The sequence below is a fragment of the Streptomyces sp. NPDC001700 genome (assembly GCF_053596435.1).
Genome location: NZ_JBSFGE010000001.1, coordinates 632,891 through 685,913, shown reverse-complemented (window position 1 = coordinate 685,913; position 53,023 = coordinate 632,891). Strand labels below are relative to the sequence as shown.

At 71.4% G+C, this 53,023-nt stretch carries 62 protein-coding genes and 3 pseudogenes (1 of these 65 only partly in view); 25 read left to right on the top strand and 40 right to left on the bottom strand.

All coding sequences use genetic code 11. The annotated features are described in order from the left end of the window. Together ACWC5C_RS03200 and ACWC5C_RS03195 are read right to left on the bottom strand one after the other, a co-directional pair. Positions 1-2,002, bottom strand: the 5' portion of a protein-coding gene (locus ACWC5C_RS03200) for a tetratricopeptide repeat protein (RefSeq protein ID WP_450873123.1). It extends 1,193 nt beyond the left edge of the window; only the first 2,002 of its 3,195 coding nucleotides appear in the window; the start codon lies at positions 2,000-2,002; its stop codon lies beyond the left edge, outside the window. Positions 2,003-2,081: 79 nt separating this feature from the next. Next, positions 2,082-2,414: a trypco2 family protein gene (locus ACWC5C_RS03195; RefSeq protein WP_450873121.1), complete on the bottom strand. Its 333-nt coding sequence runs from the start codon at positions 2,412-2,414 to the stop codon at positions 2,082-2,084. Between the two features lie 198 nt (positions 2,415-2,612). Here ACWC5C_RS03195 and ACWC5C_RS03190 point away from each other — a divergent pair, with 198 nt between their 5' ends. Together ACWC5C_RS03190 and ACWC5C_RS03185 are read left to right on the top strand one after the other, a co-directional pair. Then, positions 2,613-3,530 carry a virginiamycin B lyase family protein gene (locus ACWC5C_RS03190; protein ID WP_450873119.1) on the top strand — a complete coding sequence of 306 codons (918 nt, stop codon included), beginning with the start codon at positions 2,613-2,615 and terminating at the stop codon, positions 3,528-3,530. Positions 3,531-3,556: 26 nt separating this feature from the next. After that, positions 3,557-3,873, top strand: a pseudogene (locus tag ACWC5C_RS03185) (phosphotransferase); the annotation flags it as partial. Here ACWC5C_RS03185 and ACWC5C_RS03180 read toward each other — a convergent pair. The 3 genes from ACWC5C_RS03180 to ACWC5C_RS03170 form a co-directional block, all read right to left on the bottom strand. Then, a complete protein-coding gene (locus ACWC5C_RS03180; RefSeq protein WP_450873117.1) occupies positions 3,851-4,876 on the bottom strand; it encodes an AraC family transcriptional regulator in 1,026 nt (341 codons plus the stop codon). The pseudogene ACWC5C_RS03185 and the gene ACWC5C_RS03180 sit on opposite strands and share 23 nt — an antisense overlap. Before the next feature lie 385 nt (positions 4,877-5,261). Further along, a complete protein-coding gene (locus ACWC5C_RS03175) occupies positions 5,262-6,431 on the bottom strand; it encodes a hypothetical protein (protein ID WP_450873115.1) in 1,170 nt (389 codons plus the stop codon). Next, positions 6,428-7,402, bottom strand: a complete 975-nt coding sequence (locus ACWC5C_RS03170) for a 5-dehydro-4-deoxyglucarate dehydratase (RefSeq protein WP_385445992.1) — start codon at positions 7,400-7,402, stop codon at positions 6,428-6,430. The genes ACWC5C_RS03175 and ACWC5C_RS03170 overlap by 4 nt, the downstream gene beginning before the upstream one ends. Before the next feature lie 249 nt (positions 7,403-7,651). Between ACWC5C_RS03170 and ACWC5C_RS03165 the strand changes: the two genes are divergently transcribed. Next, positions 7,652-8,470 carry an NAD-dependent epimerase/dehydratase family protein gene (locus tag ACWC5C_RS03165; RefSeq protein ID WP_450873113.1) on the top strand — a complete coding sequence of 273 codons (819 nt, stop codon included), beginning with the start codon at positions 7,652-7,654 and terminating at the stop codon, positions 8,468-8,470. Positions 8,471-8,493: 23 nt separating this feature from the next. Here the strand turns inward: ACWC5C_RS03165 and ACWC5C_RS03160 are convergent, their stop codons facing one another. Both ACWC5C_RS03160 and ACWC5C_RS03155 read right to left on the bottom strand, forming a co-directional pair. Next, complete coding sequence (locus ACWC5C_RS03160; RefSeq protein ID WP_450873266.1) at positions 8,494-9,639, bottom strand: RNA polymerase sigma factor; 1,146 nt, start codon at positions 9,637-9,639, stop codon at positions 8,494-8,496. Between the two features lie 8 nt (positions 9,640-9,647). Continuing rightward, positions 9,648-10,055: a YciI family protein gene (locus ACWC5C_RS03155; protein ID WP_450873111.1), complete on the bottom strand. Its 408-nt coding sequence runs from the start codon at positions 10,053-10,055 to the stop codon at positions 9,648-9,650. 194 nt (positions 10,056-10,249) lie between these two features. Here ACWC5C_RS03155 and ACWC5C_RS03150 point away from each other — a divergent pair, with 194 nt between their 5' ends. Together ACWC5C_RS03150 and ACWC5C_RS03145 are read left to right on the top strand one after the other, a co-directional pair. Continuing rightward, the gene (locus ACWC5C_RS03150; RefSeq protein ID WP_450873109.1) at positions 10,250-10,915 is read left to right on the top strand and encodes a HEAT repeat domain-containing protein; all 666 of its coding nucleotides are present in this window, start codon (positions 10,250-10,252) and stop codon (positions 10,913-10,915) included. Between the two features lie 6 nt (positions 10,916-10,921). Beyond that, positions 10,922-11,914 carry a MerR family transcriptional regulator gene (locus ACWC5C_RS03145; RefSeq protein WP_450873108.1) on the top strand — a complete coding sequence of 331 codons (993 nt, stop codon included), beginning with the start codon at positions 10,922-10,924 and terminating at the stop codon, positions 11,912-11,914. Here ACWC5C_RS03145 and ACWC5C_RS03140 read toward each other — a convergent pair. Together ACWC5C_RS03140 and ACWC5C_RS03135 are read right to left on the bottom strand one after the other, a co-directional pair. Beyond that, a complete protein-coding gene (locus ACWC5C_RS03140; RefSeq protein WP_450873106.1) occupies positions 11,904-12,611 on the bottom strand; it encodes a B3/B4 domain-containing protein in 708 nt (235 codons plus the stop codon). The two genes, ACWC5C_RS03145 and ACWC5C_RS03140, sit on opposite strands and share 11 nt — an antisense overlap. A gap of 129 nt (positions 12,612-12,740) precedes the next feature. After that, positions 12,741-13,577 (bottom strand): EamA family transporter, encoded by an 837-nt coding sequence (locus ACWC5C_RS03135; RefSeq protein ID WP_450873105.1) that lies wholly within the window; start codon positions 13,575-13,577, stop codon positions 12,741-12,743. Between the two features lie 112 nt (positions 13,578-13,689). On the opposite strand from ACWC5C_RS03135, the gene ACWC5C_RS03130 reads away from it, so the two are divergent. The 3 genes from ACWC5C_RS03130 to ACWC5C_RS03120 all read left to right on the top strand — a co-directional run bounded on the left by ACWC5C_RS03130 (position 13,690) and on the right by ACWC5C_RS03120 (position 15,101). Continuing rightward, complete coding sequence (locus ACWC5C_RS03130) at positions 13,690-14,259, top strand: helix-turn-helix domain-containing protein (protein WP_450873264.1); 570 nt, start codon at positions 13,690-13,692, stop codon at positions 14,257-14,259. Between the two features lie 86 nt (positions 14,260-14,345). Further along, positions 14,346-14,816, top strand: coding sequence for a TIGR03618 family F420-dependent PPOX class oxidoreductase (locus tag ACWC5C_RS03125; RefSeq protein WP_450873103.1), 471 nt, complete (start codon positions 14,346-14,348; stop codon positions 14,814-14,816). A 15-nt stretch (positions 14,817-14,831) separates the two neighbouring features. Beyond that, complete coding sequence (locus tag ACWC5C_RS03120) at positions 14,832-15,101, top strand: hypothetical protein (protein ID WP_450873101.1); 270 nt, start codon at positions 14,832-14,834, stop codon at positions 15,099-15,101. Positions 15,102-15,107: 6 nt separating this feature from the next. Here the strand turns inward: ACWC5C_RS03120 and ACWC5C_RS03115 are convergent, their stop codons facing one another. The 5 genes from ACWC5C_RS03115 to ACWC5C_RS03095 all read right to left on the bottom strand — a co-directional run bounded on the left by ACWC5C_RS03115 (position 15,108) and on the right by ACWC5C_RS03095 (position 21,132). Then, on the bottom strand, positions 15,108-16,415 hold the full coding sequence (locus ACWC5C_RS03115) for a cytochrome P450 (protein WP_450873099.1): 1,308 nt from the start codon (positions 16,413-16,415) through the stop codon (positions 15,108-15,110). 52 nt (positions 16,416-16,467) lie between these two features. Next, positions 16,468-17,250: a sugar phosphate isomerase/epimerase family protein gene (locus ACWC5C_RS03110; RefSeq protein WP_450873097.1), complete on the bottom strand. Its 783-nt coding sequence runs from the start codon at positions 17,248-17,250 to the stop codon at positions 16,468-16,470. 157 nt (positions 17,251-17,407) lie between these two features. After that, on the bottom strand, positions 17,408-18,709 hold the full coding sequence (locus ACWC5C_RS03105; RefSeq protein WP_450873095.1) for an RNA-guided endonuclease InsQ/TnpB family protein: 1,302 nt from the start codon (positions 18,707-18,709) through the stop codon (positions 17,408-17,410). A gap of 263 nt (positions 18,710-18,972) precedes the next feature. Further along, positions 18,973-20,118, bottom strand: a complete 1,146-nt coding sequence (locus ACWC5C_RS03100; RefSeq protein WP_450873094.1) for a mandelate racemase/muconate lactonizing enzyme family protein — start codon at positions 20,116-20,118, stop codon at positions 18,973-18,975. A 24-nt stretch (positions 20,119-20,142) separates the two neighbouring features. Further along, a complete protein-coding gene (locus ACWC5C_RS03095) occupies positions 20,143-21,132 on the bottom strand; it encodes a hydroxyacid dehydrogenase (RefSeq protein ID WP_450873092.1) in 990 nt (329 codons plus the stop codon). Between the two features lie 105 nt (positions 21,133-21,237). On the opposite strand from ACWC5C_RS03095, the gene ACWC5C_RS03090 reads away from it, so the two are divergent. After that, the gene (locus ACWC5C_RS03090; RefSeq protein WP_450873090.1) at positions 21,238-22,152 is read left to right on the top strand and encodes a LysR substrate-binding domain-containing protein; all 915 of its coding nucleotides are present in this window, start codon (positions 21,238-21,240) and stop codon (positions 22,150-22,152) included. Here ACWC5C_RS03090 and ACWC5C_RS03085 read toward each other — a convergent pair. From ACWC5C_RS03085 to ACWC5C_RS03055, 7 genes are all read right to left on the bottom strand, one after another. Next, positions 22,100-23,353 carry an MFS transporter gene (locus tag ACWC5C_RS03085; protein ID WP_450873088.1) on the bottom strand — a complete coding sequence of 418 codons (1,254 nt, stop codon included), beginning with the start codon at positions 23,351-23,353 and terminating at the stop codon, positions 22,100-22,102. The two genes, ACWC5C_RS03090 and ACWC5C_RS03085, sit on opposite strands and share 53 nt — an antisense overlap. A gap of 30 nt (positions 23,354-23,383) precedes the next feature. Then, positions 23,384-23,509 carry a hypothetical protein gene (locus tag ACWC5C_RS03080; RefSeq protein WP_450873086.1) on the bottom strand — a complete coding sequence of 42 codons (126 nt, stop codon included), beginning with the start codon at positions 23,507-23,509 and terminating at the stop codon, positions 23,384-23,386. A gap of 22 nt (positions 23,510-23,531) precedes the next feature. Beyond that, entirely contained in the window at positions 23,532-24,551 is a 1,020-nt protein-coding gene (locus tag ACWC5C_RS03075; protein WP_450873084.1) for a protein-L-isoaspartate O-methyltransferase family protein, read from the bottom strand. 95 nt (positions 24,552-24,646) lie between these two features. Beyond that, positions 24,647-25,069: a lasso peptide biosynthesis B2 protein gene (locus ACWC5C_RS03070; protein WP_450873082.1), complete on the bottom strand. Its 423-nt coding sequence runs from the start codon at positions 25,067-25,069 to the stop codon at positions 24,647-24,649. After that, positions 25,066-25,359 (bottom strand): PqqD family peptide modification chaperone, encoded by a 294-nt coding sequence (locus tag ACWC5C_RS03065; protein ID WP_450873081.1) that lies wholly within the window; start codon positions 25,357-25,359, stop codon positions 25,066-25,068. Before ACWC5C_RS03065 ends, ACWC5C_RS03070 begins: the two co-directional genes overlap by 4 nt. Then, positions 25,343-27,172, bottom strand: a complete 1,830-nt coding sequence (locus tag ACWC5C_RS03060; protein WP_450873079.1) for an albusnodin/ikarugamycin family macrolactam cyclase — start codon at positions 27,170-27,172, stop codon at positions 25,343-25,345. The genes ACWC5C_RS03065 and ACWC5C_RS03060 overlap by 17 nt, the downstream gene beginning before the upstream one ends. A gap of 94 nt (positions 27,173-27,266) precedes the next feature. Then, positions 27,267-27,398, bottom strand: a complete 132-nt coding sequence (locus ACWC5C_RS03055) for a lasso RiPP family leader peptide-containing protein (RefSeq protein ID WP_450873077.1) — start codon at positions 27,396-27,398, stop codon at positions 27,267-27,269. 196 nt (positions 27,399-27,594) lie between these two features. On the opposite strand from ACWC5C_RS03055, the gene ACWC5C_RS03050 reads away from it, so the two are divergent. After that, the gene (locus ACWC5C_RS03050; protein ID WP_450873076.1) at positions 27,595-28,971 is read left to right on the top strand and encodes a hypothetical protein; all 1,377 of its coding nucleotides are present in this window, start codon (positions 27,595-27,597) and stop codon (positions 28,969-28,971) included. A gap of 20 nt (positions 28,972-28,991) precedes the next feature. On the opposite strand, the gene ACWC5C_RS03045 is transcribed toward ACWC5C_RS03050, so the two are convergent. Beyond that, positions 28,992-30,239 carry a Bcr/CflA family multidrug efflux MFS transporter gene (locus tag ACWC5C_RS03045; RefSeq protein ID WP_450873074.1) on the bottom strand — a complete coding sequence of 416 codons (1,248 nt, stop codon included), beginning with the start codon at positions 30,237-30,239 and terminating at the stop codon, positions 28,992-28,994. Positions 30,240-30,356: 117 nt separating this feature from the next. On the opposite strand from ACWC5C_RS03045, the gene ACWC5C_RS03040 reads away from it, so the two are divergent. Next, the gene (locus ACWC5C_RS03040; RefSeq protein ID WP_450873072.1) at positions 30,357-30,833 is read left to right on the top strand and encodes a MarR family winged helix-turn-helix transcriptional regulator; all 477 of its coding nucleotides are present in this window, start codon (positions 30,357-30,359) and stop codon (positions 30,831-30,833) included. A gap of 24 nt (positions 30,834-30,857) precedes the next feature. Here the strand turns inward: ACWC5C_RS03040 and ACWC5C_RS03035 are convergent, their stop codons facing one another. Then, positions 30,858-31,436: a TetR/AcrR family transcriptional regulator gene (locus tag ACWC5C_RS03035; RefSeq protein ID WP_450873070.1), complete on the bottom strand. Its 579-nt coding sequence runs from the start codon at positions 31,434-31,436 to the stop codon at positions 30,858-30,860. Positions 31,437-31,526: 90 nt separating this feature from the next. Here ACWC5C_RS03035 and ACWC5C_RS03030 point away from each other — a divergent pair, with 90 nt between their 5' ends. From ACWC5C_RS03030 to ACWC5C_RS03020, 3 genes are all read left to right on the top strand, one after another. Beyond that, the gene (locus ACWC5C_RS03030) at positions 31,527-31,973 is read left to right on the top strand and encodes an anthrone oxygenase family protein (RefSeq protein ID WP_450873068.1); all 447 of its coding nucleotides are present in this window, start codon (positions 31,527-31,529) and stop codon (positions 31,971-31,973) included. Positions 31,974-32,060: 87 nt separating this feature from the next. Beyond that, a complete protein-coding gene (locus ACWC5C_RS03025; protein ID WP_450873066.1) occupies positions 32,061-32,261 on the top strand; it encodes an SCO3870 family protein in 201 nt (66 codons plus the stop codon). Between the two features lie 86 nt (positions 32,262-32,347). Continuing rightward, positions 32,348-32,623, top strand: a complete 276-nt coding sequence (locus ACWC5C_RS03020) for a DUF6087 family protein (protein WP_450873064.1) — start codon at positions 32,348-32,350, stop codon at positions 32,621-32,623. A 183-nt stretch (positions 32,624-32,806) separates the two neighbouring features. Here ACWC5C_RS03020 and ACWC5C_RS03015 read toward each other — a convergent pair. Further along, positions 32,807-33,043: pseudogene (locus tag ACWC5C_RS03015) on the bottom strand (alpha/beta hydrolase); the annotation flags it as partial. A 23-nt stretch (positions 33,044-33,066) separates the two neighbouring features. Continuing rightward, entirely contained in the window at positions 33,067-33,690 is a 624-nt protein-coding gene (locus ACWC5C_RS03010) for a TetR/AcrR family transcriptional regulator (protein ID WP_450873063.1), read from the bottom strand. An 87-nt stretch (positions 33,691-33,777) separates the two neighbouring features. Here ACWC5C_RS03010 and ACWC5C_RS03005 point away from each other — a divergent pair, with 87 nt between their 5' ends. Continuing rightward, positions 33,778-34,479: an NAD(P)-dependent oxidoreductase gene (locus tag ACWC5C_RS03005; RefSeq protein ID WP_450873061.1), complete on the top strand. Its 702-nt coding sequence runs from the start codon at positions 33,778-33,780 to the stop codon at positions 34,477-34,479. Between the two features lie 169 nt (positions 34,480-34,648). Here ACWC5C_RS03005 and ACWC5C_RS03000 read toward each other — a convergent pair whose 3' ends face one another. The 5 genes from ACWC5C_RS03000 to ACWC5C_RS02980 form a co-directional block, all read right to left on the bottom strand. Beyond that, positions 34,649-35,200, bottom strand: a complete 552-nt coding sequence (locus tag ACWC5C_RS03000; RefSeq protein WP_450873059.1) for a cysteine hydrolase family protein — start codon at positions 35,198-35,200, stop codon at positions 34,649-34,651. Between the two features lie 17 nt (positions 35,201-35,217). Then, on the bottom strand, positions 35,218-36,615 hold the full coding sequence (locus tag ACWC5C_RS02995; RefSeq protein WP_450873058.1) for an MFS transporter: 1,398 nt from the start codon (positions 36,613-36,615) through the stop codon (positions 35,218-35,220). Next, complete coding sequence (locus tag ACWC5C_RS02990; RefSeq protein ID WP_450873056.1) at positions 36,612-37,064, bottom strand: MarR family winged helix-turn-helix transcriptional regulator; 453 nt, start codon at positions 37,062-37,064, stop codon at positions 36,612-36,614. Before ACWC5C_RS02990 ends, ACWC5C_RS02995 begins: the two co-directional genes overlap by 4 nt. Before the next feature lie 64 nt (positions 37,065-37,128). Further along, the gene (locus ACWC5C_RS02985; protein WP_450873054.1) at positions 37,129-37,380 is read right to left on the bottom strand and encodes a DUF397 domain-containing protein; all 252 of its coding nucleotides are present in this window, start codon (positions 37,378-37,380) and stop codon (positions 37,129-37,131) included. Further along, the gene (locus tag ACWC5C_RS02980) at positions 37,377-38,189 is read right to left on the bottom strand and encodes a helix-turn-helix domain-containing protein (protein ID WP_450873052.1); all 813 of its coding nucleotides are present in this window, start codon (positions 38,187-38,189) and stop codon (positions 37,377-37,379) included. Before ACWC5C_RS02980 ends, ACWC5C_RS02985 begins: the two co-directional genes overlap by 4 nt. A 100-nt stretch (positions 38,190-38,289) precedes the next feature. On the opposite strand from ACWC5C_RS02980, the gene ACWC5C_RS02975 reads away from it, so the two are divergent. After that, positions 38,290-38,841, top strand: coding sequence for an ATP-binding protein (locus ACWC5C_RS02975; RefSeq protein WP_450873050.1), 552 nt, complete (start codon positions 38,290-38,292; stop codon positions 38,839-38,841). Next, complete coding sequence (locus ACWC5C_RS02970) at positions 38,798-39,214, top strand: effector-associated constant component EACC1 (RefSeq protein WP_450873048.1); 417 nt, start codon at positions 38,798-38,800, stop codon at positions 39,212-39,214. Before ACWC5C_RS02975 ends, ACWC5C_RS02970 begins: the two co-directional genes overlap by 44 nt. Here ACWC5C_RS02970 and ACWC5C_RS02965 read toward each other — a convergent pair. Beyond that, positions 39,201-41,234 (bottom strand): hypothetical protein, encoded by a 2,034-nt coding sequence (locus ACWC5C_RS02965; RefSeq protein WP_450873047.1) that lies wholly within the window; start codon positions 41,232-41,234, stop codon positions 39,201-39,203. The genes ACWC5C_RS02970 and ACWC5C_RS02965 overlap by 14 nt on opposite strands. Positions 41,235-41,273: 39 nt before the next feature. After that, positions 41,274-42,587, bottom strand: coding sequence for an ATP-grasp domain-containing protein (locus ACWC5C_RS02960; protein WP_450873046.1), 1,314 nt, complete (start codon positions 42,585-42,587; stop codon positions 41,274-41,276). Positions 42,588-42,702: 115 nt separating this feature from the next. Here ACWC5C_RS02960 and ACWC5C_RS02955 point away from each other — a divergent pair, with 115 nt between their 5' ends. Then, complete coding sequence (locus tag ACWC5C_RS02955) at positions 42,703-43,152, top strand: hypothetical protein (RefSeq protein ID WP_450873044.1); 450 nt, start codon at positions 42,703-42,705, stop codon at positions 43,150-43,152. Continuing rightward, positions 43,149-43,517, top strand: coding sequence for a hypothetical protein (locus tag ACWC5C_RS02950; protein ID WP_450873042.1), 369 nt, complete (start codon positions 43,149-43,151; stop codon positions 43,515-43,517). Before ACWC5C_RS02955 ends, ACWC5C_RS02950 begins: the two co-directional genes overlap by 4 nt. On the opposite strand, the gene ACWC5C_RS02945 is transcribed toward ACWC5C_RS02950, so the two are convergent. Together ACWC5C_RS02945 and ACWC5C_RS02940 are read right to left on the bottom strand one after the other, a co-directional pair. After that, entirely contained in the window at positions 43,456-43,782 is a 327-nt protein-coding gene (locus ACWC5C_RS02945; RefSeq protein WP_450873262.1) for a GNAT family N-acetyltransferase, read from the bottom strand. The genes ACWC5C_RS02950 and ACWC5C_RS02945 overlap by 62 nt on opposite strands. Positions 43,783-43,793: 11 nt before the next feature. Next, entirely contained in the window at positions 43,794-44,666 is an 873-nt protein-coding gene (locus tag ACWC5C_RS02940) for a protein kinase domain-containing protein (protein WP_450873041.1), read from the bottom strand. A 67-nt stretch (positions 44,667-44,733) separates the two neighbouring features. On the opposite strand from ACWC5C_RS02940, the pseudogene ACWC5C_RS02935 reads away from it, so the two are divergent. The 3 genes and pseudogenes from ACWC5C_RS02935 to ACWC5C_RS02925 form a co-directional block, all read left to right on the top strand. Further along, a pseudogene (locus ACWC5C_RS02935) lies at positions 44,734-44,871 on the top strand (ATP-grasp ribosomal peptide maturase); the annotation flags it as partial. Beyond that, a complete protein-coding gene (locus tag ACWC5C_RS02930) occupies positions 44,868-45,242 on the top strand; it encodes a hypothetical protein (protein ID WP_450873040.1) in 375 nt (124 codons plus the stop codon). The pseudogene ACWC5C_RS02935 and the gene ACWC5C_RS02930, both read left to right, overlap by 4 nt. Then, positions 45,169-45,783 (top strand): hypothetical protein, encoded by a 615-nt coding sequence (locus ACWC5C_RS02925; RefSeq protein ID WP_450873260.1) that lies wholly within the window; start codon positions 45,169-45,171, stop codon positions 45,781-45,783. Before ACWC5C_RS02930 ends, ACWC5C_RS02925 begins: the two co-directional genes overlap by 74 nt. A 21-nt stretch (positions 45,784-45,804) precedes the next feature. On the opposite strand, the gene ACWC5C_RS02920 is transcribed toward ACWC5C_RS02925, so the two are convergent. From ACWC5C_RS02920 to ACWC5C_RS02910, 3 genes are all read right to left on the bottom strand, one after another. Continuing rightward, complete coding sequence (locus ACWC5C_RS02920; protein WP_450873038.1) at positions 45,805-46,791, bottom strand: aldo/keto reductase; 987 nt, start codon at positions 46,789-46,791, stop codon at positions 45,805-45,807. A 51-nt stretch (positions 46,792-46,842) separates the two neighbouring features. Next, a complete protein-coding gene (locus ACWC5C_RS02915; protein WP_450873036.1) occupies positions 46,843-47,736 on the bottom strand; it encodes a helix-turn-helix transcriptional regulator in 894 nt (297 codons plus the stop codon). Positions 47,737-47,813: 77 nt separating this feature from the next. Then, the gene (locus tag ACWC5C_RS02910) at positions 47,814-47,966 is read right to left on the bottom strand and encodes a hypothetical protein (protein WP_450873034.1); all 153 of its coding nucleotides are present in this window, start codon (positions 47,964-47,966) and stop codon (positions 47,814-47,816) included. Here ACWC5C_RS02910 and ACWC5C_RS02905 point away from each other — a divergent pair. Continuing rightward, entirely contained in the window at positions 47,957-48,220 is a 264-nt protein-coding gene (locus ACWC5C_RS02905; protein ID WP_450873033.1) for a TetR/AcrR family transcriptional regulator C-terminal domain-containing protein, read from the top strand. The two genes, ACWC5C_RS02910 and ACWC5C_RS02905, sit on opposite strands and share 10 nt — an antisense overlap. Here the strand turns inward: ACWC5C_RS02905 and ACWC5C_RS02900 are convergent. Continuing rightward, on the bottom strand, positions 48,204-49,082 hold the full coding sequence (locus ACWC5C_RS02900) for an alpha/beta fold hydrolase (RefSeq protein ID WP_450873031.1): 879 nt from the start codon (positions 49,080-49,082) through the stop codon (positions 48,204-48,206). The genes ACWC5C_RS02905 and ACWC5C_RS02900 overlap by 17 nt on opposite strands. Positions 49,083-49,194: 112 nt before the next feature. Between ACWC5C_RS02900 and ACWC5C_RS02895 the strand changes: the two genes are divergently transcribed. Next, positions 49,195-49,701, top strand: coding sequence for a CGNR zinc finger domain-containing protein (locus tag ACWC5C_RS02895; protein ID WP_450873029.1), 507 nt, complete (start codon positions 49,195-49,197; stop codon positions 49,699-49,701). Between the two features lie 33 nt (positions 49,702-49,734). Here the strand turns inward: ACWC5C_RS02895 and ACWC5C_RS02890 are convergent, their stop codons facing one another. Beyond that, complete coding sequence (locus ACWC5C_RS02890) at positions 49,735-50,424, bottom strand: ribonuclease H family protein (protein WP_450873027.1); 690 nt, start codon at positions 50,422-50,424, stop codon at positions 49,735-49,737. Positions 50,425-50,890: 466 nt separating this feature from the next. Here ACWC5C_RS02890 and ACWC5C_RS02885 point away from each other — a divergent pair, with 466 nt between their 5' ends. Further along, positions 50,891-51,826 carry a hypothetical protein gene (locus ACWC5C_RS02885; protein ID WP_450873025.1) on the top strand — a complete coding sequence of 312 codons (936 nt, stop codon included), beginning with the start codon at positions 50,891-50,893 and terminating at the stop codon, positions 51,824-51,826. A gap of 64 nt (positions 51,827-51,890) precedes the next feature. Here ACWC5C_RS02885 and ACWC5C_RS02880 read toward each other — a convergent pair whose 3' ends face one another. Then, complete coding sequence (locus ACWC5C_RS02880) at positions 51,891-52,718, bottom strand: YwqG family protein (protein ID WP_450873023.1); 828 nt, start codon at positions 52,716-52,718, stop codon at positions 51,891-51,893. Positions 52,719-53,023 lie beyond the last annotated feature (305 nt).

The window sequence follows — 53,023 nt, the reverse complement described above, 5'->3', positions numbered from 1 at the left end:
GGTGGTGCTCGGTGAGGCGTTGGGTGAGGTGGGCAGCGTAAGGGGCGAGGTTGTAGCTGCTGTGGGGCAGACGGTCGGCAAGGGCCTGGAGGTGGGTCGGCGGGGTCGTGGGGTCGTCGGTGATGTGGTGGAGGGCGTCGATGAGGGGTTCGGGGTGTTCGGTCTGGGTGGCGACGTCGATGGCGGGTCCGGCGAGGGTGGGGGCGTGGTCAACGCAGAGAGTGGTGAGGCAGGGAGCAAGTTGGGGCCGGAGGGCGGGGTGGGCGGCTGCGCGGGTGTACAGGGTCAGGAGGCGGGTGGCCTGGGCTTCGGTAGCCGTGGGGGCGAGGTGGTGGGCCAGCTGGGGGCTCTGGACGAGGTGGCGGCCGGTGAAGTACTCGGCGAGCCGGTCGGGTTGGAGCATTCCCCAGGGCAGGCCGGAGGCTGGGTAGAGGGCGGCGATCCAGCGGCGTACCGCGTGGATGCGGTCAGTGGTCTGGTCGGCCAAGGCGGGGACGTGACGCAGAAGGGTATCGGCTTCGTCGTGGGTGTCGGCTCCGAGGAGGTGGGCGGCGGCGAGGGCGTCCATGAGGGTTGCGGTCGCCAGGCCCGGGTCGAGGTGGTGGGCCGTGGCGGTGGCCTTCCAGTAGCGGCGTTCGTGGAGCAGCAACCGGTCCTCGACGGTGGAGTTGACCGCAGGAGCATTGGACGCGGCGTCGAGAAGGTCCGCGAGCGCGGTCATGTGCAGCGTCAGGGCGCTGTCCAGGCCGGGCCGGTCCAGACCCTCGGGGGTGCCGGTGGTGAGGCGGGCCGCCAGGGCAGGCCAGTCGTGGGGCTGCCACCCGCGCACGCACGGGAGGTGGGCGGCGTAGCTGCGCACGGCCTGGTGGTAGGCCTCGGTGCGGGAGTCGTCGGGCTCGGGTTCGAGGGCCGGAAGCAGGATGGTTCCGGTGCCGTAGAGGAGGTCTTCGGCAGCGGCGGTGGCGGCGTGCAGATCGTTCCACCAGTCGCCATCGGTACGGGCCAGCAGCAGCAACTTGAACGCGCGGTCGCCGGAATGCTGAACGGCCGCTTCCAGCAGCGCCGTCAGCTGCGGAGTACGGGTCTCGGCGTAGTCGACGATGACCAGGAGCGGGACGGCTGCGGCCGACAGTTCCGCCAAGGCGTAGGCATCGCCGCGTAGCCACAGCGTGGTCCAGCCACGCGCGGTCAGCGCATCGGCAAGGTGCTGCGCCAGCCGCGTCTTGCCCTGGCCGCCGGGCCCATGCAGAAGCCGCGCACCGAAGCCCTCCTCCCCCGCCCATCTCTCGAAGTCCGCGAGGAGCGCGGTCCGGCCACGGAAGGGGACGATCTGGCGGCGGGCCTGCAACAGCGCGGCGGGAGAGTTCAACACGCGGGCAGGCGCCGCCGGTTCGATGAGGTGCTGCCACTCCACCGGTTCGAGCGCCGTGCCGACGTCCGGCGCGTGGTCGGCCAGCGCGGCGCGGAAGCCGGGGTCGTGCAGCAGTACGTACGCGGGGACCGCCTCCAGGTGGGCGTGAGCCCGTCCGGCGGGGTCGGCGGCGATGACCCCGGCCAGCAGATCACCGCAGAACAGCGCCGCCCCCGACATCCCGCCCCACGGCGAGGCGCCCTCACCCGAAGGGGCCGGTGGATACTGGGCCAGGCTCATCACATAGCGGTTCCCGGCGAACCGTTCGCCGGGGTTCAGCGTGCCGGAGGGCTGCGCGACATCCGTCGCCCGCCCCGGCCGCTGCACCAGCTCCGCCGCACCCCAGGTCTCACACGGCGTGCCCGGCCGGTGGGTCACCGTACGCCCCCACCTGACCGGCTGCCGAGGAGCCCCAACCCAGGCCGGGTCGTCGACCCGGACCAGGGCGGCGTCGTCCCGCCCGCCCGGCGTGCCCCGCCACACCACCGTGCCGTCCCAGGTCGGCTCCTGCCCCGGCCGGAACAGCCGTACCGTACGGCCGGGTTCGGGGGTCACATGGGCGCTGGTCAGCACCAGACGTTCCGCGATCACATATCCCGATCCCGGCTGGTCATCCTCCACGACGACCACACGCGCCCGTTCCACCCCGTACCCCCAGCCTTGCTTCCGATCAGTCCTGGATACGCCCGCTCACGTCGCCCGGCCCCTGCGGGCGGGACGTAGCGTCCCCATGAACCAGGAGATCGCCGCCGTCCGGACGCTGCGGGGTCAGCGACACCGTCACCCGGTGGGTACGGGCCCGGTCCACCCCCGTCTCCGCGTCCGCACTGATCACCCACGCCTTGAACCCGGTCTTCACCTTCGCGCTGGCCCGCAGCTCGACGGCGAACTCCAGCTCCACCGGCCCGACCTTGAACGCCAGATCCGGCCCCGCCCCACGCCGCGCGGCCTCCAGCAACTCGTCCCGCACCGCCGCCACCGCGTCGGCCAACTCGATCTCCATGCCGTCCCCCTCCTACTGTCCAAGAACCCGGCTTGGTCCATCACCGTATGGCAGATCGCCGCACGGCAACCACGCACTCCGGGCAAGGGCTTCGGGGGAGTATCCTCACCCGCCAAGCCGCCAAGCCACGGGCGGTCGGTGCCGTACGGCCCATACGGCGAGGTGGCTGGTCGATCCCCATCCCTGCGAGGAGTTGCCGTGCACCCTTCCGAAGCCCCGGTCATCAGGGAGATCACCGTGCCGGACAAAGGGGCCGGGCCCTACGGCATTGCGGCCGGGCCGGACGGCGCCCTGTGGCTCACCTTCGCGCACAACGGTCGCATCGCGCGCCTCACCCTCGACGGCGAGGTCAAGGAGTACCCCTTGGACTCGCCTTCGTGTCAGCCCACGGTCATCACCGCTGGGCCCGACGGGGCGCTGTGGTTCACCCGGTCCCAGGATCACCGGATCGGCCGCGTCACCACCGACGGTGACGTGGCGTCCTTTCCTGTACCGACGCCCGACAGCGGCCCCTTCGGGATCACCACCGGGCCGGATGGCGCGCTGTGGTTCACGGAGATGAACACGGACCGTATCGGCCGCATAACCACTGCGGGAGAGATCACCGAGTTCGTCCTCCCCGTCGCATCGGGCGCCTTCCCCTCGGCGATCACCGCAGGCCCTGATGGAGCGCTGTGGTTCACCCTCAACCAGGCGAACGCGATCGGCCGTATCACCGTGCACGGCGACATCGCCATTCATCCCCTCCCCACCCCGGGCGCCGCCCCCGTGGGCATCGCCAGCGACGGCGCGGCCGTGTGGTTCGTGGAGATCGCGGCGGGCCAGATCGGCAGGATCTCGATGGACGGCGGCGGGATCGAGGAGTTCCCGCTGCCCGACCGCGCGGCGAAGCCTCACGCGATTGTCGCGGCCGCCACCGGGGACTGCTGGTTCACCGAGTGGGGCGGCAACCGCGTCGGCCGTATCACCGCGAGCGACGAATCCGGCACGAGCGCCGAGATCACCGAGTACGACCTGCCGTCGCCGTCGTCCGAACCGCATGGCATCGCCCTGGGACCCGACGGAGCCCTCTGGGTGGCCCTTGAGGTGGGTGGGGTCGCGCGGGTGGCACCGTAACCTCGGGCGACGCCCCCGTTGTCGCGGACCTCACCGCCGAGTCGCTGGCCGACCGGGACCGCGCGACGCGGGCCGCCATCGCGGAGGTCGGCGGCGCGTTCGACACCGCCGCCATCACGGAGGTGTGGGACGCGGCGCTGAGCGCCCCGGGCTGGGGGCCCTGATGTCGGCCGGGAGCCGGGCCGTCTTCCGGGCCGCGCTCGGCGTGGACGACGCCACCTGGGCCCGGGGGCGCGGCTGGGCCTTGGCCACCGGCCTGAACGCCCATACCTCCTACGCCGCGGCCAACCCGCGAGTCGCCGCGCAGACCACCCGGCAGATCACCGAGGCGCTGATCGGCTGAGCGGGACTGAAGTGTTGGCGCCCAGTCCGGACATCCACATCGCGCGGTAGTCCTTCGGCGGGACGCCGTACGCCGTACGGAAGGCGCGGGTGAAGTTGGCGGCGCTGCTGAAGCCCCAGCGGGTGGCGATGGCGTGGATCGGGATGGCGCACAGCGCGGGGTCGGAGAGGTTGTTGCGGACGTGTTCCAGGCGTTGCTGACGGATCCACGCGGTGACGGTGGTGCCTTGGCCCTGGAAGAGGCGGTGCAGGTAGCTGCGGGAGATGGAGTGGGCGGCGGCGATGGTGCCGGGAGTGAGGTCGGGGTCGTTCAGATGCTGCTGGATGAACGCCTGGATGCGTGAGGTCAGGGCCTGTCGGTGGGTGTCGGGCGACAGGTCGCGGTCGGCGTCCAGTTCGTGGGCGAGCAGCGCGGCCAGCAGGTCGGCCACGGCTCTCCCGATCCGGGGCCCGTCAGCCTGCCGGTACGTATTCGCGTCTGCGGCGATGCGGCCGACCGTCTGGGCGAGCAGCGCGCCCATGCCCTCGCGGGCGGATATACGGCGGTGGGCCAACGCGCCCACCCGGTGTGCGGGGAAGGGCATCAGCGCCTTCGGCACCAGGATCGCCGTCCCCTGATACGCGCTGTGGCCGGGCTCGGCGGTCATGCGATTGGTCCCGGGGATCGACGTGTCCTGAATGACCACGTCCTGCGCGGTGTGGCTGCTCTCGTGATCGGACCCGGACCAGCTGACGTCCAGCCTCCCGCTGTGCGGAAACACCACCTGGTACAGCTCCGGATCGCATTGCCGGACCATGCTCGGCGGCCGGTGCCAGCGCATCGGCGGCATGCGCAACCTGATCAGCTGGACCGGGCCCAGGGAGAGGGCGCGCGCGGACACCTGGAGCGCGGCGGTGTCATCGACGGTGACGCCCACCGGCACCAACTGCGAAACGTGCCGCCGCCACCCGTCGACGCGATCCGCCGGACCCAGGTCCTCGTTCCTGAACGTGGTCTCATGCACGCCCGTCCTCCGCTCTCCGTCCCTGTCGCCAGTGGACCAGAGAGCCATAATCAGCCGATGAACGCCCTGGCCCTGATGTGGCCCCCGCCCTGCGGGACACCTCAAGCCCCACCGGGACACCCCCAGCCCACCGGCACCCGAGGAACGGGCCCCAGAGGCGGAGATGCCCCACCTCCCAGCCCGCCAGGGCCTCAGCCCCGCCGGGGCACCCCAAGCCCCTCCGGGGCACCCCCAGCCCACCGGCGCCCGACGAGCGGGGCCCAGGGGCGGAGATGCACCACTCCCAGCCCCTCCGGCGTTTGAGGAGCGGGGTGCAGGGGCGGAGCCCCGCCGGGGGGCCGGGGGCTTGCCCCCGGTTTCGGGAAGGGGCGGGGTGGGGGAAAGGTCACCCCAGGTGGGACAGGGCCTTTCGGACCTCCGCCAGGTCCTGGTCCGACGCCAACCCCGCGTGGTACAGGCGGATTTCGTCCGCCCCCAGCTCCGCCGCGTGCACCGCGTCATCCACCAGCAAGGACGGCCGACCCCCCATCCCCGCCACCACCGTGAAGTTCGCGGCAAGCACCGTCCCCTCCCGCCGGTGCGGAACGAACGGCGGCAAAACGGCGGCACGGGCCGCCGCGTCACCCGTGCATGGCAGCACCACCCCATCCGCGTGCGCGAGCACATCCGCCGGGTCGACGCCCACATTGGCGCCCACCCGCCTCCGATCAGGCACCGCATGCAGCAGCACCTGAAAACCAGACCCCGAGGCCGCCGCAGACCGCACCGCAGACACCACATCCCGCTGCAACCCACCCGCCACCCCATCCCGCCACGCAGCGAAAACCCCCGCCACATCCGCACCCAGCACCCCAGGAGCCGCACCGGAGGACCACACCGGCTCCAACGCCCCCCGCACCGCACCCCGCAGCTCCTCCGCAGAAGCACCCAGCCCCTCATACCCCGCACAACAGCACTCGCAGAAGCACAGCGACATCAGATACTGCGCCTCCTCCCCCAACCCCACCCCGCCGATCTTGTCGTGGGCGTGCAGATGGGCGAGCCCGTACCAACCGCACGACTCCAGCTCGACCCCAGCCGCCCCCGGCCGCACAGACGCCTCGACCGCCAGGTCGACCAGATACTCGCGCACCTCGGGCCGCCCGATGCACGGCGCCCACGGATACCGGTCCCCGTACACGTTCCGCACCGACGTGCCCGGATGCTCGTCCCCCAGCCGGGAGTTATGGGCCAGCACGACCCACGCGTGCACCTCAAGACCAGCCCCGGCCAAAGCGTCCGCCGCCTCCCCGAAGGGATCAGAACCAGCCACCCACGTCTGCTCGAACGGCCGCAACGCCCGCCCGGCCCACCGACCCGCCACATCCGGCGGATACAGCACAGCAGCGTGCCGCGCCGTCACGATCCGGTGCCGCGGATGACGCGGCGTAAGAGCCCGCGTCGAGTGATACGCGGAGGCCAGCGTGACCTGCCGTACGCCCAGGTCGGCGATACGCGCCGCCGCGTCCGGATCCCCCACCACATCCCACGGATACACAAAGGCGGAGGCCTTCATCGCGCGCCACCCTCCCCCACCAGCTCCATACCCCGCTCGATCAGCTCCGCCAGCTCCTTCACATGCGCCGCACTCGGCTCACTCAGCGGCGACCGCACCTCACCCACGTCCAGCCCGCGCATCCGCACACCCGCCTTGACCAGCGATACGGCGTATCCGCGCCCCTGGTTGCGCAGTTCGACGAGCGGCCGGTAGAAGCCGTCCAGCAGCCGGTTGACGACATCGTCGTCGCCCGCCAGCAACGCCCGGTGGAACGCCAGCGCGACCTCCGGTACGAAGCAGAAGACGGCCGACGAGTACAGCGTGACCCCGATCCCCCGGTACGCCAGCCCGGTCAGCTCGGCGGTCGGCAGTCCGTTGAAGTAACGGAACCCCTCCACCCCCGCCTCCCGCACCGCGCTCACGATGCGCTGCATCAGGTCCAGGTCGCCGAGCCCGTCCTTCAGCCCGATGATCCCCGGCACCCGCGCGAGCCGCGCCACGGTCTCCGGTGCGAAAACGGCGTTGTCGCGCTGGTACACGACAACATCCAGCTCCGTCGCCCCCGCCAGCGCGGTGTAGTGCCGGACCAGCCCCTCCTGATCGGCGACGACCAGATACGGCGGCATGGCGAGCAGCCCGTCCGCCCCCGCCCGCTCCGCGAGCTTGGCGTAGTGCACGGCGAGCGCCGTCCCGTATCCGGCGCCCGCGACGACCGGCACCCGCACCCCACCGGCCGCCTCGACCGCCGCGGCCTCTTCCACCGCCACGGTGACGCAGTCGTGGAACTCCTCGGGGGTCAGCGCGTGGAACTCCCCCGTACCGCAGCAGGCGAAGACGGCCCCGGCGCCCGCCTCGATGCCACGGCGCACATGGGTGCGGTAGACCTCCAGATCAAGGGCGCCATCGGGCCCAAAGGCGGTCACGGGGAAGAACAGCAGTCCGTCAAGACGCTCGGCGAGCGATGCCGAGGCTGAGGGGGCTGTGGTCACGGGCTCTCCCTGTCGCGTACCCGCACATACGGCGCGCGTGCACGTCTCTGATCGGCATCTATATTCATGAACGCGGACACCGTATGGCAGCCTTCGCGCACGGGTCAAGGGGCGGCGCGCGCATCGATCACCCTTGACGCCCCTCCCCTCAGTCCCTACGTTGTCCATGCATCTGAACAAGGTGCACATATACGCCCGGCGTCCAGCCCAGCCCGCCCAGCCCAGCACCCGCCCGGAGGAGATCCGCCCATGTCCGCGCCCGCTCCCCGCACCATCCTCCTCACCGGCGCCGCAGGCGGCATGGGCACCCTCATGCGCGAGCTGCTGCCCGCGTACGGCTACGAGCTGCGCCTGTTCGACGTCATCCCCATCCCCGACGCCCCGGACGCGATCATCGCCGATCTCGCCGACGAGGACGCGCTGCGCCGGGCCGTGGAGGGCGTCGACGCGATCATCCACCTCGCGGGCATCTCCCTGGAAGCGTCGTTCGAGAAGATCCTCGCCGCGAACATCCAGGGCACGTACAACCTCTACGAGGCGGCCCGCGCGGCGGGCGTCCGCCGGATCGTCTTCGCGTCCAGCAACCACGCGGTGGGCTTCACGCCCCGCCCGTCCGGCGACGACGCCCCGCTGATCCCGATCGACACCCCGCGCCGCCCGGACACCTACTACGGCATCTCCAAGTCGTTCGGCGAGGACCTGGGCTCGTACTACTGGGACAAGTACGGCATCGAGTCCGTCGCCATCCGCATCGGCTCGTGCTTCCCCGAGCCGACGAACGTCCGGATGCTGTCCATCTGGATGAGCCCGGCCGACGGCGCCCGCCTCCTGCACGCCGCGCTCACCGCCGAGGACGTCGGCTACACCGTCGTGTACGGCAGCTCGGACAACACCCGCCTGTGGTGGGACCTGTCCTCCGCCCGGGCGCTCGGCTACGAACCGCAGGACGACTCGGAGCCGTACGCCGCCAAGCTCATCGCCGCGCAGGGCGAGCTGGACCCGGACAACCCCGACCACGCCCACCTGGGCGGCGCGTTCTGCACCAACCCGCCCATCTGGCCGCGCTGACGCCGTACGCGTACGCACGGCCGTCAGCGGGACTCGCGCGCGTTGAGCCGGGCGGCCTGGCGCGTCAGATGGTCGCGTTCGGCGAGGTTGGACGCCTTCTGGGCCGCCTCGGCGTACAGCCGTGCCGCCGTCGCCAGGTCGCCGTCGCACTCGTGGAGGTACGCCGCCACCGCGGCGTGGCGGGGCAGGGAGTCGTCCAGCGCCGCGAGCGCCGCCAGACCCGCGCGCGGTCCGTCTGCCTCGCCCACGGCCACCGCGCGGTTGAGCCGGACGACCGGGCTGTCGGTCAGGGCCGCGAGTTCGTCGTACCACTCGACGATCTGTACCCAGTCCGTCTCCTCAGCGGTGGGCGCGTCGGCGTGGAGCGCCGCGATGGCGGCCTGGGCCTGGAACTCGCCCAGCCGGTCGCGGGCGAGGGCCGTCTGCAGGATCTCGACGCCCTCGGCGATCGACGCGGTGTCCCACCGGCCTCGGTCCTGCTCGGCGAGCGGCACCAGGCTGCCGTCCGGCGCGGTCCGGGCGGCGCGCCGGGCGTGGTGGAGCAGCATGAGGGCGAGCAGCCCCGCCACCTCGGGGTGGTCGATCGCCGCCGCGAGCTGGCGGGTGAGCCGGATGGCCTCGGCGGCGAGGTCGACGTCGCCGGAGTAGCCCTCGTTGAAGACCAGGTAGAGGACGCGCAGCACGGTCGCGACATCGCCCGGCTGGTCGAAGCGCACCCCGGAGACCGTGCGCTTGGCCCGGCTGATGCGCTGCGCCATGGTGGCCTCGGGCACCAGGTAGGCCTGGGCGATCTGCCGGGTGGTGAGCCCGCCCACGGCGCGCAGGGTGAGCGCGACCGCCGACGACGGGGTCAGCGACGGGTGGGCGCACAGGAAGTAGAGCTGGAGTGTGTCGTCCGCCGAGGGCGCGGGCCCCGGGCCCGGCTCCTCCTCGACGCGGTCCTCACGCCGCCGCCGCGCGGCGTCCGCCCGGGTCGCGTCGAGGAACCGCCGCCAAGCTACGGTGACCAGCCACCCCTTGGGGTCACGCGGCTGCTCACCCGGCCACGTACGGACCGCCTCCACCAGCGCGTCCTGCACGGCGTCCTCGGCCGCCGCGAAGTCGGCTCCGCGGCGGACGAGGATGGCGAGCACGCTCGGGGTGAGGCTCCTGAGCAGGGCCTCGTTCATGGATGAGGTCACTCCGTGATGGTGGGCGGCGCGGTCAGGAACGGGCGCAGCTCCAGCCACTCGTGGATCGGCTTCCCGTCCTTGCCGGGGGCGGCCGACAGCTCCCCGGCCAGCTCGACGGCGCGCTCGTAGCTGTCGACGTCGATCACCATCCACCCCGCGATGAGGTCCTTGGTCTCGGCGAACGGCCCGTCGGTGACCGGCGGCCGCCCCTCACCGTCGTACCGGACCCACGTCCCCTCGGGGGCCAGCGCCTGACCGTCGACGAACTCGCCGGTCTTCTCCAGCCGGGCCGCGAAGTCGTTCATGTACGCCACGTGCGCCGTGATCTCTTCGGGCTTCCACTGGCCCATGGGCACGTCGTTGACCGCGGCCGGGGCGCCTCGGTAGTGCTTGAGCAGCAAGTACTTCGCCATGGTGGTTCTCCTCGGATACCGGTGCGACCCATTGTCGTCGCGTTCATAGCAGGGACGGAGCCGGTTCCGGGTTCTCGACATCGCCGCCGAAAGTTTTTTCCTCGCCCGGCACGGCGGCCCGGATCGGCCATATGCGGCCCGGATCGGCCATATTCGTTTGACCTTGACACGGTGACAAGGTCTTCACTGTGGCCATGCGGAAAGAGGACACGAACACGATGCGAGCCGTCCGGGGGCTGGAGCACAGCGACTCGTCGGTCCGGCTGCGGGTGGCGCTGGCGATAGGCACGTCCCCTGACCCCAGGTTGGTCGACAAGCTCATCGAACGCTGCGCGGTCGAGCCCGAGTTCCTGGTACGCGACATGCTGACGTGGGCACTCACCCGCCACTCAGCCGCGATGACGGTTCCACGTCTCATCGATGAGCTTCGCCCGGAGCGTGCGCCGCAGGCGCGAAGCCAGGCGTTGCACACGCTGTCCAAGATCGGGGATCGGCAGGCGTGGCCGTCGATCACCCGGGCGCTGCTGACGGACGCCGACGACGAGGTGGCGCGGACCGCCTGGCGAACGGCGGTCGTGCTCGTACCCGAGGGGGAGGAAACCGCGTTGGCCCGAGTGTTGGCGACACAGCTCGGGCGCGGCGAGCGGGAGCTGCAATTGAGCCTCAGCCGGGCACTGATCGGGCTCGGTGAGGCGATCATGCCGACCCTGCGCGCCGCGACGACGGGCGCCTCCTTAGACGTACGTACGCACGCACTCGCCACAGAAAAGCTGTCGCGCGACCCGGATGCCGGATTCGACTTCGCGATCGAGGAGGCGAAGCGCGTCGTGGCCCTGGGCACGAGCAGCGAGGAGGGGTGAGGGGCAGTGTTGATCGGTGAGGTGGCGCGGCGGTCCGGGGTCAGCGCCCGCATGCTCAGGCATTACGACGCGCTCGGCCTGGTGCGGCCGACGGGCCGTACGGAGGGCGGGTACCGCGAGTACTCCGATGCCGACATCCGGCGGATCTTCCACATCGAGAGCCTGCGGTCCCTGGGGCTGTCGCTGCGTGACGTCGGCCGCGCGCTGGATGATCCGGGCTTCGCGCCCTCGGAGCTGGTCGATGACCTCATCCGCCAGACGCGGGAGCGCATCGCGGCGGAGACGGAGCTGCTGACGCGCCTGCGCCGGATCGGTGCCGCGGAACCCACCGACTGGGAGGACGTCCTGCAGAGCGTCGCACTCCTCCAGGCCCTGCGCTCGCAGAGCCCCGGGACGCGCCAGCGCGCGGCGCTGTCCTCGGTCGAAGAGGTGCCGGTGCCGGTGGAAGCTCTGGTCGAGGCGGCGCTGAGCGAGACGAATCCGAATGTCGCCGGAGCGCTTCGTTGGGCCCTGGCGCAACGGGGCGATACCGGACTGGCACTGCTGGCGGAGGGCCTTGGCTCACCCGTGGCCGAGGTACGGAAGCGTGCCGTCCAGGCCATCGCCGAGATTCCGGACGACGAGTCGACGGCGCTGCTCCAAGCGGCCCTCGCGCACCCCGACATCGTCGTCCGCGGCTACGCGGCGCTGGCACTCGGGCCACGTGGCGCGGCCGACGCGGTCCCGACGCTCATCGACATGATCGTCAACGGGACGAACGACGTGGACGCCGCCGACGCGCTGGGCGCGCTGGCGAGTGACCCCGTGGTGGCGGACCGGATCGCCACCGGGCTGGTCGACCGCCTCGCCCACGCCACCCTCGCCTCGTCCGCCCGCCGACGGCTGACCCAGGCGCTCGCGGACATCCCGGGGGTCACGACGTCACGCGCCCTCGCGGAGCTGTCCCACGACGAGGACCGTGCCGTCGCGCTGACGGCGGCCTACCTGCTCAGACGGTGACCCGGGGTTGCGCCGGGCTGAGGTACCGCACGGCGACCTCGTCGGTGTGCGGGGTGAGCAGCCCGCGCAGCTCCTCGGCGGCGGACTTGAGCAGGTGGCCGTCGCGGTCGGCGTGGAGGGTTTCGAGGGCGAAGACGATGCGCGCGGAGTCCTCGGTGACGCGGGTGCGGTGGGCGTCGCGGTGGTTCCAGTGGCGGGTCAGGACGCCGGTGGCGTCCGCGTAGATGATCTCGCCGGTCTTGGGGTGCTCGACGGTGTCGGGCTCGCCGAGCGGGGTGAAGGCCTCACCGCCGTCCGCGTACCGGATGTCGACATCCCCGGTGACCTGGTCCAGGTCGAAGGCCCCGGCGGGCAGTCCGTGGCGGACGGAGACGGCGTTGTAGGAGTCGACGGCCGGGTTGATACGCGGCAGAGCCCCCTTCTTCGCCATGCGGCGGCCGAGCGCGTCGACGCTGGGGCGGATGCGGCGGGGGTTGGTGCCGAAGGAACGGTAGGCGCTGTGCCACGCCTCGATGCGCGGGTCGCTCTCGTCGGCGGGCTGCCAGGCACCGTCGGCGAGCCGCCGCTCCAGGTCGTCCAGCGCGGCGGCGGTGCCGGGCCACGGCTCACGGCCGCGCGTACCGGTGGCGGTGACCAGGGCGATGAGGGCGCCGGGAAAGGCGTCCGCGACGGCGGGGGTGAGGTGGAAGACGGGCATGAGGGTTCTCCAGTGGGGGACGGATGGGACGGGTGGGCCAGGCGGGTCAGGTGGGTCAGGGGCCGATGCCGTCCCGGCGGCGGCGGCGCTGACGCGCGACGGGCCGCGTAATCCTTACGGTGGCGCGACTCAGGTCAGGGCGAGGAGGCTGACGGCTACGGCGGCGGTGCCCAGGCCGACGAGCTGGCCTCGGTGGATGCGTTCGGCGAGGACGCCCCGGGCGAGCAGGACCGTACCGGCCGGGTAGAGGGCGGTGATCACGGCGACGACGGCGAGGTCGCCGCTGCGGGCGGCGAGCAGGAAGAGGAGGTTGGCGAGGGAGTCGAGCACGCCCGCCGCCGCCGACATCCCGTACGCGGGCCGCTCGCGGCCCAGCCTGCGGTGCAGCAGCCCGGCAGCGGCCAGGGTGACGGTCGAGGCGACCGCGCGGCCCACGATCAGCGGGGCCACGCCGCTGTCGGACGGCGCCTGGTGGAGGCAGACCAGCTGGAGCGCGATGGCGGCGCCCGCGCCGAAGGCCAGCAGCAGGGCGTTACGGGAGGGGCGCGCCGCGCCCGCGCCGTGTCCGGCGCTGACCAGGACCACCGCCACCAGGGCGAGCGGCAGCCCCACCAGCCCGGCGGCGGCCAGCCGCTCGCCCTGGAGCAGGCCCACGGTGACCGGCAGCGCGGCGGACACCAGCGCGGTCACGGGCGACAGTACGTTCATCGGGCCGATCGCCAGGGTGCGGTAGAGCAGGGCGAACGCGGCGGCCGAGGCGACGCCCGACGCGGCGCCCCAGCCGAGGGTGGCGGTGCTGAACGAGGCGCCGAGCACCGGCCACAGCAGCAGCTCGACGGCGAGGCTCGCCGGGGCCGCGACCATCACGGTGCGCAGTACGTGGGCTTTACGGGCGCCGAGGCCACCGAGGAAGTCGGCGCATCCGTAGGCGAGTGAGCTGCCCAGGGCCAGCAGCAGAGCGAACACAGCACATCCCTTACGATTCAGTGGAACGACCAGACCGTACAGCAGATCGACCGGTCGATGTCAATAAAACGACCGCACGGTGCATTCAAATAGCCCGAGGATGGGTGAGCAGATGGTGGAGACGGCCGCAGCCCTGCGGACGGTCGCGCACAACGTCAGGGCGGCCCGCACCCGCGCGGGGCTGTCCCTGGAGGAGCTGAGCCGCCGCGCCCAGGTCAGCAAGGGCGCCCTGGTGGGTCTTGAGAAGGCCCAGGGCAACCCGAACCTGGCCACCCTGGTCCGGCTGGCCGACACCCTCGGCATCTCGGTGTCCGACCTGATGCAGGGGCCGCCCGAGGGCCGCGTCCGCGTCGTGGCGGCGGACGCGGTGGCTCCGCTGTGGACCACCGAGGAGGGCAGCGAGGCCCGGCTCATGCTGACGACCTCGGGCCCGTCGCCCGTCGAGGTCTGGCGCTGGCGGCTGGCACCGGGCGAGGACTACCCCAGCCATCCCCACCAGGCCGGGGTCGTGGAGACGGTCAGCGTCACCTCCGGCCGGATGACCCTGGTCGTGGACGGCACCGAGCACCCCGTCGAGGCCGGGGAGACCGCCACGTTCGACGGCGACGCCCCGCACACGTATCGCGGCGCGGGCACCGAGATCTGCACCCTGATCATGACGGTCCACCTGCCGCCCGGCTGAGCGCCCCGACCGAGCGCCCCGACCGAGCGCCCCGACTGAGCACCCCGGGCCGGAATGCCGGGCGGGGTGCGGCAGTTGATCACGGCATGACACAGACCCCGGGCCCGCGCCCGTTGACCGACGAAGCCGCCTCCGCGCTGCTCGCCGCCCAGCAGTTCGGCACGCTCGCCACCGTCAAGCGCAGCGGTCATCCCCACCTGACCACCATGGTCTACGGCTGGGACCCCGAGGCCCGCATCGTCCGGTTCTCCACCACGGCGGACCGCGTCAAGGTCACGCATCTGCGCCGCGATCCGCGAACGGCGGTGCACGTACAGGGCGGTGACCCGTGGTCGTTCGCCGTCGCCGAGGGCGAGGCCGAGATCTCCGAGGTGACGACGGCCCCGGGCGACGCGGTCGGGCGGGAGCTGCTGGCGATGCTGCCGGAGACGGCGAAGCCGCAGGACCAGGACGCCGAGAACGCGTTCCTGGAGCAGGCGGTCGCCGAGCGCCGCGTCGTCATCCGGCTGAAGGTGGACCGGCTGTACGGCACGGCGCTGGACTTCGACGGACGCTGAGCGGACAAGGCGAGCATGGACCACGATGAAGAGACCATCTGCCGGGTCTGCGGCTACGACGACGCGGTGTACTGGCAGGGCGGCTGGCCGACCGAGGTCATCTGCCCCTGCTGCGGCAATGAGTCCGACGTCGGCGACGCCAGCGTCATGGCCGTGCGCAACTACCGGGGTTACTGGGTAGGGCAAGGGGCCCCGTGGAACGACACGTTGGAGGGCCGTAAGCAGATGGAACAGGGCTGGGATGTCCTGCGACAGCTGGCGAACATCCCGCCCCAGTGGCGCTGAGCGCCCTCACCGTACGGCCGTGATCGTGGCGGGCATCGGGCCCTCCGGGCGGACCGTGATCCCGAAGACGGTCGACGTCGGGGTGGCGTGGAACGACGGCACGAACGCGGGCAGCAGAAGCCCCAGCAGCGCCGTCATCTCCCGCATCGCGAACTGCGCCCCCAGGCACGCCCTGGCCCCGAGCCCGAAGGGGAAGTACGCGCCATGCCGGGCGGACCCCCGGCCGTCGTCCGCGAACCGCGCGGGGTCGAACCGCTCGGGCTCCGGCCACAGGTCAGGGTCGCGGTGGGTGAGGTACGGGCAGACCAAGAGGTCGGTGCCCGCCTCGACGCGGTATCCGGCGACGGTGTCGTCCTCGGTGGCGTGGCGCGGCATCAGCCACGCCACCGGATAGAGCCGCAGGGTCTCGGAGGCGAGGGCCCGCAGCGCGGTCTCGCGCTCGGGTGAGCCCTCGGGGCCCGCGTCCAGGGCCCAGCGGCGGGCCTCCGGGTGGCGGTCGAGCAGCAGATACAGCCAGGCCAGCGTGGTGGCCGTGGTCTCGTGCCCGGCGGTCAGCAGCGTGACCAGCTCGTCGCGGATGAGCTGGTCCGTGTACTCGGGACGGCTCTCCCCCGCCTCCACCAGGACGCGCAGCAGCCCGGGGCCGTCCGGTCCCGCCTCGCCCCGGCGGGCCGCCGCGATCGCCGCGAGGGCGACGGCGTCGATCCGCGCGAGGTCCGCCGCCACGGTGGCGCGCAGCTCGGCCAGGTCGGACGACGCGGAAGGGGTCGTCGGGAGGGCGGCCCCGACCGCCTCGACGGACGCGAGTTCACGGTTGGTCTCCGCGTCGAGCGGGTGCCCGGTGAGCGAGCGCCAGATGGTGTCGAGGGCGAAGAAGCGCATGTCCTCGCGGACGTCGGTCGGGGTGCCGGTACGGGCGGCAGCGGCCCAGCGGTCGGCGGCGCGCCGCGCGGCGGCGTCGATGCGCTGCTCGTAGCGGCGGATGCCCGCACCGGTGAACTGCGCCTGCAGCAGACGGCGTTGACGCTTCCACGGCTCCCCGGAGGCCGAGAGCACCCCGTCCCCGACCAGCACGCGCGCCCGGTGCGAACGCTTCACGTAGCGGTCGGGGTGCAGGGCGAGGACGTGCCGCACCGCGTCCGGGTCGGTGACCAGCACCGTGGGGCGCGGGCCGAGCGGTACGGCACTGACCCCGCCGAGCCCGCGCGCCTCGGCCAGCAGGTCGACCACCGCCCCCGAGGCGGCCTTCCACCGCTTCACGGCGGCCGGGTCGAGTAACGGAACGGGGACGCCCTGCGGGGCTGTGGTGGCCAATGCGCTCTCCTGCTCACTCGTCGGACGCACGGAACAACGACGGTACGCCGCATCAGGCGGCGCGCGCCGCCGCGAGGTCCGCGACCAACCGCTCCTCGACCGGAACGCTGGGGTCCGAATACTGCCCGGACAGGCAGACGGGCCCCGCGTAGCCCAGCTCGGCCAACTGGCCCAGCGCAGCCGACCAGTTGGCGAGCCCTTCCCCTCCCGGTACGAACCACGGCTTCCAGTTGCCGCCGACCGACTCACCGGGCGGATCGACCGGAACGTACGTCGCGTTCTTCAGGTTGACGATCCCCAGCCGCCCCGCGCACAACGGCAGCGTCACCCTCGGATCGTCCCCCGCCAGCGCGTCGTGGGCCGCGTCCCACACCACCTGGAAGTGCTCCACCGGCAGCCCGTCGAGCAGGTCCATCACCCCAAGCGCCGACGAGACGAACCGCCCGTGGTGCGGCTGCACCCCGACCCGTACGCCGTATCGCTCCGCGAGCGGCGCGGCGGCCTCCAGGCGCTGCCGTACGCGCCGTACGGAGGCGGCGTAGCCATCCGGGCCGAGTTCGGCCATGACGCGGATCATCGGCACACCCGCAGCGGCGCACCCCGCGAAGACGGGCTCGCCGAGGTCACTCGCGACGCTGATCACCTCCACCCCCTCGGCCCGCAACCGCGCGGCGAACGAAGGCAGCAGCCGTTCGGCGGCGGCCGGAGTGACATGAGCGCCGTCCCGTACGGGGACCTCGGCGCCGGAGAAGCCCAGCCCCGCGACGAGCGTGCCCAGCTCCTCGCCCGGCAGCCGGGACCAGGGCTTGGTGAAGACGGACCACAGGAATGTCATGGGTCAGCGGCCTCCCAGTCCGCTCATGGTGATGCCGCGCACGAACCACCGCTAAGTGCGGAAGTTGGACACGGCCAGCGTGGCGATCGCCGGAACGGCCACCGGGATGATCACGCAGGTGAACTCGTCCGTCAGCGGCGCGCAAGTGAACCCCACGTCATCGGTTCGGTACGGGACGGAGGATGGATACCGGCCTTGTCCAGCAGCGTCTTGTTTTGACGTGCTCCCCGGTCTGAAGTCCGGGGATTCCTGCCACGGTCGCGTGACCGTCTGGGTGGCTTCCTGCTTCAACGCGCTGTGCCGGGACTTTCGCCCTGGCCTTACCTGCGCTCTGCGAGGCGTTTAGCCTGTCCGCCCGTCCGGCGGCCAGGGTGTTCTTCGAGGCGTTGTGGTCACGGTCGTGGACGGTCCCACACCCGGCACAGGTCCATGTGCGGACGTGGAGGGGCTTGGGACCGCCCTTGACGCCGCACACGGAGCAGACCTGCGAGGTCGGCTCGAAGCGTCCGATCTTCCCGAAGTACCGGCCGCACCGAGCCGCCTTGTACTCCAGCATGCGCACGAACGACGACCACCCGGCGTCGTGCACGGACTTGGCCAGCCGGGTCCGTGCGAGACCGGATACCGCGAGGTCTTCCACATACACCGCTTGGTTGTCACGGATGATCTGCGTGGAAGCCTTGTGGTGCCAGTCTCGCCGCCGGTCGGCCACCCGGGCATGCTGCCGCGCGACCCGGATACGGGCCTTCGCCCGGTTCTTCGACCCCCTGGCCTTCCGGCTGAGATCGCGCTGTAACCGCTTGAGCTTCTTCTCCGCGCGGCGCAGGAACTTCGGGGAGTGGATGCGGGTGCCGTCGGAGAGGACGGCGAAGGTGGACAGTCCCAGGTCGATGCCGACCTCGGCGCCCAGCTCGGGGAGGATGTGCGGTTCGGTGTCCACGACGAAGCTCATGAAGTACCGGCCCGCACAGTCTTTGGTGACGGTCAGGGAGGTGGGTGCAGCCGGAAGGGGCCTGGACCAGGTGACCTTGATGGTGCCGACCTTGGCCACATACACCGTGCCGTTGTCCTGGAGGGAGAAGGCATTGGTGTTCAGGCGGATGGACTGCCGGGTGTCCTTCTTCGTTTTGTAGCGGGGCGGGGCGATCATGCGGCCTTTGCGTGTGCCCTTGAGGGAGTCGAAGAAGTTCTTGTAGGCGGCATCCAGATCGCGCAGGGACTGCTGGAGCACGACCGCCGACACCTCGGCCAGCCAGGCGCGCTCGGTGGTGCGCTTGGCCTGGGTAATGCGGTGCCGGGACAGTTCGGCCGATGTCACATAGGGCAGCCCGGCCGCGTGTGCTTCCTTCCGATCGCGCAGGCAGTCGTTCCACACCACCCGCGCACACCCGAACGCCCGCGCCAGCGCGCGGCGCTGCGGGCCGTCCGGGTAAACCCGGTAGTTGTAGCGGAGCTGCATGAACACCACCATATTTCGACCTCATGGATAATGAGGATGAATGCCACGATGGCGGGCATATAGTTTCGGTGATGCACGTTCACTTGGCCTTTGCGACCAAACGCCGACATGGAGTGTTCAGCAACAACGTCCGCTCTTACCTCCAGCTCTTCGGGGATGCTCGGCCACATGGACCAAACGCCGTGCCCGGCGGCGGGAACAGCTGGAGCTGGAAGAAGACATCGTCGTCTCCTCGCTGGATGGACGGTGCTCAGACGAAGGGCCTAGGCGAAGGCCAGGTCCAGGGACTCGGCGCGGATCCGCTCCTCGTCCACCTCGACACCGAGCCCGGGGCCGGTGGGGACGGTGGCGGTGGCGGAGGTGATCTCCAGTTTGTCGACATAGAGATCTGACAGGAGTTCGGGCCCGTTCAGCTCGGCGGGCAGCGCCAGCTCCAGCTGGCTGAAGAGGTGCAGGGCCGCCGCGAAGCCGATTCCGCAGTCGGTCAGCCCGCTGGCCAGCACCTCCAGGCCGCCCGCCTGGGCGACATGGGCGCTCTTGAGGGCGTTGCGGATGCCGCCCGCCTTGCAGATCTTGATGACGACGAGATCGGCGGCGTCCAGCCGCATCGCCCGCGCCACGTCCTGGGCGGTGAAGCTGCCCTCGTCGATGGCGACCGGGAGGTCGATCATGCCGCGCAGCCGGTGCAGCGCGAGGGTGTCCGTGCTGGGTACGGGCTGCTCGACGCACGCGATGCCCGGTACGTCGCGTACGGCGTCCAGCAGCCGCTTCAGCGCGGCGGGCCGGTACGACTGGTTGGCGTCGAGCCACAGCGGCTTGCCCGCCGCGACCTCCGCGACGGCCTCCACGGCGGCGGTGTCGGCGGCGAGATCCCCGCCGATCTTCACCTTGTACGCGGCGTAGTCCGAGGACATACGGGCGTGCTCGCGCACGGCGGCGGGCGACCCCACGCCGATGGCCGAGCAGAGCGGGATCTCGTCCCGCGCCTTGCCACCCAGCAGGGCGTGGACCGGCAGGCCGACCAGCTTGCCCGCCGCGTCGTGCAGGGCGATGTCGACGGCGGCGCGGGCGAACGGGAAGCCGTTGGAGACGGCGGGGCTGAGCCGCCGGTTCGCCCTCGCGTGGAACAACTCGACGTCGAAGGGGGTGAGTTCGAGCAGGATCGGGGCCAGGTGCCGCTTGATGATCACGGCCATCGTCTCGGCGGTCTCGTAGCTCCAGCTCGGCAGCGCCCGCTGCTCGCCCCAGCCAACGACACCGTCCTCGGTGGTCAGCCGTACGAAGATCACCGCGCCTGCCTGGTCCGGAGCGGCCTGGTCCGGTGTGCCGACGACTCCGCTGCCGAGCACGAACCGCCGGGCGAAGGGTACGGCCACGGGGAAGACCTCGACCGCCGTGATGCGCGACATGTGCAGGTCCTTTCGGCGAGAGGCTCAGGCGGCCGTCGGCCACGCGGCGGGATCCACGAAGCTGGGCCCGCGCACGCCCTTGTCGAGCCAGTCGGCGACATCGGCGAGCACATATCCGGCGAGCGCCAGATGCCCGTCCACGGTGTCCCCCGCGATGTGCGGGGAGAGCAGCAGGTCCGGGCAGCCGAGCACGGCGGCGTCGAGTACGGGCGGTTCGGGGTCGAAGACGTCCAGCGCGGCGAGCAGCCTGCCCGCGAGAACGTGTTCCAGCAGCGCGACCTGGTCGACGGCCGGGCCGCGCGAGGAGTTGACGACGATGGTGTGGTCCGGCATCGCCTCGATGAGCGCCCGGCTCACCAGCCCCCGCGTCTCCGGCAGGTCCGGTACGTGGAGCGAGACGAACGGGCAGCGCAGCGTCTCCTCAAGCCCGGCCGTCCGCACGCCGAGCGCGGCGGCCCGCTCCTCGCCGAGGTACGGGTCGTACACCACCACATCGCATCCGAACGGCCTGAGCAGCGTGATCAGGGCGCGTGCGGTGGAGCTGGCGCCGAGGATGCCCACCGGGCGGCCCGCGAGTTCGCCGCCCCGGAACCCCGTCTGCTTCCAGCCCCCGCCGCGCACGGCCGCGTCGAACCGGGGCAGGCGGCGGGCCAGGGTGAGCATCGCGGCGAGGCAGTACTCGCCGACCGACCAGGCGATACGGCCCCCGGCGGAGAAGACCGCGACGCCCCGGTCCAGCACCTCCCGTTCGATGAGCTTCTTCACCGACCCGGCCGCGTGCGCGACGACCTTGGGCCCGCGCCCGTCCGCCCAGAGCGAGGCGTCCAGGTGCGGGGTGCCCCAGCTGGTCAGCAGGACGTCGCAGTCGGCGGCCAGCGCCGCCACGTCATCGGCGGTGAGCCGGTCCCCGGCCCACACCGCCCTCTCGTAACGGGTCTCGATCAGGCGGGCGGCGTCGGGACCGCAGACGTCGGCGGCGCGCTCAGGGGTCATGGCGACAGCGATTCTGGACAACCTGGCTCCTCGGAGGCGGACGGCTGTGCGCTGGTGGTCCTGACGGTAGGACGTGGCGTTATGCGCGTCCAAGCCCGATTTCGCATGGCGCGATACCTTGACGGCATGGACCTTTCGCTGCAACAGCTGCGCGGCTTCGTCGCCGTAGCGGAGGAACAGCACTTCGGTCGGGCCGCCGAGCGGCTCAATATGACCCAGCCCCCGCTGACCCGGCAGATCCAGGCCCTCGAACGGTCCCTGGACGTCGTCCTCTTCGAGCGCACCGGCCGAGGCGCCCGCATCACCGCGGCGGGCACGGTCCTCCTCGAACACTGCCGCCGGGTCCTCGCCCTGCTCGACGCCGCCCCCGTCGCCACCCGCCACGCCGCCGAGGGCCGCACCGGCACCCTGCGCCTCGGCTTCACCGCGATCGGCGCGTACGCGATCCTCGCCGATGTCCTCGACCTGGTGAAGCGCCGCATACCCAATGTCGCGGTCGAGCTGTCCGAGCTGGTCAGCCCGGAGCAGTTCACCGCGCTCGGCGATCTACGGATCGACCTGGGCCTCGTCCGGCCACCGATCCCCGAGGGCTACGCGTCCGTCCTGATCCACTCGGAGGACCTGGTCCTCGCGGTCCCCGCCGCCCACGCGCTGGCCGAGGGCACCGCGCCCGTCCTCCTCTCCGAGGTGACCAACAACTACATCGGCTACAGTCCCGAGGGCTCGCGCTATCTCCACGACATCTGCGCCGCCATGATCGGCGTCGACCGCTACGCCGTCAGCCAGCTGACCTCGCAGGTGCCGACGATGCTCGCCCTCGTCCGGGCAGGCCTGGGGTGCGCGCTGGTGCCGCGCTCGATCATGACGATGGGCGTGCACGGCGTCCGCTACCGCGAACTGGCCGCCGCCGACGCCCACTCCGTCACCCTCCACGCCTGCTGGAGCCCGGACAGCCCCAACCCCGCCCTCCACCGCCTGACCGACGCCCTCAGCCGCGAGCGCCCCGGCGGTCGGGCGACCGAGGAGCGGCGGACGGGCTGACCGCCGAGGTCTTCGGCGGCCGCCTTCCGGTGAGGAGGGCCGCGAGGGTCGCTGCCGCCATCGCGGCGGACATCATGGTGAAGCCCGCCGAGAAGGTGGCCACTTGGGCCGCCAGGCCGAGCAGGAGGGATCCGAGGCCGGTGCCCGCGTCGTAGCCGATGTTCCAGGCGACGGATGTGAGGTGGCGGTTCTCCGGGCCCGCGTGGTCGAACGCCTGGACCAGGGTGACGCTTTGCAGCCCTCCGTACGCCACGCCCAGCAGGAACAGCCCGGTCAGGAGCAGCGGGGTGGTGACGGGCTCCGGGCCGACGGCCAGGGCGATCAGCAGCAGGCCCGCGCTCGCGGCCAGGGTGAGGACGCAGGTGATCGGGCGCGGGGCGATCCGGTCCGCCAGGGATCCGCAGCCCCAGCGGGCCGCCGCGGCCGTGGCGGTGAGGGTGAGCAGGCACGCGGCGGCCAGCGCGGGGGTCGCGGTGAACTGGGGCGCGAAGGTGAGGACGGCGCCGCCTCCCGAGGTGACCAGCAGCAGGACGGCCAGCGGCAGCGCGATGCGCCGGAGCACCGCAGACGTGGGAGCGGCGGACCGGGGACGCTCATCGGCCGGGGCGGCGGGGCCGTCGACACGGGCCGCGACCGCGCGGCCGAGCGCGGGCGTCCAGGGGAGGGCGAGTACGGGGAGCACCCCGCAGGCGACGATGGCCGAGAGGGCGAACGCGCCGACCAGCCAGGGCGCCGCCGGGGTGAGGACGACCTGGGGAAGCGCGACGGCGAAGCCGTACAGGCCGATCGCCGCTCCCTGCCGTCCGCGCGGGGCCAGTGCGGCCGCCGCGATGGATCCGCAGACGGTGATGATCCCGAAGCCCGCCCCGCGCAGCGCCGTGGTGAGCAGGATCGGCGGCAACTGGTCGCTGAGCGCCTGCAGCGGCGCGGGCAGGCCGAGCAGCAGGGCGCCGAGGGCGAGCGTGCGGGTCCAGCCGAGCGTGCGCAGGGTGGCGTTGACGCAGAGTTGCGCGAGCACGGTCGTGGCCATCAGGACGGCGGTGACGAGCCCGGCCCCGAACTCGTCGGCACCACCGCTGACGGCCCACGCCGGGGAGACGGGCAGCAGGAGCGCGAACCCCGAGAAGCAGCAGAGGACCACCATCAGCAGCTGCGGGATGCCGGGCGCCCCTATGACGGATTCCTTAGGCCGTTGAGTCATACACCTAAGCTTGCCCTCTATCGGGGACCGCTAGGACCGGCCCTCACCCCGTACGGGCCACAGGTGCACCGCGACCGCCGCCCCCGCCGACGCCGCGATGGCCAGGGCCTGCCGGAGTGCCAGCGCTTCCAGCGCGTGAGGGGCGCGTTCGGCCACCTGACGCACCTCATGAGCCTGCTTACCGGGTCAGGCGCAGGTCCCAGCCCGGCGCTTCGCCGGTGGCGGGGGTCAGGAGCGGGGTGTAGGACTCGCGGGCGGGGCGTCCGGCAGCGGTCCAGTCGGTGATCCAGCCGCGCAGGATGGCCAGGGAGGGGGAGCTGGGAGCGTCGGCGAGGATGCGGCCGTCCTGGGTCAGGACGGCCGCCGAGTCCGGGTTGCTGTGGCCGAAGGCCAGCAGCTCCGGGGCGAGGCCGACCATGGTCATCCCCGGGGCGTCGGTGGCGGCCGCCCAGTACTTCCACAGGGCCCAGTCATCCACCACAGTGCCGACCGGCTCGCTGTGCGCGGGCGTGAGAAGGCGGTCGAGGATGGCGCGGGCCCCGGTGTGCCGCCAGTCGTCCTGGTCCCGCCAGGTGACGGAGATCCAGGAAAGCGCGGGGTGGCGGTGTTCCCAGTCGACCCAGCGGCCGGGCAGGTCGAGGTCGGCCTTGGGGGAGGCGGTGGCCTCGATGTAGCCGCCGGTGGCGATCGACTCCACGGTCGGCTCACCACCGGTGACGCGGATGCGCGCGACAACCGTCAGATACGGAAGGGATGCGACCGGCAGCGGGACGACGATGACCCCGCCGTCGACGAGCTGGTCCACCCACAACCGGGGAAGCAGCGGCGGGGTGCACCAGGCCACGATCCGGTCGAACGGGCCGCGTCCGGTGGAGGCAGCGGTTCCGTCGGTGTTGTAGCAGCGGATGTTCGTCAGGCCACGGTCGTGGTGAATGAGGTTGGCCCAGCGGGTCAGATAGGGGTCGATGTCCAGGCTGGTGACCTGCCCCCTGGTGCCGACGAGCTGGGTGAGCAGGGCGCCGGAGTAGCCCGAGCCGGTGCCGACCTCCAGCACGTTCATGCCCTCGGCGACGTCAAGGGTGGTCAGATCGCGGTGGATGACGGCCGGGTTGGACCGGTGCACGGTGTGGCCGCGGCCGTCATGGTGGGTGTAGTGGCGCTCGGGCACGCTCGCGGCGACGTCAGCGACGGGAACCACAGGGCCCCTCCTTCGAGTGGATGGACGAACTCGTGTCCTTCAACTCCTCCGGGCGGGTGAAGGACACGCCGGAACTTCCGCCCGGAATCGACGGGTCAGAGCGTCAGCACGGTGTGGTGGTGCCACCCGCCGGTGGTGTACTCGCCGACGGGGCCGTGGCCGGGCAGTTCGGCCCAGGCGTGGTACTCGGTCGGCGGCGGCGCGAAGCGCGCCCCCAGGCACCAGTCCAAGCGGCGCCCGAGCAGCGCGGCCGCCAGGACCGCGCCGAGCGAGGTCTCGGCACACGCCATACGCCCCGGCCACAGGTGCCCGGTGTGCCGCACAGCCGCGACCACGGCTTCGGCCCGGGCGGGTGCCAGAGGGCGCCGACCGACGCGCCGGGCCCACCGTACGGAGCGGACCGTGTGCCGGAACGGCAGCCGCAGCAGCACCAGGGCCAGCACAAGACCGAGGGCGGCGGCGCACCGCTCGGCGGGCGTGCCGGTGCGGACGGTGGCGTACGCCTCGATGCTCGTCACCGCCACCACCTCCACCAACGACGCTGCGGCGCAGGGCGGGCGACGGTCAGTCCCTGGGCGGTGAGCGCGTCGGCGACGGTGCGGACGTCGGCGGCCGCGTGTTCTGTGGTCAGGCCATAGCGGTCGGCGTACCGCTGAGCGGCTTGCTGCTGGGTGTCGCAGGAGAGCAGGAGCAGCACCGCGGCGGTCGCCGTGGGCGTCAGGTGCGTCCAGCGTCCGGTGCGCTCGTCCAGGATGGCGCCTCCGGCGTCGGTGAGCGCCGGATGAGCGCCCTCACGCAGCCGCCACATGGTCGGCCACCTCCCACCATGACGGGGCGCTGTCCAGGTGCCGGAGCCAGATCTCGGCGGCGACCACCAGGTGCACGGCGGCCTGGGCGGTCGGCTGCCCGGCGGCGGCCCTCGCGAGCATCGCCGCGACGGGGGCTTGGCTGACCAGACCGAGCGCCGCCAAGCGGGAGTTGGGGCCCAGCAGGTCCAAGAGCACAGACGTGTGCCGGGTCAGACCCGCGTACGCCAGCGCGTTGAACCCTCCCTTCGTGATCCGGGTGAGGACGAAGTCCGGCAGTACGCCGGTGCCGGTGAACGCGGCGGCGAGCAGCGGTTTATACCGCCCGGGCGCGCCGCGTTGGTCGGCCGGGACGGCGAGGCAGGCCCGGATGACCTCGTTGTCCAGATACGGCGCGGACAGCTCGATGCCGTACTCGGCGAGCGCGATCTGGCGCAATCCACTGGTGTTCGCCCCGACCCGGGCCAGGTCCTGGCGGTCCGACCATTCAGCCAGGCGCACCGGCGCATGGGTCAGTTCCTCGGCGGCGCGGTCGAGGGCGTCGGCCAGGAGCTGCCGCACATCGCGGCTCATCCAGTCGGCCGTTGCCAGCAGCGGCGTCCACGCGAGCGGCCGCTGCGCCTGCGGCGCCCATTCCCTCGCCGGGCCGCGGAGTTCGGCGCCCAGCTCACGCCAGGTGCCCGCCAGGTCCGTCCGGGCCGCCGGGCGCGCGCGGCCCCACACGGCGCGCGGGGAGGTGTGCCGCAGCCGCGCGTGGCCGAGCGCGTGCCGCATTGCCCGGCGTCGCTGCCGCTCGCGCAGCAGGTCGGCCAGGTACGCCGATGGCGCGGACAGCACCGCGTCCCCGGCTGCCCCGCTCAGGTGCACCCCTGGCCCCTGGGCGACGACGGTGTCCAGCACCGCGCGCTTGATGGAGGCGGTAACCACGTACGCGTTCGGCGCATCGGTGAACGGCAGGCGGGCGAGGTCTTCCAGCCCGGCGTAGTACACGATGTCCGCACCCCCTAGCACCACCTGGTGCCGCAGCCCAGGCGTCGCGGCCGCTGTGCGGCGCGCGTAGGCGAGGTCATCGTCGCGCAGCCGCTCGTCGGCGAACGTCACGGCCGTCACCAGCCCGTGCTGCCGCGCGGCGAGGCACGCCAGCGTGGTGGAGTCCAGCCCCGCCAGGTCCGCGCTCACGGGCCCGCCCTCAATGCGGGAGGCGACCGCCTCGGTGAGCGCGGCCCGCACCAGGGGGGCCGCCTGCTCCAGGTCCACCGGCGCATACGTGGTGGGTTCGTACGGCTCGACGCGCGCCCCCTCGGGGGTGATCAGCAGCAGATGACCGGTCGGCACCCGCGTCACGGCCCGGAACAGGCTGCGGTCGGCGAGAACATCGGGCTGGCCGAACGCCAGGTGGGCTGCAAGGGCCGTCGGATCGACCGGTGCGGCGTCGAACGCGGCAAGGGGCTGGGCGGCGGTCGCCCACCAGGTCCCGCCCGCGTGCTGGCGGAAGTAGACCGAGTGCTGCCCGGCCAAGTCCCCGATGACCGCGACGGTGTCGTCGCTGCGGGCCAGCGTGAGGTACGAGCCGGGCCAGCGCGTCAGCGCCCGCCAGCCCCGGGCCCTGACCACCGGAAGCGCCTCCCGCACCTGCCGCGCGCTCGCCCCGCAGTGTCCGACCACGGCCAGCGCCGCCCCCGCCGCGGCGGCCGTGAGGACGCGGCCAGCGGGCCAGCCCACCGACCACACCGACCCCAGCCCCGGTACCGCCGTCCCCTTCACCGGCCGCCGATCCGCCGCCGGACCGCCTTCCCACCCCGTACACCATCGCATCGCACCCTCCCGACTGTCCGTATGGCCGCTGTTGCGGAAAGCACCGGTGCCGGGGTACGGCACATGCCGCACCCCGGCCCCAGGCACCCGTCGATCAGGTGGAGACCTTGTACTCGCTCTCGTCGGCCGTGTCGAAGTTCGCCGTGCCCAGCGTCACCTCGACGACGTTCCCGGCGTCCAGCACGACCGGCGGCTGGTAGGCCGGGGTCTGCGCGGTGTGCTCCATATCGGAACCTCCTTCGTGAACCGTCCCTGGCGCCCGGGATGGACGCGCGGCGAACGGCGTTGACCGCACCGGCAGTTCGGCGGATCGCGGAGCTGGTCCGCCGCGCACCGGGCATGACGAATAGTCAACCGCCGGTAACCCTCCGTCGGTACGGTTGGGCCGGATAGATGGGTATACGAGGTATACGGGAGCGGTCATGGTCCAGCGCTTGCCGAACGTCAGGCTCCGGGATGCGGTCGCGGAATCGGGGTGGACATACGCGGCGCTCGCCCACGCGGTCCGCCACGTCGCAGCCGAGATGGGCGAAGCCCTGCGGACGAACAAGTCGACTGTGGACCACTGGATCGCCGGGGCCACGCCCTCAGGACAGACCGGCCGCTACCTGACGATCGCGCTCTCCCGTCGCCTGGGACAGACCTTGACCCCGGAGGATCTGGGCCTGCCGCTTCCGGCCGGCTGGGAGAATGACAGCATCGGACTGTCCATCGCAGACGACCCGCTGGAGGCCTTGATGCCGATCTGGAGGGGCGACCTGGGCCGCCGGAGTCTCCTGTCCGGCGCCGCGTACTCGGTGGCCGCCGCCGTCCTGCCGCTGGAGCACGTCACCGATATCGCCTCCCGCGCGGCCAAGGCCCGCACCGGCGCCGTCGTCGGGCACGCGGACGTCCGCGCGGTGCGCGACATGGTGGCGATGTTCGCGGTGATGGACGAGCGCCACGGCGGCCAGCACGGCCGGTCCGCCCTGGTGCAATACCTGATGTCGGACGTCGCCGCCCTGTGCCGGGGCCGGTTCAGCTCCGAGGACGACCACCGTCACATGCTGTCCGCCGCCGCCGTGGGCGTACACCAGGCTGGTTGGCGGGCCTACGACGCCGGAGAACAAGGACTCGCACAGAGGTACTACCTCCAGGCGTACGCCCTGGCCCACGAGTCCCAGATCACCGGACACGACGCGTTCGTCATGCGGACGATGTCCCAACAAGGCATGAAACTCCACCGGCCCGAACATTGCCTGGCCCTGGCCGCCAGCGCGGTCGACAAGACCCGCGGGCGAGTCGACACCCAGACCGAGGCGCTGTTCGCCGTCACCCACGCGCACGCACTCGCCGGGGCGGGCCAGGGCCAGGAGGCCGTACGGGAACTCAAGCGCGCGCGGACCGCCCTGGACTCGGCCAAAGGCGACGACGTACCGTCCTGGGCGCTGTCGTGGGGGCCACCGGCGGCCACCGTCCACTCCCGAACGGCGAAGGTCTTCGAGACGCTCGGCGACCAGCGCCGGGCCGCAGCCATGTACGGGACGGCGGCGGCGAGCCGACCACCGGGCACCTACGCGCGAATCGTCGCCCTCGACCTCGTCGCGCAGGCCGAGATGCAGGCCGCCCAGGGCAGCATCGAGCAGGCGTGCGCCACTTGGGGCCGGGCGCTCGACCACATGCACGGTGTGCGGTCGAGACGCACCCGCACATCAGTGAACAACCTGCGCCGCGACCTCTCCCGCTTCCGTACCCGCGGACTGCGATGCGCCGCCGAACTCGACGAACGCGCCCGCGACTTCCTCATCGACTACCGCTGACTCCTCCGCAGGGGGCGCGGTTACGGCATGCGGTTCTTGGCGGCCTCACCCCGTACGGGCCACAGGTGCACCGCGACCGCCGCCCCCGCCGACGCCGCGATGGCCAGGGCCATCGGCAGGGCCGCGCCGTTGCCGCCGAGCCCCGCCAGCGGTCCGGCGATGCCGCCCAGCGCGTACTGGAGCAGGCCCAGCAGCGCGGACGCCGTACCGGCCATCTCGGGGTGGCCGGACATCGACAGGGCCGTGGAGTTCGGCATGATCAGGCCGATGCTGGCGACCAGCGCGAAGAGCGAGACGAGCACGGCGGCCACGCCCAGGTCGGCGAGTACGGACAGCAGCAGCGCGCCGCCGCCCGCCGCGCACAGCGCGAGCCCGGCCCGGAGCAGTGCGGACGGCGAACGGCGGCGCAGCAGTCGGGCGTTGCCCTGCCCGAGCACCGCGATGCCGAGCGCGTTGACCGCGAAGACGATGCTGAACTGCTGCGGGTCCAGGCCGTACGTCTTCTGCAGTACGAAGGAGGACGCCGAGATGTACGCGAACATCGCGGCGAACGCGAACCCGCCCGCCAGCGCGGGCCGTACGAACCCCGGGTCGCGCAGCAGCGCGCCGAAGCTGCCGACCGTCTGCCCGAGCCCGCCCCGGCGCCGCCGCGCGGGCGGCAGGGTCTCCCCCACGACGGCCAGGGTGGCCGCGAGCAGCACCACGCCGATGACCGCGAGGACGACGAAGACCCCGCGCCAGGACGTGAAGCGCAGCAGCTGCCCGCCGAGGACCGGCGCGAGGATCGGCGCCAGCCCGTTGACCAGCATGAGGAGGGAGAAGAAGCGGGCGGCGGCGGTGCCCTCGTAGAGGTCGCGCACGATGGCCCGGCTGATCACGATCCCGGCCGCGCCCGCGATCCCCTGGACGGCCCGCAGCCCGGTCAGGGCCGTGACGTTCGGCGCGAAGGCGCACAGCACGGACGCCACCAGATACCCGGCGAGCCCGATGAGGAGCGGCACCCGCCGCCCCCACCGGTCGCTGAGCGGTCCGGCGATCAGCTGCCCGACGGCGAGGCCGATGAGGCAGCTGGTCAGGGTCAGCTGTACGGCCGCGTCCGGTACGGCGAAGTCCCGCGCGAGGGCGGGCAGCGCGGGCAGGTACATGTCCAGCGACAGCGGACCGAACGCCGACAGCGCCCCCAGCACGATGAGCAGCCGCAGCGCGCGGGGCGGGGGCGTCGGCGCGGATGGGGTCGAGACGATGGGCGACGTAGCGGCGGTGTCCATATGCGGCAGCGTAACGAAATCACTGACTGCTCAGCAATTGACGAGTCAGTGATTTACGCGGCACTAGACTGCCCGCCGAGATCACGGGCGAGATCCATACGGGAAGGCAGGCACGCCATGGGGGCACGGAAGCGCACCGCCGCGGACGCGGCCCGCGGGCCCCTCGTCCACGAGTTCGGCCTGCTGCTGAGGGCGGCGACCCACCTGGAGCAGCGCATCAACGCCGCGATGCGCGCGGAGTCCGGCATCAGCCACGTGATGTTCGAGGTGCTGATCCGGCTGTGCAAGAACCCCGGCGAACAGGTCTCCCAGCGCACCCTGTCCGAAGACCTCGTCCTGACCAGCGGCGGCGTCACCCGCCTGATCGACCGCATGGAGGAAGCGGGCCTCGTCCGCCGCGCCCCCTCCCCCGACGACCGCCGGGTGACGCTGGTCGAGGCGACCCCGGAGGGCGAGAAGACGTTCGTGCACGCGGTGGACGTCCACGCCCGCATCGTGGAGCGCTACTACGTAGCCCCCGTGACCGCCGACGACCGCACCCGCCTCGCCGCCTCCCTGGAACGCATCACCACAGCCCTCCAGACCGAGGACTAGCCCGGATCCGCCGGGGACGGTACGTCAGACCACGGCGAGCCGGTCCACCAGCAGCTCCACCCTCCGCTCGGTGTCCTCCCGTGGCTGCCGCCCCGACCGGGCCAGGGTCGCGAGGCCGTGCAGGGCCGCCCAGAACAGCTCGGTGAACAGCCCCGGGTGGACGCCCTCCCCGGCCACCTCACCCAGACTCTCCAGCAGCGCGGCGAACGCGTCCTTCAGCGGCTCCGGGGTGTCCTCCTGCGCGAACACCAGACCGCCGTCGAGCAGGAACATGGCGTCGTAGACCGCCGGGTGGGACTCGGCGAAGCCGAGGTAGGCGCGGGCGAGGGCGGCGACCCGGGCGCGCGGCCCGTCCGCGGCGGAGGCCGAGGCCCGCACGACCGCCGCCAGTTCGGCGGCACCTTCGAGGGCGACGGCGCCGATGATCTCGCGCTTGCCACGGAAGTGGCTGTAGAGGACGGGCTGGCTGTATTCGATGCGCTCGGCGAGCCGACGGGTGGTGACCGCCTCCCAGCCCTGCTGCTCGGCGAGTTCGCGGGCCGTCGTCACGATGAGGCGCTCACGGTCCGCCCGTTCGCGCTCCTTGCGTTCCTGTACCGACATGATCCGACTCTATCACCGCTAGACAGGCGAGCGGCAGCAGTTCTAGTGTTGCCTCACTGCCTAGCATCGCTAGACCCCGGGAGGGTCATCATGCTCACCGCACTTGAGGTCGTCACCATCGTGGTCGTCGGGGTGATGGTGGGGGTGGAGTTCGCCGTCGCCTTCGTCATCAACCCGATCCTCAACGCCCTCCCCGAGGACAGCAGCCAACTCGGCCGCGCCCACGGGGCCCGGATGCTCGGCGCCGTGATGCCGGTCTGGTACATCGGCTCGCTCGCCCTCGTCGCGGCCTGGGCCATCGCCGGATGGCACCACGACGGCGTCGGCCTCGTCGTCACCGCAGGCGCGCTGCTGATCCTCAGCGTGATCATGTCGCTCCTGCTGCTCGTCCCGATCAACAACCGGAGCAAGACGTGGACCCCCGAGAATCGGCCCGCCGACTGGGAGCAGCAGTCGAACCGCTGGGACCGCTTCCACTACGTCCGCGTAGCCGTCATCGTCGCCGCCTTCACCCTCCTGGCCACGGCCCTCGCCTGACCCCGCGGTTATGAGGCAGCGGGGAGTGATTCATCGTGCATGTAGCCTCGGCTTGATCTATCGCCTTATGGCTTGGAGGAAGCCCGCATGAAGAAGACACCCTTTGTCGCCATGTCCGCCGCAACCACCGTGCTGGGCACCGCGCTTGGTGCCCTCGCGCTCCAGCTGCGCGACTCGGGCTACGAGCAGTACGTCGAGTCTGTGGCCACCTTCAGCATCCTGATGTACGTCACTGCGGCGCTGGTCATGGTCACGTGGATACGGGACGGTCGGCCGCAGGCCAAGTGAACTCGGCCTCCGGCTCGGCGGGCCCGTGCGGCGGGTCTCGCCGCCGTACGGGCGACCGGGGTCTCGGCCTGAGAGCATCGGGCACCATGGGCAGACATTCCCGGCCAGGACCACCGAACCAGCCGTCCCGCCCGGTCCCGCGCGTCGACGCGAGCGATCCGCTCGCCGCGTACGACCGGCGGCGGCAGCCGCCGCTGGACGTCTGGCGGCGACACCGGCCGCTGCACGGAGGCGGCGGTCATGTCCGGCCCGACGAGCCGCGCGCCCTGGAGGAGTGGGACGGCTTCGCCTACGTCCCCGCCGGGACCGCCGACAACCTCGCGGCCGCCCGCGCGTGGGCGAACGCGACCTCCGGCGCGTAGGACAGGCCCCGACGGCACCAGCCACCCCGGCCCGCACCACCGGCCCAACACCCGGCCCACCGGGGCCCTGGGGGCCCGCCCCCGTTTCGCCCCACTCGCCGCGCACGACCAGCAGCGCCAGCCACCCCTGGGCCGCCGGGGGGCTGGGGGCTTGCCCCCAGTTTCGGGAAGGGGCGGGGTTGGGGGGCCGCTGGTGACGCTGCCGTGGCCGTGCCCCTCGCAGGTGAGGAGCACGCCGCCACGGCCGGGCTGCCGGGCCACCGAGACCGCCCACGGGTGGCCGGTGGCGGGGTCGTGCAGCGCGTTGGACACCAGGATCGGCGGGGCACCGGATGCGTCCAGGCGATGCTGCGGGTTGGCGGTCGGCGCACCCAGACACGCCGCTGCCATGTGGATCGGGGGCACATAAGGCAGGTCGGGCCACCGCAATGCGAATCCGTCCCCTAACGGCATAGATCTCCTCGATCCAGACGTACCGCGGTGATGAGGATGTCCTTGAGCCATGCTTCGTAGTCTTCAGGGGCCCAGTCGGCGTCGATGACGAGGCTGTCGTGGACGTCGGCGCTCATCAAAGCGACGGCGATGTCCACGGCTTTGGGGTGGACGCCGCAGCCGGTGGCGCGGACGCGCTCGATGACCGTCTCGACCCCGAGCCTGTTCCGTCGCGCTCCCTCCGCCTGGGTGGTCGCGATGTCCGGGGAGACCACGGCGCCGGTGTTCAGCATGGTGACGATATCGCCACAGCGCTCCCGCACCTGGCGGCTGGCCCTCGCCAGCAGTCCCAGCAGGGCGTCGGGATCGGTCAGCTCCCCCGCCTCGGCCATCAGCTCCGGCAGACCGGCTTCCTCGTCCATCAGGTCGACCAGCCCGTTGAGCACCCCGGCCTTGGAACCGAAATGCGTGTAGATGGTCTGCGGCGCGACACCGGCTTCTTTGGCGATGGAACGGATCGGCGTGCGGGCATAGCCATGTTCGGCGAACAGCCCGCGCGCGGTGGTGAGGATCGTGCGCAGCGTGAGCGCCTCGCGCCGGTCACGCAGCCGGACGACTCCCGGCAGATCCGCCATGTGTATGCTCCCAACTAGAACATCGTTCCAGACATTGGAATGATGTTCTGCAGACTATCAAGCTGCCACAGGAGGCGGGAGAACCGCATGAAGCTCGTGGTTTTCGGGGCGTACGGCCCCACAGGACGGCTTGTCACCCAGCGGGCGCTGGCGGAGGGCCATACCGTGACGGCCGTGACCCGGCGGCCCGAAGCCTTCCCGATCGAGGATCCGCGCCTGCGGGTGGCGGGCGCCGACGCGCTGAACGCGGCGGCGGTGGATGAGGTGGTGGCGGGCCATGACCGCGTGGTGTCGACCCTCGGCGTCCCGTACACCAAGGAGCCGGTCACCATCTACTCGCAGGGCGCGCGGAACATCCTGGCGGCGATGAACCGGCACGGCCTGCGGCGGCTGGTCTGCGTGACCTCGATAGGCGTGCACCCCCAACTCGCGCCCGACGAGAAGTTCTTCTTCCGCAAAGTGGTCGGGCCGCTCCTGCTGTCGATGGGACGCCCGCTGTACGAGGACGCGCGCCGCATGGAAGGGATCGTGCGCGCCACCGATCTCGACTGGACGATCGTCCGCCCCTCAGGACTGTTCGACGCCACGACGGTCACCGACTACCGCATCGCCGTCGCGCCCGAGCGGCTGCCCGGCATGTTCACCTCCCGCGCCGACCTCGCCGACGTGCTCCTGCGCGAAGCCACCGGCGATCAGCACGTTCGCGCCTGCATCGAGGTGATCACCACTCAGGGCACCCCGAGCTACGCCCGCGTGTTCCTCAAAGAGGCGCTGCACATCGGCACATGAGACCGTCACAGCCTCGGCCCGCGCCCGGGCCCGCCGGGGGGGCTGCCCCCAGTTCCGATCCGCTCGCCGCTCACGACTACCGGCCCAACCATCCGGGGCCGCCGGGGGGCTGGGGGCTTGTCCCCAGATTCGGGAAGGGGCGGGGTGGGGGAAACAACCCCCCGAGCGGTCAGCCCAGCGTCGCCGCCCACTCCCCCACCGTCGTCACCTCCGCCTGGCGCGGAAAGACCTTCTCCGTCAGCACCCGGTGCACCTCCTCGTCCGTGTCCGCGCAGCCGTCGGCCAGCACGGTCAGCTGGTAGTCGAGGTCGGCCGCCTGGCGGAGGGTGGACAGGACGACTCCGCTGGTCGCGACGCCCGCCAAGACGAGGTGGGTGTGCCCGCCCGCCCGCAGCACCATCTCCAGGTCGCTCCCGGCAAACGCGCTGACCCGCCGCTTCGTGATCACGACCTCATCGGTCCGGGGCTCGACATCCGGGTGGATGGCCGCTCCCGGATCCCCGAGTGTGAAGGCGCCCTCCGGCAGCGCGCCGAACGTCTTGTTCCGCCCCGCCACCTCCGGGTGGCCCGACCGGAAGCCGACCACGACGTGCAGAACGGGGATTCCGGCGTGACGAGCCGCCTCGACGGCCTGAGCCAATCGCGGCAGGTAATCGGGGGTGGCGATGCGGTCCACGATGCTCTTCTGGATGTCCATCACGAGCAGTGCGGTGTTCGACATGACAGTTGCGTCTTTCATCAGGAGGTAGTGGACGAGCCGATACGGCTCAGCGAGCGATCCGCGACCGTGATCGCCAGAAACAGACCGGCGACCGCGAGCATGAACCACGCCAGCCCGTGCAACCCCCCGGTATCCGCCCGCGCGCCGAAGAAGACGCCATTGGCGCCCGAGGCAACCATCGCACCGAGATAGAGGAACGTACGCAGCAGCCCCGCCGAAGACCCCATCCGCTCCGCGTCCGCCTGGTGGTACACCGCGTTCTGCAGCGCCAGGTTGTTCAGCCCCTGCGGTACGCCCGCGACCACCGCCACAGCGACCAGCAGCCACACCGGGCTGTCCCCCCGAAGCAGCAGCACCAGCAAAGCCACAGCGATCTGCCCCACCGCCCCCACCAGCAGCTTCCCCCGCACCGCAGCCCGCCGCCCCGTCGCCGTGGACACCGCGATCCCCGCCAGGAACAGCGGCAGTTGCGCCAGCCCCGCCTGCGTCGCGGACAGCCCGCGCCCCTCCTGGAGCCACTGGGTGTACCCGTACAACAGCACATACGACACGATCGCGACCAGAAGCATCCGCGCATACGTGAGCAGAAGCGGTACGTTCCCGCCCAGCACCCGCAAGTCAATGAACGGCTCCGCCACCCGCAGCTCCCGCACCGCGAACCCGGCCGCCGCCACCACCATCAGCACCGGCAAGTACCACCGCGAGGCCCCCGGCTCCATCAGGAACAGCAGCAGCGATACGAGCATCGCGGCGAACAGCGCCATCCCCGGCAGGTCCAGCCCGGCAGGCCCCTCCCGGCGCGGCGGCCGGGTCTTCGGCAGCCGCAGAAAACCAAGCAGCAGACCGGCGGCGGCCAGCGGCAGGTTGACGGCGAACGTCGCACGCCAGCCACCCAGCCCGATCAGCAGCCCACCCAGGGACGGGCCGACGACCGCCACGGTCTGGTTGGCAACAGCAAGGGCGGTCAGCACCCCGGCCGGGCTCTCGTGGCCCGTACGCCGCGCCTCGCTCCGGATCAGGTACATCGACGCCGGATACCCCGCGCAGGTCCCGAACCCGAGCACCACCCGCGCGACGATCAGCGTCGCCAGGTTCGGCGCCAGTACGCCGATGAGCCCCGACAGCCCCGTCAGCGCGGACCCCAGCAGGAACAGGCGGCGCGGCCCGTACAGATCGATCAGTCGCCCCACCACCGGCTGCCCTATCGCCGTCGCCAGATACAGCGCCGACACCAGCCAGGCCGTCTGCGACGGCGGAGCCCCGAACGCCGCCCCGATCGGCACCAACGACACGGAGACTATGGACGAGTTGACCGGGTTGAGGATCGACCCCAGCATCATCGGCGCGAGCAGCCTGCGGTCGAACCCGCCGCCCGCCTGGGGCTTGGTGGTACGTCGTATGAGCCGTGTGATCATGCGTCGCTGAGCCGGTCGAGCAGGGCCAGCGAACCGAGAATGGCCTGCCGTTCGTCCTCGGTGAAGCCGGATTCCAGGGCCTGGGACAGCCACTCCTCGCCCGCGCGCTGCTTGTCCTCCAGGAACGCCTGGCCCGCCTCGCTCACCGAGATCAACTGCCGCCGCCGGTCATCCGGATCGGGCCGTCGCTGGATGAAACCCCGCTCATCGAGCGCGCCGAGCGTCATGGCCATGGACTGCGGCCGTACGCGCTCGGCGGTCGCGAGGGCACTGGCCGAGGAGGGCCCGTCCCGCCTGAGCCTGCTGAGTACGGACGTCTGGGTCGGCGTGAGCCCTTCCGTGTCGTACGACTCCCGGAACCGCCGCCGCAGGCGGCCCACCACGACGCGGATCTCGTGCGCCGCGCGCACGGAGGACGCGGACATGCCGGATTGGGGGGTCTCAGCCATACCCCCACCGTAATTTCGTCAGTCCAGCCTGTCCAGTGTGGACTGAACAGGCTGGACTGCGTAATCAGGCGTGCGTGGCGAACCCGACGAACGTGTCCCACGCGGCGGCCGGGAACGTCAGCATCGGCCCCTCGGTGACCTTGCTGTCACGGACGTGGATGGCGCTCGGGCACGCGGCGACCTCGACGCACTCGCCGCCTTCGCCCCCGCTGTAAGTACTCTTACGCCACTCCATGGCGACCTCGACGCAGTTGCCGCCCTCACTGCCGCTGTAGCTGCTCTTGAACCAGTTCAACTCGCTTATGCCCCTGTTCATAGCTCTCCCAGCACCTTCTCAATAAGCCCCAGCGACTCCCGTGGGTTGAGAGCCTGGGCCCGGATAATCCCATACCGAGCTGCGATGACGCGGACATCTTCCCGGTCGGTGAGCAGGATGCTGTGTCCCTGACCTTCGATGTACGCGATCTGCGTGCCTCCCTTCGGGATCATCAGGATGAAGGGCCCATCGGCTCCGGCATGGTCCTCCCGGTCCGTCGGCATGATCTGGATCTCCACGTTGCGCTTCTCCCCGAGGAGGAGCAGATGTTCCAACTGCCCGCGCAGAACCTGCTTCCCGCCATACGGCCGGTGCAGGATGGCCTCCTCCATGACGAAACCCATGATCGGTGCGGGCTTGACCGTGAAGATGGCCTGGCGCTCCAGCCGTGCGGTGACCCGCTGTTCGATCAGCTCCTCATCCAGCGGCGGACGACGCATGCCCAGGACGGCGCGCGCGTAGTCCTTCGTCTGCAGGGGCCCCATGAACACCTGGTTCTCGTACGAATACAGCTCTGCCGCTTCCTTTTCGATCTCCGCCGCATCCTGGAAGAACGCCGGGTACCGGGCCAGCGCGGCCTGTTCCTTCTGCGACTTGAGGATGCCCCCGGCGGCCAGCACCTCATCCGCCTTGTCAATCAGATCCGGCTTGGGGATGCGGCGCCCGCATTCCACCGACGCGATCTGATCCGCGCTGTACCCGATCCGTTGCCCCAGTTCCGTCTGCGTGAGCCCGGCCTTCTCCCGCAGCAGCTTCAGCTGCCTGCCGAACCCCCTCGTGAACGGAGACGACTCGTCCCTACCTGCCATGTCACCACCCCTGCCCACCGCGCCCGCGTGTCCGACAGACACTGTCCGTACAGGCGCGCTTACTGGTCAGGCTAGGCACACGACCCCCACCCTCGTTGCCATGACGACCGAAAATCCCCCCTCACGGGGTACGTCCGAGGGTCAGCTCCCCGCCGTACCCGGAGAGTTCGCCATGCGCTTCACCTCGACACCGCGCGGTGCGCGGCTCGCGCGGCGGCTCGTATCGCACCGGCTGGCAGCCTGGGGCTATCCGTACGATTCCAGCCCCAACGAGATCACCACGCTCATCGCCAGCGAACTGTGCGCCAATGCGGTGCGTCACGGACGCGTCCCCGGGCGGGACTTCCACGTACGCCTGACCGCGCCGCTGGACGACTCCGGCCCGATCCGTATCGAGGTGTCGGACACCCGGGGCGAGCGGCAGCCCACGCTGACGACGGCGACGCCGGAGGCGGAGCGGGGGCGCGGACTGTTCCTCGTATCGCAGTTCGCGGAGCGGTGGGCGGTTGGGCCACGGCCCAACGGTGGGCCCGGGAAGACCGTTTGGGCGGAGATCGCGACGAAATACAGCGCGCCCAGCCCTATGGTGAGCAACCATGGAACAGCGGATGCAAGCCGCTCTGCGCGTGGAGATCAGCGCGGAGGCGGATGATGGGGATCTCGCGATCCACGACCTGTACCGGTGGCTGCGGCGGGACCCGGACGTCCGGGCGCACGCCGAGCTGAATCTGCTCCCGTCCCGTAACGGCGGGCCGTTGGCCGTCATCGATCTGGTGGTCAGTCAGGGGCTGGGCGCGCTGAACCTGGCCCTCTCCTACGCGGCGTGGCGCGCGGCGCGGCCGACCGCGCCCGCCGTCCTGATCGCCGCCAACGGGCGGTCGATAGCGGTGCGGGGCGAGTGCGACGCCGGGACGGTACGTACCTTCCTGGAGGCGATGGAGACCGCGTCCGCCCCGAGCCCGACCCCGGCCCCGGCCCCGGCGGCGGACGCGGACGCGGACGCGGACGGGCTCAGGTCAGGCTGATGGGCCCTTCGAGGGCCTGCAGCGTCCCCGCGGGGAGCCGGTCGTTGCCCCAGCTGCGCTCGATGTAGCCGATGATCCGCGTGACGTCTTCGGCGGGCACCCGTTCCGGTTCGCCGCGCTCCAGCGGGTCGGCGTGGAAGATGTAGAGCCGCGAGGCGAACTGGTCGAACGGCAGTGAGGCCTCGCCGAACCGCTCGCCATTGCCCGCGGTGGAGACGACGACGCCGTCGCCCCAGTCCTGGCCGCTGTCGTTGTTCGGGTTGTAGAAATACACCCGCATGACGTCCTGTGGGTCCGGCGCGGCCCGCAGGATCGTGATCGCGTGCCAGCCGACGTAGCGGGCCGCGCTGTCGGTGACGGCGACACCGGCGGGCTGCGGGTGGATCAGCGGCTGCTCGCCGTTGTAGGACGGGTGGTAGGTGGCGTGGAACTGCCGCAGGAACGCGTCGAGGTCGACCAGGTTTCCGGTCGCGACGTCGACGTTGATGTGGAACCCACGCCCCGACCACCAGCCGTGGAACTCGGGGTTGACCCATCGGTGCGGGTCCCCCGGCCGCTCGGCGCAGCGCCGCCCCATCTCGGCGTAGATCCGGTCCAGGTGGGGCACCACGATCAGCGACACGGGGTCCAGGTCCATCGGCAGCGTGGTGGCGACTCCGGTCGCGCTGTCCTTGGACGAGATCGGCTGGCCCTCGAAGTGCATGATGACCTCGTCGTCGCGGGCCGCCCAGACCACCATTTGCAGGAGGTAGTCCGGGTCGTTGTAGGACCACATCGACAGCGCGCGGGCCGACTGGCAGGTGGGGTTGTCGCCCTGACCGACGCCGAGCGGCTGGCCCAGCATCGAGAGCACCCCCGCGACCAGCCGCGCCCTCGGCCCCGGCACCTCGCCGAAGACCGTCGTCAGCCGCTCCCGCGCGACCGGGGACAGGTCGAGCGCCAGCTGGCGCCACAGCGCGGGCACGATCGGCGGTTGGTAGAGGATGCCTCGGTCGAGCAGCAGCGCCAGCCCGTAGACGCTCTGCGCGGTCTGCGGGTGCACGGCCACCTCGATCAGCCGGTGCACCAGTTCACTGAAGCGCAGCAGGCAGTTCCGGCCGGTGTCGGACAGGCCGAGCGCCTCACCGACGAGGTAGTCGCTCTCGTTCAGCAGGAACCGGAGCAGTTCCGCGTGGTACGGCGACACCAGGCCGGTGTCGTGCATCGCCCGCGCGAACCCCGCCGCCTCGTACTGGAGGCCGCCGGTGTCCATCGCCTCAAGGCGGGAGCGGAAGACCTCGATGCCCGGGTCCTCGCGGCACGCCTCGGTGGTCCCGTACAGGCTCGTGATGAGCCGGTCGATGCCCAGCCCCGACGACACGCCGAGAGCGACGTCCGGATCGTCGCGGTAGGCCGCCACCCGGGTGATCAGGGACTGCACCGCCTCGACCTGGATCGGACGCTGGCGCAGGATCCGCCAGATCTCGTCGACCAGATTGTCCAGGACGCTGTCGTAACCGATCCCGTCGGCGAGGTGGCGGAACAGGTGCCGGATGAGCTGCGCGGTCCGGCCCTGCTGGGCCCGCTCCGCCTCGCTGGGCGGGGTGAACAGCAGCTCCAGGTTCATCGCCAGCACCTGGGACAGGAACTGGCGGGCGTCCTCGGTGGGCAACGTCGGGTGCGTGAAGTCGCCGCGGGCCACGGCGAGCATCCGCAGCTCGCTGGTCGCCTCCATGACCACGGTGTCCGCGTCTCCGCTGTGCAGGCCCGGCCTGACCAGCGACGGGATGAGGATCTCCGGTGTCGCCCAGTCCGTCCCCTGGAAGAGCCCGGCGTCCTCAAGGGCCTGCGCCCTGGCCTGGACCGCCGCGGCGCCGCCCGGCTGCATGAGCACCCGCCGCAATGCTTCCAGAACCCGCCGAAGCTTCGTGTGCTTGCCGAAGTCGCGGGTTTCGGCCATGGCCTGGATGGCGTCGTCGAGTGAGGTCACGCGCTTGTCCAGCGTCGTGACCTCACCCCTGACGTCGACGGTCGGTTTCAAAGGGTTTCCTCGGGTAGGTCTCCTGCGCCCACGGAGTCGTCAGACGTAGAAGTCGAGCTCTTCCTGCTTCTTCAACAGGTCGCGCATCCGGTAGGGGTCATCACCGAAGAAGTACAGCAGGCCCCAGTGGGTGCCGAACGCGGTCCTCTTGGTGACAGTCTCCTCAAGCGGCGTCGAGAGGTCGTGCGACTCGTAGTAGTCGTCGTCCTCGGTCTCCTCCGGGATCTCCAGGGCGCTGACGACGCGGCGGCGCGGGTAGACACCGAAGCAGCCCGCGACCCCGGACGCGTCGACCACCTCGCGCGGGAAAAAGGCGTCGATCTCCTCCTCGGTCGTCTTCGGGTCGAAGGCCAGCACCAGTGCATGGTAGGCGTTGAACCCGTATGCCCGTTCCAGCAGCTCGAACACCTTGAAGCCTGGCGGCCGGTAGGCTACCTCGCCGAAATACATCTCGCCGTCACTGGTGACGAAATACTCCGGGTGCACGAAGCCGAACTCGATGTCGAACGTCTTGATGAGCTTCTCGATCTGCGCCGTGATCTGCGGGCGGTACTGCTCCAGCTCCGGGGTCGCGGGAACGAACACCGAATATCCCAGCGTGACGTATTCGGAGATGTTGAGGAACTTGATCTTCCCGTTGTGCACCCATGCCTCGACCGCGAATTCCCAGCCATCGAGGTGGGATTCCATGAGGACCGGGAACTCCTCATCCGGAATCGAGTCGGCCTCGTCCGGGGTGCGGATGACGCGGTGCCCGAGGCATCCCGCCTTGTCGAACGCCTTGAGATGGATCGGGTCGTTCGGGTCCCCGTCCAGCTTGAGCAGGGTCTGATTGACGCGCTTGAGGAAGCGGATCACGTCGTCCCGGTCGTGGGCTTCCTCGAATATCCCGACCCGGATGCCGCCGAGCTGCGCGCGGCGCTTCATCAGCGCCTTGTCCCGCAGCAGCATGGCCTGACCGTACAGACGCGGGTTGTCCAGCAGAACGGAATTGATGGCCCCCGCCCATTCCACCGTTTCCTCGAACAGCGGGATCGCGACGTCGACCCCCTCGTTCTGAAGAGTCTCGGCGATCTCCAGGGAGCGGTCATTGAGCCGTTCGAAATTCCACAGCATGTAGGGGATGCCGTGCTCGACGCAGTACTCCTCGGCCCACTCCGGCGCCACGACGATGTACCGCCGGTCGAACCGATCGAGGGCTTCCACGGCGTTGAGACTCCAGCCGAGAAGCGCTACATAGCCTTTGTCCGGGTTCCTGGTCGTCGGTTCGACTTGTGGCATAGACAATTTCTCCTTCGGCGCGTGCGCGCATCGACGACGTGTTTCGCGCCTACCCGACGATCCGCCGCGCAAGCGCCTCACCCCGCGCCCCCGTCAGCGCCGATCACGACGGCGAGGACGTAGACGGTGATGATCAGGACAGTCGGCGGGTGGGAACCTGCGGCCTCCGGGCCGCGTCCTCCTGGGCGTGACGGAAACGCCCGGCCTCCCCAGCCCTGACAACTGCGCGAGCGCTGACAGCGACGAAGAGTCCCTGCGGCCTGGTCCGCTCTGGCGCCATGCCGTGTGGGTTGCGGGCCTCACCCTCCTCGGCGTCGGCCTGGGCTGGGCCGACGCGTCGTACCGTTTCGGCCCCGATGAGTACGGGATGCCACTCGCCGTTCCGGGGCAGGTGCGACCGTACCTGGTGGCCTGGACCGTGACCGGCCTGACGGCGGCAGCCGCGCTGCGGGCTGTCGCCGCCAGGGTTCCGCTCATCGGGCCGGATGTGCTCGTCCTCATCCTCACCTTCATGGGCACCCGGCTCTCACTGGGCTTCCGCCCGGACCCCCCGCTGCTGGCCGCCTCGGCCGCAACCGCACTGATGGCAGCACTCATCTGGTGCGCCCTTGCCCTGCGCCGCGGCCGTAGCGGGTGAGTACGCGACGCGGGTGGCCGGTGTGGCACCACGAGCAGCACCAAGACGCGGGGCGCTACTACATACCGACGCACGCCAAGGTGGAACACGACGGCACCGCCGTGCTCCGATACAAGGTGGGCAGCGGCCCGGACTCCAGCGTCGAGGACTTCCTCCGCACGTACGACATCACCGCCGAGCCGAAGCGCACCAGCCCGTCCCACGTGACGTACTCCGACCGCTTCGGCGACGTACGGCGAACATTCACGATCACCTACAACCCGACGCCCGAACCTGGCGGGTACGACTACGCGCGGATCACCGTCAGAGCCAGGGGCACCGACGCAGCAGATGGCCCAACTGCCCCGTCACCGCTTGTGCAATGAGTACACCTGGTACGGCACGACGGTTCCCTCTTCGCCCGGCGGTACCAAAGGCGAAGTCGACCACGTGCTGGGCGGCTTCGGTGGCGTAGCCGTTGCCCCAGGTGTCCTCGCGGAGGATGTAGCTGATGGTGCCCATGGACGCGGACCATCGCCGCAGAGCGATCAGACCAACCAGCTCGTCCTCGGCGCGGATGCCCCAGCTCCACTGCGCTCGCGGGGCCTGGGCGGCCCTGGCGAAGGCCGTGCGGGCGTCGTCGAGGGCCAGCGCTCACAGGGTCACCACGACGTGGCCAGCTCCTGTGCGGTGGGGCGGTCGGCGGGGTCCGCTGCCAGGCAGGCGGTGATGGCTTCCTCGAAGGCGGGGAACGGCCACGGCCGGACCTCGCCGACCGCCGTGGTGCCGCCCTTGGCGATGGCCCGCAGCTTCTCCACCCGGTCGACGCCATCGTCGTACTCGACAGGACGGTGGCCGGTCCAGCACCAGAACAGGGAGGCCCCCAGGCTCCAGATGTCGGCGGCCGGTCGCACCTGGACGTGGGTGTCCGTGGGGGTGGCGAGGATGGCGGCGGCGACCTCGGGGGCGGTGGTGTGGGTGAGGGCGCCCCGGTACGGGATGCGCGAGCCGTTGTGCGGGCCGCACGCGAGGGCGTAGTCGATGACGGCCGCGCGGCCGTCGCGCGTCACGAGGGTGTTGGTGGGCTGCACATCGGCGTGGGCCCAGCCGACCGCGTGCATCCGGGCAAGGTGCTCCGTCCAGCTGCGGGCGATCCCCAGCAGCCAGGGCCGTACCGAAGCGCGGTCCCCTTCAGGCCCCCGGGCCAGCGCCAACGCCCGCCACAACGGCGCCCCGTCAACCCACCGCACAGCCAGCCACCGCCCGCCCTCCCACGCCCCGGCACCAACCCGATAGCCGGGGTCGATGGCGCCCGCATCGGCGAGGCGGAGAAGGTGGCCGTCCTCCTGCCCCATCTCGGCGGCCTTGTCCCCGTCGGGACTGTTGGCCTTCAACGCCACCGCGCCCAGGGCACCTTGGACCTTCCAGACCCGCGAGCCACGCCGATCACTCAGAAGCCGCACCGAGGCGGCCTCACCGACCTGCCCGGCGAGCCGGGCGACGGCTTCGCTGGGCGGAGCAAGCGCCTGCTCCATGTACGGATCTCCTTCCGTGTCGCCGCGCCGGATGGCGGCCCTTACGGGGACGAACGAGGCAGGGGCGCTGTGCGTCACCCGTGACGGTGACCTCCAGTGGCTGGAGCTGAACCCCAACGGCCAATGGGGTTGGCTCGAAGAGGAGACCGGGCTGCCGATCGCCGCCGCTTTCGCCGATCTACTCGTACAAGGAGCAGCAACGTGACCCACGCCGACCCCGCGACCCTCCGCCGCGCTCTGGCTGATCGCCTGGAGGAGGAGGGCGTCCTCAAGACCCCCGCCTGGCGGAAGGCCATCGAATCCGTACCCCGGGAGCTGTTCCTCCCGTCGTTCTTCAACGACGCGCTCGGCCCGGACGGCATCACCCAGTACACCCCCGTCACCCGGGCCGCCGACGCGGACGAGCGGCTGGCGCTCGTCTACCGGAACGAAACCTGGGTGACCCAGCTCGACGGCCACCTCACCGCCGACACCGGAGACCGGCACCGGCTACTCCACGGGCCTGCTGTGCCACCGCCTGGGAGAGGACAACGTCACCAGCGTGGAAGTGGACGCCGCCGTCTCGCAGCGGGCTGACGCGGCCCTGGAGGCGGCCGGGTACTCGACGTGGACCGTCACCGGGGACGGACTCCTCGGCCACCCGCGCCGCGCACCGTATGACCGAACCATCGCCACCTGCGCCCTCCGCCGCATCCCCTACGCGTGGGTCCGGCAGACCAGGCCCGGCGGGGTCGTGCTCGCGACGGTGGGGCCCAGCGCCTGGTCATACGGCACCGGCCTGGCGAAGCTCACCGTCAAGGACGACGGCACCGCCGAGGGCCGGATCATCGGTCGGACCTCGTTCATGCCCGCCCGGGCGGAGGCAGCCGTCCCCCTCTCCGGAGACCTCGCCGCGCCCGGCGCCCAGCTCGTACGAGCCGTCAGCGACAGCCAGGAGACGGTCTACCTGTTCGACCCCAGCCGCGAGGCGTTCGCCGCCCTCACCGCATGGCGGGACGCGGGCGAACCCGACATCACCTCCGTCCGCCTGGAGGTCACTCCCCAGACGCACACCTACCGGATCGGCGATCACCCGGCCCTCCGCTGGAGCCACCCCCACCCGCCGCTGCACACCTGAGACGGCCGGGGCCGGGGCGTCCTACTTGCCGACGAGCCGCATGTGCTGGGGGTTGTAGCGGTCGCCGTGTACGCCGATGCGGGCTGCCGTGGCGTCGAGATCGGCCACGTCGTCGGCGGACAGGGCGAGCCGTGTCGCGGCGGCGTTCTCCTCCAGGCGTTCGACGCGGCGGGTGCCGGGGATCGGGGCGATCCAGGGGTGCTGGGCGAGGAGCCAGGCCAGGGCGACCTGGCCTGGGGTGGCGTTCTTGGCGCGGGCGAGGGTGGCGACGTGGTCGACCAGGGCCTGGTTGGCGGCGAGGTTGTCCTGGTCGAAGCGCGGGATGGTGGTGCGGATGTCGCCTTCGGTGAACGCGGTCGTGGTGTCGACGGTGCCGGTGAGGAAGCCCTTGCCGAGCGGGCTGAACGGCACGAATCCGATGCCGAGTTCGGCGAGCGTGGGCAGGACCTCGGATTCGGGGTCGCGCGTCCACAGGGAGTACTCGCTCTGCACGGCGGTCACGGGGTGAACGGCGTGGGCCTTGCGGATCGTCGTCGCGGAGGCTTCGGACAGCCCGAAGTGGCGTACCTTTCCTGCCTGTACCAGCTCCGCGACCGCGCCCGCGACGTCCTCGATGGGGACGTCGGGGTCGACCCGGTGCTGGTAGAAGAGGTCGAGGGTGTCCGTGCGCAGTCGGCGCAGCGAGGCGTCGGCGACCTTCTTGATCTGTTCGGGACGGCTGTCGAGCCCGACCGACGTGCCGCCCTCGATGCGCCAGCCGAACTTGGTGGCGAGGACGACCTGGTCGCGCACCGGGGCGAGCGCCTCGCCCACGAGTTCCTCGTTGACGTACGGACCGTAGACCTCGGCCGTGTCGAAGAAGGTGGTGCCCCGGTCGACGGCGGCGCGGAGCACGCCGATCATGTCCTGCCGGTCTCCGGGGTTGGGGCCGTAGCTCTGGGACATACCCATGCAGCCCAGACCGATGGCCGAGACCTCAAGGCCCTGGCCGAGTGTGCGGGTGTGCATCGTGATGCTCCTTGCGCGGTGGGGGTGAACGTCTGAAGAGGGAGACGCCGTTCAGCCGTGGTCGGCGGGCGCGGACGCGTCCTCGGTGGCCGCCCACGCGGCCAGCAGGCGCAGCGCGTCGTGGGCCGGTGTGTTGGGCTCTGCGGAGAAGGCGGTCAGGGTCAGGCCCGGCTGCGAGGGCAGTTCCATCGCGTCGAACTCAAGAGTGATGTCCCCAATGGCCGGGTGGCGGACGGCTTTGCGGCCGGTGTGGTGCAGGCGCACGTTGTGCTTGGCCCAGGCGGTGCGGAACTCCTCGCTGCGGGTGACGAGTTCACCGATCAGGCCGGTCAGGTCACTGTCGCCGGGAGCCCGTCCGGCCTCCGTGCGCAGCAGGGACACCGTGGTGTTCAGGGACTCCTCCCAGTCGGGGAAGAAGTCCCGGCCTGCGGGGTTCAGGAACTGGAAGCGGGCGATGTTGACCGTCTGAACCCTGTGATCCTGAACGCCGCGATCGGGGAACAGGGGGGCGTACAGCGCGCGCCCCAGGCGATTGGCGGCGAGGATGTCGAGGCGGCCGTTGCGGATGAAGGCCGGGGAGTCCGTCATGGAGTGAAGGACGCGCAGCACACTGTCCGGCAGTGGGCCGGGGGCGCGTTTCGTACGGCGGCGGGCGGGGCGCCGGGCGACGGCGCGGGCGAGGTCGTACAGGTGGGCGCGCTCGGCGTCGTCCAGCCGGAGGGCGTTCGCGACGGAGTCCAGGACCTCCTCGGAGGCCCCGGCGAGGTGACCGCGCTCCAGTCGTACGTAGTAGTCGACGCTGACCCCGGCGAGCATCGCGACCTCCTCGCGCCGCAGCCCTGGCACGCGCCGGTTGCCGCCGTACGCGGGCAGACCGGCCTGCTGCGGGGTGATCTTCGCGCGCCGGGAAGCGAGGAACGCGCGGATGTCGCTCTCGGTACTCACGCGTTCCAGGCTAGGTCGGACGGTCCGGACGAGGGAGGTTCTGTCAGTACCTGTGACGGCCGGGCCTCGCCGACCGCTCAGGGCGGTGGCCTGAGCCACCGCGCGGCGAGGTCGGTGATCATCGCGCCGCCGCGGTCGCTCAGGTGGATGTGGTCCACGAACAGTTCGAGGCCGTTGTCGCGGGCGACCTCGTCCCAGCTGCCTGGCGGATCCGGAGCGCATGGCGGCACACCGGGTGGCGATGAGTCGGCACGGCGGTGGCCCCGAGAAGGCGGTCTCCGGCTTCGCCGCCTACCTGCGGGCCGAGCAAGGCCTCGGGCGCATCGCCACGGACGCGGACCCTGACGCGGCCGCGGCGCTGCTGGTCGGCGCGTGCTTCCAGGAGGCGTTCCTGCGCTACTACGCCCAGGGCACGGACGCCGAGGCCGCCCCCCGCGCCCACGCCGAGGCCCTCGCCCGGGCGGTTGTCAGACCGCTGCTGTGACGGCGGTGGTCAGGAAGCCGCGTATGTAACCGGCCACGGTGTCCAGGTGGCTTTCGAGGAGGAAGTGGCCGCCTCCGCGCACGAGGTGGATCTCCGCGTCCGGGAGGTCACGGGCGAAGGCGCGCGCTCCGTCCGGGCCGAAGATCTCGTCGCCCGCGCCCCAGACCGCGAGGAGCGGGACCCGGTGTTCCCGGAAGTAGGTGTGGACCTGGGGGTAGAGGGGCCGGTTGGTGGCGTAGTCGCGGAACAGGGCCAGCTGGGCGAGGTCGTTGCCCGGGCGGTTGACCTCGCGGTGGTCGGCGGCCCAGGCGTCGGGGTCGACCAGCTCGGGCCGGGCCACCCCATGCGTGTACTGCCAGCGGATGGCGTCGAGCGAGAGGGCGGCCCGGACGGGGGGCTCGGTCTCGGGGCCCGGGTTCTCGGCGTACTCCCATACGGGCTTCCAGAACTCCGGTACGAAGCCGTCCTCGTAGGCGTTGCCGTTCTGCGTGATCACGGCGGTGATCGCGTCCGGGGTACGGAGGGCCAGCCGCCAGCCGATGGGGGCGCCGTAGTCCTGGACGTAGATGGCGTAGCGGGTGACGCCGAGCTGGGCGAGCAGGGCTTCGGTGACGTCGGTCAGGGCGTCGAAGGTGTAGGTGAACGCGTCGGCGGGCGGGGTGTCGGAGTTGCCGAAGCCGAGGTGGTCGGGGGCGATGACGTGGAAGCGGTCGGCCAGCGCCGGGATGAGGTGGCGGAACATGCGGGAGCTGGTCGGGAATCCATGCAGGAGGACGAGCGTGGGCGCCTCGCGGGGGCCTGCCTCGCGGTAGAAGACGCGGTGTCCCCGTACGGTCGCGTACTGGTGGCGGATCTCAATCATGACTAACCCCTTCGAGGCTTTGTGGTGGTTATCCCTCGCGTCCAGTAGACCGCCGCTGGAGTAACCTGTCAAACCACTTGATGCAGTTAGCGGGGAAGGTGGGATCCGTGCCGTGCTGGACGACCAGGCGCTCATGGAGGCGCTGAACAGCACCCCTGTCGTGGAGGGCCGACGCCGGGATCTGTGGCGTGACGACGATGAGGTGGAGCGGTGGGCGCGGGGCCACGGGGGCGTGGGCGGCGCGGAGGAGTCGCGGTGGTTGCTCGCCGCGCGGGACGCGCTCCAGGCGGTGGAGTCGGACCCGGCGGCGGCCGCTTCGCCGGAGCTGCGCCGGGTGCTCGCGGGCGTACGTAAGGTCCCGCAGGCCAGCGCGTCGGGCATCGAGTGGCAGGTGGAGGCCCCGCCGGAGCGCAGGCTCGCTGTGGAACTCGTCCTCGCGTGGGCGGACGTCAAGGAGCGACTGCCCGGCCGTCTGCGGCCGTGCGGGAACCCCGAGTGCCGCCTGTTCCTATTGGACCGCAGCCGTGCCAACACCGCACGGTGGTGCTCGATGAAGACCTGCGGGAACCGGCTCAAAGCCCGCCGTCACCAGGCGCGTACGCGGGAGACCCCGGCGTGAGGTGGTGAGCGGCGGGCCGTACGGGCCGGGTCGTTAACCGGCGGTCTTGCAGGCGGGGTGCCCCCACCCGTCGGGGTTTTTCGTGATGGACTCGCCCTTCGCGTACGGCTGACCGCAGCGGCAGCGCCCGGGGAACTTCGCCTTGATCGACCCGCCACCGCCACCGCCGCCCGGGCGGGCGGTCTTCTTTCGAGCCGGGCGGCCGCCCCCGGCCGGGCGCGAAGCCGACTGGGGCTCCGGCGGCGGCAGGGCGGAGCCGAGCGAGGTCCCGGCGGCCTGCTGCGTACGGGCCGTATGGCTGGCGGCCCGGTCCGCGGCGTCGTTGTACGGGTCGCCGTCGACCTGGTGGGCGGGTACGTAGACGAAATCGACGGTGCGGCCCGTCAGCAGCTCGTCGATACGCATCACCAGCCCCTGGTTGGCCACCGGTGAGCCCGAGGCCGTCTTCCATCCCTTCCGCCGCCACCCCGGCAGCCAGGTGGTGACCGCCTTCATGGCGTACTGCGAGTCCATCCGCACCTGCAGCGGCACGGCCGGATCGGTGGCCTCCAACAGCTTCTGCAGCGCGGTCAGTTCCGCCACGTTGTTCGTCGCGGAGCCGAGCGGCCCGGCCTCCCAGCGCCCCACCTCGCCACTCGCGTCCGCCATTGCCCACGCCCAGGCCGCGGGCCCGGGATTCCCTTTGGACGCGCCGTCACACGCGGCGATGATCTGTTCATCCATGCCCCGATCCTGCCAGGGGTCCGCGACGACACCCGCATTCACGGAGAGGTCGCACCCCCCGTACTCTCCGTCGCGGGCCGTTTGAGACCGTTGACAGATGCACGCAATTATTGGAAGGAAACAGCCCGTCGCGCGCATCGCGACCATCCTGGCCGCGTTAGTGATGTCGCTCTGCGGGACTCTTCTCGCCTGGCCCGAAAAGGCTCACGCGGCATCGCCGCCCGACGAGCTGTCGCCCGCCACGTGGAACATGCAATACAGCCCGGACAACTGGAGAAGGGCGTGGGAGCTGTCCGCGACGCACCAGGTAGTCGCGCTTCAGGAACTCCCACAGGGTCTGCCCGCGCAGGTGCAGGGACAGCAACCACGGGTCCAGGGGAACGTGGAGCGTTACACCTGGCGGACGTCAGGCCGCCAGGAGGTGCGCTACCTCTACGTACTTCGGCAGGCGTCACGGACCCTCGGTATGGTCACGTCCTTTCAGTCGGACGTGTACTTCGAGATCACCGCCCCCTACCGGTCGATGCTGGCGGTGGTCGACATGGACCGTCGCATGATGTTCGCCTCGGCTCACGCGTCCGCCGGGGGCCGCGCCCCCGCCGGTGCGGACGCGCCCGAGCTCCTTCGCCGAGCCGAGACCACCGCACAGATCGCCGGAATCGACTGGATGGTGCTGGGCGACTTCAACCGTGAGCCCCGGCAGCTGTTGCCGGACATACCGAACGGCAGCCGCCTCTACAACAGCGGTCGGCCGACCCATCGAAACGGCCGCGAGCTGGACTACGGCGTGTCCAACGTGGACACCGACCGGTGGGAGGCGGGCGTCGGGCCGAACTCGGCCAGCGACCACTGGCCCGTCGAGTTCGGCACGCTGCGGGCCGCCGGGGAGCGCGGGGTAGCGGTCCACAACGTCGGCAACGGCGAGGATCTGGGCATCTGGGGCCCCGGGGCGCGCGACGGCACCCCCGCGAGCACCGAACCGGTGTCCCCGAACCGGGACGAGGACTGGGTGTTCCAGCCGTCCGGTGTCTCCCAGGACGGCAAGAAGAAGACGTACCGCATCGTCAGCTTGACGTCACCGCCCGACAAGCCCAAGTGCCTCGACGTCGAAAACGGCCCGTCGGGACGGCCCGGCGATCGCTACGTCCTCCAGGACTGCCGCCCCCTCCAGCACCCTCCGGGCCTCCCGGACCTCGGCGCCAGCCAGAACTTCAGCCTGATCTCCCCTGACCCGCGCCTCCCCAACATGCACGTGCTCACCAACGAGGCCACCGGTTTCGACGCGTCCGTCCTGGACCGGGCGCCGGGCCTCGGGCACTGGATCGGCCTTGGAGATAGGCAGCCGAAGGACGCCCGCACCTACTACTTCTACCTCAACCCGGTGACGGCCGGTCCCGCGTAACCGGTCCCACACCCCGGCCGCAGCCGCCCCCGGGTGGCTGCGGCCCGGTACGTCCGCCGTGACGTCAGCAGCATTGCCACGTGAACATGGCCTGGTCGAAACGGCCCGCGGCGAGGTCGTCCGGGCGGATCAGCCAGTACAGGGCGCCGCCGTCGCCCCACATCAGGTCCGCGTCCTCGTCGGAGTCGAACTGGGCCAGCAGCACCCAGCGCCGCGCCTCCTCCTCGATCCGGGGGTCCTCCCACGCGACGCCCCCGCCCAGCGCACCGTGCGCCACTACGCTCTCCACGGCGCCCTGGATCGACTGCGGATGGCCGCCGATCTGATGCGCGGTGCCGCTCTCGTACTCCCACAGCGCCCTCTCGAACGCGTCCGGAAGCTCCATGCCGTCGAGGACGGGCGATTCGGTGTCGGGGGCGCTCGGCCCTATGCGCGCGGTCAACGGCACCGCCGGGTACGGGGTGAGCCCGTCCCCGTCCCCGTCCCCGTCCTTGTGCGAGTCGGGCGGCAGATGAAGCACGCGGGCTCCGGGCCAGGTGGTGGGGTCGGCGGTGTCGACCAGGGCGTCGTCGTCCTCGTCGCCGTAGTAGAAGAAGGCCAGCCGCCCTTCCGTGGGCAGCGGTACGTCCAACTCGCCCGTGGGCAGCGTGGCGAGGGCGGCGAGCGCGGCGCAGTCGACCGCCGCCACGAACCGCAGCGGGCCCTTGCCCTCCCACACCGGCCACGCCACGTCGTCGGGCAGCCGGGGCAGACCGCCGAGCTGCCCGACCACCGGCTCGCCCGCCTCCGCCGCCCGCAGGTGGGCGGCGGGCCGCAGCAGGGCGGTCCAGCGGCGGGCCGCGTCGGCGGGGAGGTGGGCGCGGGCGAGGTCGTGCAGCGCGTCGTTCGTCATACGGCCCATCATCACGGGCCCCACCGACACCGGTCCCCTGGGCGGGGTTCCTCTCCCCCACCCCGCCCCTTCCCGAACCGGGGACACCCCGGACCCCACTGCGGACGCAGCGACGGCGGCTGGAGACACCCCGGGCCCCGCTGCCGGGCGCGGGTGCAGCGGGCGCACATCCCGGAGCCCGCTGCCGAGCACAGGAACGGCGGGCAGGCACACCCCGGGCCCCGCTGCGGGATGCGAGGCGGCAGGCAGGCACACCCCAGACCCCACCGCCGGATGCGAGGCGGCAGGCAGGCACACCCCGGACC

Coding starts and splice junctions, on each gene's coding strand:
- ACWC5C_RS03195 (WP_450873121.1), bottom strand. CDS start 2,414: ATGGAGATCGAGTTGGCCGACGCGGTGGCGGCGGTGCGGGACGAGTTG.
- ACWC5C_RS03175 (WP_450873115.1), bottom strand. CDS start 6,431: ATGAAGGCCTCCGCCTTTGTGTATCCGTGGGATGTGGTGGGGGATCCG.
- ACWC5C_RS03165 (WP_450873113.1), top strand. CDS start 7,652: ATGTCCGCGCCCGCTCCCCGCACCATCCTCCTCACCGGCGCCGCAGGC.
- ACWC5C_RS03160 (WP_450873266.1), bottom strand. CDS start 9,639: ATGAACGAGGCCCTGCTCAGGAGCCTCACCCCGAGCGTGCTCGCCATC.
- ACWC5C_RS03155 (WP_450873111.1), bottom strand. CDS start 10,055: ATGGCGAAGTACTTGCTGCTCAAGCACTACCGAGGCGCCCCGGCCGCG.
- ACWC5C_RS03150 (WP_450873109.1), top strand. CDS start 10,250: ATGCGGAAAGAGGACACGAACACGATGCGAGCCGTCCGGGGGCTGGAG.
- ACWC5C_RS03140 (WP_450873106.1), bottom strand. CDS start 12,611: ATGCCCGTCTTCCACCTCACCCCCGCCGTCGCGGACGCCTTTCCCGGC.
- ACWC5C_RS03130 (WP_450873264.1), top strand. CDS start 13,690: ATGGTGGAGACGGCCGCAGCCCTGCGGACGGTCGCGCACAACGTCAGG.
- ACWC5C_RS03125 (WP_450873103.1), top strand. CDS start 14,346: ATGACACAGACCCCGGGCCCGCGCCCGTTGACCGACGAAGCCGCCTCC.
- ACWC5C_RS03120 (WP_450873101.1), top strand. CDS start 14,832: ATGGACCACGATGAAGAGACCATCTGCCGGGTCTGCGGCTACGACGAC.
- ACWC5C_RS03110 (WP_450873097.1), bottom strand. CDS start 17,250: ATGACATTCCTGTGGTCCGTCTTCACCAAGCCCTGGTCCCGGCTGCCG.
- ACWC5C_RS03105 (WP_450873095.1), bottom strand. CDS start 18,709: ATGCAGCTCCGCTACAACTACCGGGTTTACCCGGACGGCCCGCAGCGC.
- ACWC5C_RS03100 (WP_450873094.1), bottom strand. CDS start 20,118: ATGTCGCGCATCACGGCGGTCGAGGTCTTCCCCGTGGCCGTACCCTTC.
- ACWC5C_RS03090 (WP_450873090.1), top strand. CDS start 21,238: ATGGACCTTTCGCTGCAACAGCTGCGCGGCTTCGTCGCCGTAGCGGAG.
- ACWC5C_RS03085 (WP_450873088.1), bottom strand. CDS start 23,353: ATGACTCAACGGCCTAAGGAATCCGTCATAGGGGCGCCCGGCATCCCG.
- ACWC5C_RS03065 (WP_450873081.1), bottom strand. CDS start 25,359: ATGTGGCGGCTGCGTGAGGGCGCTCATCCGGCGCTCACCGACGCCGGA.
- ACWC5C_RS03060 (WP_450873079.1), bottom strand. CDS start 27,172: ATGCGATGGTGTACGGGGTGGGAAGGCGGTCCGGCGGCGGATCGGCGG.
- ACWC5C_RS03055 (WP_450873077.1), bottom strand. CDS start 27,398: ATGGAGCACACCGCGCAGACCCCGGCCTACCAGCCGCCGGTCGTGCTG.
- ACWC5C_RS03050 (WP_450873076.1), top strand. CDS start 27,595: ATGGTCCAGCGCTTGCCGAACGTCAGGCTCCGGGATGCGGTCGCGGAA.
- ACWC5C_RS03045 (WP_450873074.1), bottom strand. CDS start 30,239: ATGGACACCGCCGCTACGTCGCCCATCGTCTCGACCCCATCCGCGCCG.
- ACWC5C_RS03040 (WP_450873072.1), top strand. CDS start 30,357: ATGGGGGCACGGAAGCGCACCGCCGCGGACGCGGCCCGCGGGCCCCTC.
- ACWC5C_RS03035 (WP_450873070.1), bottom strand. CDS start 31,436: ATGTCGGTACAGGAACGCAAGGAGCGCGAACGGGCGGACCGTGAGCGC.
- ACWC5C_RS03030 (WP_450873068.1), top strand. CDS start 31,527: ATGCTCACCGCACTTGAGGTCGTCACCATCGTGGTCGTCGGGGTGATG.
- ACWC5C_RS03025 (WP_450873066.1), top strand. CDS start 32,061: ATGAAGAAGACACCCTTTGTCGCCATGTCCGCCGCAACCACCGTGCTG.
- ACWC5C_RS03020 (WP_450873064.1), top strand. CDS start 32,348: ATGGGCAGACATTCCCGGCCAGGACCACCGAACCAGCCGTCCCGCCCG.
- ACWC5C_RS03010 (WP_450873063.1), bottom strand. CDS start 33,690: ATGGCGGATCTGCCGGGAGTCGTCCGGCTGCGTGACCGGCGCGAGGCG.
- ACWC5C_RS03005 (WP_450873061.1), top strand. CDS start 33,778: ATGAAGCTCGTGGTTTTCGGGGCGTACGGCCCCACAGGACGGCTTGTC.
- ACWC5C_RS03000 (WP_450873059.1), bottom strand. CDS start 35,200: ATGTCGAACACCGCACTGCTCGTGATGGACATCCAGAAGAGCATCGTG.
- ACWC5C_RS02995 (WP_450873058.1), bottom strand. CDS start 36,615: ATGATCACACGGCTCATACGACGTACCACCAAGCCCCAGGCGGGCGGC.
- ACWC5C_RS02990 (WP_450873056.1), bottom strand. CDS start 37,064: ATGGCTGAGACCCCCCAATCCGGCATGTCCGCGTCCTCCGTGCGCGCG.
- ACWC5C_RS02985 (WP_450873054.1), bottom strand. CDS start 37,380: ATGAACAGGGGCATAAGCGAGTTGAACTGGTTCAAGAGCAGCTACAGC.
- ACWC5C_RS02980 (WP_450873052.1), bottom strand. CDS start 38,189: ATGGCAGGTAGGGACGAGTCGTCTCCGTTCACGAGGGGGTTCGGCAGG.
- ACWC5C_RS02975 (WP_450873050.1), top strand. CDS start 38,290: ATGACGACCGAAAATCCCCCCTCACGGGGTACGTCCGAGGGTCAGCTC.
- ACWC5C_RS02970 (WP_450873048.1), top strand. CDS start 38,798: ATGCAAGCCGCTCTGCGCGTGGAGATCAGCGCGGAGGCGGATGATGGG.
- ACWC5C_RS02940 (WP_450873041.1), bottom strand. CDS start 44,666: ATGGAGCAGGCGCTTGCTCCGCCCAGCGAAGCCGTCGCCCGGCTCGCC.
- ACWC5C_RS02920 (WP_450873038.1), bottom strand. CDS start 46,791: ATGCACACCCGCACACTCGGCCAGGGCCTTGAGGTCTCGGCCATCGGT.
- ACWC5C_RS02905 (WP_450873033.1), top strand. CDS start 47,957: ATGGCGGCACACCGGGTGGCGATGAGTCGGCACGGCGGTGGCCCCGAG.
- ACWC5C_RS02900 (WP_450873031.1), bottom strand. CDS start 49,082: ATGATTGAGATCCGCCACCAGTACGCGACCGTACGGGGACACCGCGTC.
- ACWC5C_RS02890 (WP_450873027.1), bottom strand. CDS start 50,424: ATGGATGAACAGATCATCGCCGCGTGTGACGGCGCGTCCAAAGGGAAT.
- ACWC5C_RS02885 (WP_450873025.1), top strand. CDS start 50,891: ATGGTCACGTCCTTTCAGTCGGACGTGTACTTCGAGATCACCGCCCCC.
- ACWC5C_RS02880 (WP_450873023.1), bottom strand. CDS start 52,718: ATGACGAACGACGCGCTGCACGACCTCGCCCGCGCCCACCTCCCCGCC.